At 72.5% G+C, this 56608-nt stretch carries 48 protein-coding genes and 2 pseudogenes (1 of these 50 cut by a window edge); 24 read left to right on the plus strand and 26 right to left on the minus strand.

Annotation, left to right across the window (positions count from 1 at the left end):
* Positions 1-89: 89 nt before the first annotated feature.
* From AUV08_RS10495 to arsB, 3 genes and pseudogenes are all read right to left on the minus strand, one after another.
* Positions 90-824 (minus strand): annotated as a pseudogene (locus AUV08_RS10495) (FAD-dependent oxidoreductase); the annotation flags it as partial.
* A 28-nt stretch (positions 825-852) separates the two neighbouring features.
* Positions 853-1281 (minus strand): low molecular weight phosphatase family protein, encoded by a 429-nt coding sequence (locus tag AUV08_RS10500; RefSeq protein ID WP_002855764.1) that lies wholly within the window; start codon positions 1279-1281, stop codon positions 853-855.
* Between the two features lie 23 nt (positions 1282-1304).
* Positions 1305-2396, minus strand: a complete 1092-nt coding sequence (arsB, locus tag AUV08_RS10505) for an ACR3 family arsenite efflux transporter (RefSeq protein ID WP_036381392.1) — start codon at positions 2394-2396, stop codon at positions 1305-1307.
* 81 nt (positions 2397-2477) lie between these two features.
* On the opposite strand from arsB, the gene AUV08_RS10510 reads away from it, so the two are divergent.
* Both AUV08_RS10510 and AUV08_RS10515 read left to right on the plus strand, forming a co-directional pair.
* Positions 2478-2843: a helix-turn-helix transcriptional regulator gene (locus AUV08_RS10510; RefSeq protein WP_049148029.1), complete on the plus strand. Its 366-nt coding sequence runs from the start codon at positions 2478-2480 to the stop codon at positions 2841-2843.
* Positions 2844-2927: 84 nt separating this feature from the next.
* Positions 2928-3161: pseudogene (locus AUV08_RS10515) on the plus strand (ISL3 family transposase); the annotation flags it as partial.
* A 121-nt stretch (positions 3162-3282) separates the two neighbouring features.
* Here the strand turns inward: AUV08_RS10515 and AUV08_RS10520 are convergent.
* Positions 3283-4116 (minus strand): aldo/keto reductase, encoded by an 834-nt coding sequence (locus AUV08_RS10520; protein ID WP_061866807.1) that lies wholly within the window; start codon positions 4114-4116, stop codon positions 3283-3285.
* A gap of 481 nt (positions 4117-4597) precedes the next feature.
* Between AUV08_RS10520 and AUV08_RS10525 the strand changes: the two genes are divergently transcribed.
* The 5 genes from AUV08_RS10525 (at position 4598) to AUV08_RS10545 (ending at position 9452) form a co-directional block, all read left to right on the plus strand.
* Positions 4598-5263, plus strand: a complete 666-nt coding sequence (locus AUV08_RS10525; RefSeq protein ID WP_041104671.1) for a biotin transporter BioY — start codon at positions 4598-4600, stop codon at positions 5261-5263.
* A gap of 8 nt (positions 5264-5271) precedes the next feature.
* Complete coding sequence (locus tag AUV08_RS10530) at positions 5272-6564, plus strand: class I adenylate-forming enzyme family protein (RefSeq protein WP_159833549.1); 1293 nt, start codon at positions 5272-5274, stop codon at positions 6562-6564.
* A complete protein-coding gene (locus tag AUV08_RS10535; protein ID WP_041104673.1) occupies positions 6561-7751 on the plus strand; it encodes a hypothetical protein in 1191 nt (396 codons plus the stop codon). The genes AUV08_RS10530 and AUV08_RS10535 overlap by 4 nt, the downstream gene beginning before the upstream one ends.
* Positions 7752-8124: 373 nt before the next feature.
* Positions 8125-8817, plus strand: a complete 693-nt coding sequence (locus AUV08_RS10540; RefSeq protein ID WP_231862040.1) for an energy-coupling factor ABC transporter ATP-binding protein — start codon at positions 8125-8127, stop codon at positions 8815-8817.
* On the plus strand, positions 8817-9452 hold the full coding sequence (locus AUV08_RS10545) for an energy-coupling factor transporter transmembrane protein EcfT (RefSeq protein WP_061866811.1): 636 nt from the start codon (positions 8817-8819) through the stop codon (positions 9450-9452). The genes AUV08_RS10540 and AUV08_RS10545 overlap by 1 nt, the downstream gene beginning before the upstream one ends.
* A gap of 97 nt (positions 9453-9549) precedes the next feature.
* Here AUV08_RS10545 and AUV08_RS10550 read toward each other — a convergent pair whose 3' ends face one another.
* On the minus strand, positions 9550-10002 hold the full coding sequence (locus AUV08_RS10550; RefSeq protein ID WP_010080066.1) for an acyl-CoA thioesterase: 453 nt from the start codon (positions 10000-10002) through the stop codon (positions 9550-9552).
* 631 nt (positions 10003-10633) lie between these two features.
* On the opposite strand from AUV08_RS10550, the gene AUV08_RS12015 reads away from it, so the two are divergent.
* Complete coding sequence (locus AUV08_RS12015) at positions 10634-10783, plus strand: hypothetical protein (RefSeq protein ID WP_157554049.1); 150 nt, start codon at positions 10634-10636, stop codon at positions 10781-10783.
* A 6-nt stretch (positions 10784-10789) separates the two neighbouring features.
* Here AUV08_RS12015 and AUV08_RS10560 read toward each other — a convergent pair whose 3' ends face one another.
* The 3 genes from AUV08_RS10560 to AUV08_RS10570 form a co-directional block, all read right to left on the minus strand.
* Positions 10790-13321 (minus strand): HAD-IC family P-type ATPase, encoded by a 2532-nt coding sequence (locus tag AUV08_RS10560; RefSeq protein WP_061866813.1) that lies wholly within the window; start codon positions 13319-13321, stop codon positions 10790-10792.
* 93 nt (positions 13322-13414) lie between these two features.
* The gene (locus AUV08_RS10565; protein ID WP_041104677.1) at positions 13415-13981 is read right to left on the minus strand and encodes a DinB family protein; all 567 of its coding nucleotides are present in this window, start codon (positions 13979-13981) and stop codon (positions 13415-13417) included.
* Between the two features lie 230 nt (positions 13982-14211).
* The gene (locus AUV08_RS10570; protein ID WP_061866814.1) at positions 14212-14817 is read right to left on the minus strand and encodes a TetR/AcrR family transcriptional regulator; all 606 of its coding nucleotides are present in this window, start codon (positions 14815-14817) and stop codon (positions 14212-14214) included.
* Positions 14818-15035: 218 nt separating this feature from the next.
* On the opposite strand from AUV08_RS10570, the gene AUV08_RS10575 reads away from it, so the two are divergent.
* The 10 genes from AUV08_RS10575 (at position 15036) to AUV08_RS10620 (ending at position 29230) form a co-directional block, all read left to right on the plus strand.
* A complete protein-coding gene (locus AUV08_RS10575) occupies positions 15036-16715 on the plus strand; it encodes a long-chain-fatty-acid--CoA ligase (protein ID WP_061866815.1) in 1680 nt (559 codons plus the stop codon).
* 45 nt (positions 16716-16760) lie between these two features.
* Entirely contained in the window at positions 16761-17975 is a 1215-nt protein-coding gene (locus AUV08_RS10580; protein WP_061873240.1) for an acetyl-CoA C-acetyltransferase, read from the plus strand.
* A gap of 46 nt (positions 17976-18021) precedes the next feature.
* On the plus strand, positions 18022-20199 hold the full coding sequence (locus AUV08_RS10585) for a 3-hydroxyacyl-CoA dehydrogenase NAD-binding domain-containing protein (RefSeq protein WP_061866816.1): 2178 nt from the start codon (positions 18022-18024) through the stop codon (positions 20197-20199).
* Positions 20196-21047 carry a CoA transferase gene (locus tag AUV08_RS10590; protein ID WP_044658735.1) on the plus strand — a complete coding sequence of 284 codons (852 nt, stop codon included), beginning with the start codon at positions 20196-20198 and terminating at the stop codon, positions 21045-21047. The genes AUV08_RS10585 and AUV08_RS10590 overlap by 4 nt, the downstream gene beginning before the upstream one ends.
* Positions 21048-21093: 46 nt before the next feature.
* Entirely contained in the window at positions 21094-22281 is a 1188-nt protein-coding gene (locus AUV08_RS10595; RefSeq protein WP_061866817.1) for an acyl-CoA dehydrogenase family protein, read from the plus strand.
* A 40-nt stretch (positions 22282-22321) separates the two neighbouring features.
* On the plus strand, positions 22322-23902 hold the full coding sequence (locus AUV08_RS10600) for a long-chain fatty acid--CoA ligase (protein WP_231862041.1): 1581 nt from the start codon (positions 22322-22324) through the stop codon (positions 23900-23902).
* Positions 23903-23982: 80 nt separating this feature from the next.
* Positions 23983-25077 carry a S66 peptidase family protein gene (locus AUV08_RS10605; RefSeq protein ID WP_061866818.1) on the plus strand — a complete coding sequence of 365 codons (1095 nt, stop codon included), beginning with the start codon at positions 23983-23985 and terminating at the stop codon, positions 25075-25077.
* Positions 25078-25386: 309 nt separating this feature from the next.
* Positions 25387-26319, plus strand: a complete 933-nt coding sequence (locus AUV08_RS10610) for an HNH endonuclease (protein WP_061866819.1) — start codon at positions 25387-25389, stop codon at positions 26317-26319.
* Positions 26320-26548: 229 nt separating this feature from the next.
* Positions 26549-28024: an aldehyde dehydrogenase family protein gene (locus tag AUV08_RS10615; protein ID WP_061866820.1), complete on the plus strand. Its 1476-nt coding sequence runs from the start codon at positions 26549-26551 to the stop codon at positions 28022-28024.
* Between the two features lie 270 nt (positions 28025-28294).
* Entirely contained in the window at positions 28295-29230 is a 936-nt protein-coding gene (locus tag AUV08_RS10620; RefSeq protein ID WP_141843403.1) for a hypothetical protein, read from the plus strand.
* 120 nt (positions 29231-29350) lie between these two features.
* Here AUV08_RS10620 and AUV08_RS10625 read toward each other — a convergent pair whose 3' ends face one another.
* From AUV08_RS10625 to AUV08_RS10650, 6 genes are read right to left on the minus strand one after another with little or no spacing between them, the layout of a single operon-like run.
* Positions 29351-30895 carry a DUF1846 domain-containing protein gene (locus tag AUV08_RS10625; protein ID WP_061866822.1) on the minus strand — a complete coding sequence of 515 codons (1545 nt, stop codon included), beginning with the start codon at positions 30893-30895 and terminating at the stop codon, positions 29351-29353.
* Positions 30892-31884 carry a trimeric intracellular cation channel family protein gene (locus AUV08_RS10630; protein WP_010080076.1) on the minus strand — a complete coding sequence of 331 codons (993 nt, stop codon included), beginning with the start codon at positions 31882-31884 and terminating at the stop codon, positions 30892-30894. The genes AUV08_RS10625 and AUV08_RS10630 overlap by 4 nt, the downstream gene beginning before the upstream one ends.
* 25 nt (positions 31885-31909) lie before the next feature.
* The gene (locus AUV08_RS10635) at positions 31910-32821 is read right to left on the minus strand and encodes a trimeric intracellular cation channel family protein (protein WP_020625000.1); all 912 of its coding nucleotides are present in this window, start codon (positions 32819-32821) and stop codon (positions 31910-31912) included.
* A 57-nt stretch (positions 32822-32878) separates the two neighbouring features.
* On the minus strand, positions 32879-34060 hold the full coding sequence (locus tag AUV08_RS10640) for an ATP-binding protein (protein ID WP_010080078.1): 1182 nt from the start codon (positions 34058-34060) through the stop codon (positions 32879-32881).
* A gap of 38 nt (positions 34061-34098) precedes the next feature.
* The gene (gene purB, locus AUV08_RS10645) at positions 34099-35532 is read right to left on the minus strand and encodes an adenylosuccinate lyase (RefSeq protein WP_061866824.1); all 1434 of its coding nucleotides are present in this window, start codon (positions 35530-35532) and stop codon (positions 34099-34101) included.
* Positions 35533-35590: 58 nt separating this feature from the next.
* On the minus strand, positions 35591-36085 hold the full coding sequence (locus tag AUV08_RS10650; protein WP_061866825.1) for a GNAT family N-acetyltransferase: 495 nt from the start codon (positions 36083-36085) through the stop codon (positions 35591-35593).
* Between AUV08_RS10650 and AUV08_RS10655 the strand changes: the two genes are divergently transcribed.
* Positions 36086-37336 carry an AMP-binding protein gene (locus AUV08_RS10655; RefSeq protein WP_231865128.1) on the plus strand — a complete coding sequence of 417 codons (1251 nt, stop codon included), beginning with the start codon at positions 36086-36088 and terminating at the stop codon, positions 37334-37336.
* A gap of 1 nt (position 37337) precedes the next feature.
* On the opposite strand, the gene AUV08_RS10660 is transcribed toward AUV08_RS10655, so the two are convergent.
* Positions 37338-40928, minus strand: a complete 3591-nt coding sequence (locus tag AUV08_RS10660; RefSeq protein ID WP_061873242.1) for a bifunctional RecB family nuclease/DEAD/DEAH box helicase — start codon at positions 40926-40928, stop codon at positions 37338-37340.
* A 215-nt stretch (positions 40929-41143) separates the two neighbouring features.
* Here AUV08_RS10660 and AUV08_RS10665 point away from each other — a divergent pair, with 215 nt between their 5' ends.
* From AUV08_RS10665 to AUV08_RS10675, 3 genes are all read left to right on the plus strand, one after another.
* Positions 41144-41560, plus strand: coding sequence for a PaaI family thioesterase (locus AUV08_RS10665; protein WP_020624995.1), 417 nt, complete (start codon positions 41144-41146; stop codon positions 41558-41560).
* 71 nt (positions 41561-41631) lie between these two features.
* Complete coding sequence (locus tag AUV08_RS10670; protein WP_061866828.1) at positions 41632-42981, plus strand: phenylacetate--CoA ligase family protein; 1350 nt, start codon at positions 41632-41634, stop codon at positions 42979-42981.
* Positions 42982-43079: 98 nt separating this feature from the next.
* Positions 43080-43691 carry a TetR/AcrR family transcriptional regulator gene (locus AUV08_RS10675; protein ID WP_061866829.1) on the plus strand — a complete coding sequence of 204 codons (612 nt, stop codon included), beginning with the start codon at positions 43080-43082 and terminating at the stop codon, positions 43689-43691.
* Positions 43692-43704: 13 nt separating this feature from the next.
* Here the strand turns inward: AUV08_RS10675 and AUV08_RS10680 are convergent, their stop codons facing one another.
* The 3 genes from AUV08_RS10680 to paaZ all read right to left on the minus strand — a co-directional run bounded on the left by AUV08_RS10680 (position 43705) and on the right by paaZ (position 47959).
* Complete coding sequence (locus AUV08_RS10680; protein WP_061866830.1) at positions 43705-44652, minus strand: hypothetical protein; 948 nt, start codon at positions 44650-44652, stop codon at positions 43705-43707.
* Positions 44653-44767: 115 nt separating this feature from the next.
* Positions 44768-45700 (minus strand): 3-hydroxyacyl-CoA dehydrogenase, encoded by a 933-nt coding sequence (locus tag AUV08_RS10685; RefSeq protein ID WP_061866831.1) that lies wholly within the window; start codon positions 45698-45700, stop codon positions 44768-44770.
* A 138-nt stretch (positions 45701-45838) separates the two neighbouring features.
* Positions 45839-47959: a phenylacetic acid degradation bifunctional protein PaaZ gene (paaZ, locus tag AUV08_RS10690; protein WP_061866832.1), complete on the minus strand. Its 2121-nt coding sequence runs from the start codon at positions 47957-47959 to the stop codon at positions 45839-45841.
* A gap of 274 nt (positions 47960-48233) precedes the next feature.
* On the opposite strand from paaZ, the gene AUV08_RS10695 reads away from it, so the two are divergent.
* Positions 48234-49226: a DUF559 domain-containing protein gene (locus AUV08_RS10695; RefSeq protein ID WP_061866833.1), complete on the plus strand. Its 993-nt coding sequence runs from the start codon at positions 48234-48236 to the stop codon at positions 49224-49226.
* A gap of 183 nt (positions 49227-49409) precedes the next feature.
* Complete coding sequence (gene panD / locus AUV08_RS10700; RefSeq protein ID WP_010080090.1) at positions 49410-49847, plus strand: aspartate 1-decarboxylase; 438 nt, start codon at positions 49410-49412, stop codon at positions 49845-49847.
* 22 nt (positions 49848-49869) lie between these two features.
* Here panD and AUV08_RS10705 read toward each other — a convergent pair whose 3' ends face one another.
* From AUV08_RS10705 to paaE, 8 genes are all read right to left on the minus strand, one after another.
* The gene (locus AUV08_RS10705; RefSeq protein WP_061866834.1) at positions 49870-50364 is read right to left on the minus strand and encodes an SRPBCC family protein; all 495 of its coding nucleotides are present in this window, start codon (positions 50362-50364) and stop codon (positions 49870-49872) included.
* Complete coding sequence (locus AUV08_RS12330; RefSeq protein ID WP_255354980.1) at positions 50364-50492, minus strand: hypothetical protein; 129 nt, start codon at positions 50490-50492, stop codon at positions 50364-50366. Before AUV08_RS12330 ends, AUV08_RS10705 begins: the two co-directional genes overlap by 1 nt.
* Positions 50493-50613: 121 nt before the next feature.
* Positions 50614-51501, minus strand: a complete 888-nt coding sequence (locus AUV08_RS10710; RefSeq protein WP_061866835.1) for a 3-hydroxyacyl-CoA dehydrogenase family protein — start codon at positions 51499-51501, stop codon at positions 50614-50616.
* 8 nt (positions 51502-51509) lie between these two features.
* Positions 51510-52295 carry an enoyl-CoA hydratase/isomerase family protein gene (locus tag AUV08_RS10715; RefSeq protein ID WP_061866836.1) on the minus strand — a complete coding sequence of 262 codons (786 nt, stop codon included), beginning with the start codon at positions 52293-52295 and terminating at the stop codon, positions 51510-51512.
* A 4-nt stretch (positions 52296-52299) separates the two neighbouring features.
* Complete coding sequence (locus tag AUV08_RS10720; protein ID WP_060973845.1) at positions 52300-53517, minus strand: thiolase family protein; 1218 nt, start codon at positions 53515-53517, stop codon at positions 52300-52302.
* A gap of 353 nt (positions 53518-53870) precedes the next feature.
* Positions 53871-55229 (minus strand): MFS transporter, encoded by a 1359-nt coding sequence (locus AUV08_RS10725; RefSeq protein WP_061866837.1) that lies wholly within the window; start codon positions 55227-55229, stop codon positions 53871-53873.
* A 231-nt stretch (positions 55230-55460) separates the two neighbouring features.
* On the minus strand, positions 55461-56246 hold the full coding sequence (locus AUV08_RS10730) for an enoyl-CoA hydratase/isomerase family protein (protein WP_061866838.1): 786 nt from the start codon (positions 56244-56246) through the stop codon (positions 55461-55463).
* Positions 56247-56277: 31 nt separating this feature from the next.
* Positions 56278-56608 carry the final stretch of a 1,2-phenylacetyl-CoA epoxidase subunit PaaE gene (paaE, locus tag AUV08_RS10735; protein ID WP_061866839.1) on the minus strand. It continues 839 nt past the right edge of the window, so only the last 331 of its 1170 coding nucleotides appear in the window; the start codon falls outside the window, past its right edge — the gene reads right to left on this strand; it ends in the stop codon at positions 56278-56280.

A 56608-nucleotide genomic window follows, 5' to 3' on the forward strand; every position in this document is an offset into this window, starting at 1 on the left:
TAACCCCAGCCGAGTACGCTCGGCAGTGCACCCATCAAATGGAAACCGACGACTCACAGAACGTCCGGACCGAATGAAGGGGGCGGCTCACCCCCGTAGACGCGGGTGAGGTCTGCGGTGCGAGCGGCCCAAATGATGGTGGTGTCGGCCTCCAGGCCTGCGAGGTCCAGCAGGGTATTGGCGGCTGAGTGGCCGGCACCGGTCACCATGACTCGCTTGCCGGCGAAGCGGTCACGGTCGCGGCCCTGCACGTCAGGCAGCGGCGCGGTGATGTGGCCCGCGGCGCGGGCCTGCTGCTCGCCGGGAGCAAGGAGCCCGGCCTGTCCGAGGGGGTTGGGCGTGGACCAGGTGCCGGAGGCGTCGATGACCGCGGAGGCGAGCACGTCTTCGCTGTGCCCGTCGGTGGTCTGGATCCGGACGAGGAAGGGGGTCTCCTCGCGGCGTGCGGTGCGGGTCTTGTCGATGCCGGCGCGGGAGACGGCGGTGACCCGCGCCCCGCAGCGGATCGACTCGGCGAGCTGGGGAAGCTGCGCGAGCGGTTCGAGGTAATGCTCGCGCAGTTCGTGACCGGTCGGGAGAACGTCGGCGTCGGGTGCGGTCCAGCCGGCAGCTTCGAGGAGACGCTGTGCGGCGGCGTCGAGGTTGTACTGCCACGGCGAGAAGAGCCGCGTGTGCCCCCACTCGGCGATCGCGGCTCCTGCCGCGGTCCCGGCCTCGAGGATCAGGAACGGCAGGCCGCGCTCAGAGAGGTGGGCAGCGGCGGCAAGGCCGATGGGGCCAGCGCCGATGACGACAATGGGATGTGAGTTCGTTGCGGTGGTCAAGATGATGAGTCTCCTTGCTGCGGGGCGGTCAGTTCGCGGTGCCGGTGAGGTCGGTCAGGAGCTTGCGGACGTGGGTGTCGATGTCGTCGCGGACCAAGCGCATCCGCTCCATCCCTTCGATGCCGCGCTGAGAGGGCTCATCGGTGTGCCAGGTCGTGACCGGCGCGGTCATGCCCTCGACGGGTTTGATGACGGCTTCGTCGCCGATGACGATCACGTGGTCGACGCTTCGCAGCAGCTCGGGGGTGACCGGCTGCGGGACGGCGGAGGACATGTCCGCGCCGACCTCGGCGATCGCCTCCGCGGACTGGGCGTTGATGGCGGTGCCCGGGCGGGTGCCGGCGGAATGCACGTCGACCTCATCCCCGGCGTGATGGCGCATGAGGGCGGCGGCCATCTGGGACTTGCCGCCGTTCTTCACGCAGACGAACAGGACTGAAGGGCGCTTCGTGGTCATGGCGAGGGGATCCTTCTGTGGGGTCATCGGGTGGGGGCGGTGGTGTCGCCGGGGAACAGGCGCCGCCCCATAGCGAGGGCGACGTAGACGAGGGCGACGAGGACGGGGACTTCGATCAGCGGGCCGACGACGCCGGCGAGGGCCTGGCCGGAGGTGACTCCGAAGGTGCCGATGGCGACGGCGATGGCGAGCTCGAAGTTGTTGCCCGAGGCCGTGAACGCGACGGTCGTGGACTTCGCGTAGTCGAGGCCGATCGCGCGGCCGAGCAGGAAGGACCCCAGGAACATGACGACGAAGTAGACCAGCAGCGGCAGGGCGATGCGGGCCACGTCCCCCGGTGCGGAGATGATCGCGTCGCCCTGGAGGGCGAACAGCAGCACGATGGTGAACAGCAGCCCGTACAGCGCCCAGGGGCCGATCTTCGGGAGGAACCGCTCCTCGTACCAGGTCCGACCCTTGGCTCGCTCACCGAGGATGCGGGTCAGGAACCCTGCGACCAGCGGGATCCCGAGGAAGATCAGCACGCTGAGGACGATCGCGCCGATCGAGAACTCGGCCGACGTGGTCGGCAGCCCCAGCCAGGATGGCAGCGCCTGGAGGTAGAACCAGCCCAGGGCACCGAAGGCGATCACCTGGAAGACGGAGTTGATCGCGACCAGCACCGCGGCTGCTTCTCGGTCACCGCAGGCGAGGTCGTTCCAGATGAGGACCATCGCGATGCAGCGTGCGAGTCCGACGATGATCAGGCCGGTGCGGTACTCTGGAAGGTCGGCCAGGAAGATCCAGGCCAGGGCGAACATGAGTGCCGGGCCGACGATCCAGTTCAGCACCAGCGAGGTCACCAGCAGGCGTCGGTCCGCGCCGATGCGCCGGGTCTCGTCGTAGCGGACCTTCGCCAGGACCGGGTACATCATCACCAACAGTCCGATCGCAATGGGCAGGGACACGGATCCGATCTTCACCGCCTCCAGCGCGGTGTTCAGGCCGGGGATGAACCGTCCCAGCAGGAGACCCACTGCCATGGCGGCCAGGATCCACACCGGGAGCCAGCGATCGAGGAAGGACATCTCCTTCATCACGCGGGGCTGCTCCACATCCTTGGTGGTCGTACTCATCGGGCTTCGACACCTTCCATCGACGGATATCGATGCGAACGCTATGCTTCACATCGATGACTGTCAATGTAAGGTGGGGACATGTCCACGACGACCGCGATCACAACTGCCGGGCTCGAGACGATGAACGGCCCTGAGGAGTGCTGCAGGCTCTCAGCGGGGCCCGTCGACAGCGTCGAGGCCGAGAGGATCGCGTCCTTGCTCAAGGCGCTTTCCGACCCGACCCGTCTCCGGCTTCTGTCCCATGTCGCTGCTCAGGGCTGCAATTCGGTCTGCGCCTGTGATCTCACCGAGCCGCTGGGCATCAGCCAGCCGACCGTGAGTCACCACATGAAGAAGCTCGTCGACGCTGGCCTGCTCACGCGCGAGCAGAAGGGCCGCTGGGCGCACTACTCCGTCGTGCCGTCGGCCTTCGCCGAGCTCCGTTCCTTCCTCGACATCGCCTGAACCCCCGCCGCCGACTTTGGAGATCCTCCTGACCGCACGGCCCAGTGTCCAGGTCGTCTGCGTCCACAACGCCGGTCGCTCGCAGTCCGGTTAGCCGGCGACGCGTTGGTCCGCTGCCACCGCCGGGTCCAGCAGGACCTGCATGGCCACCGCGGCCGCACGGGCGACCCGCTCTACTCCGCCCGTCGAACCCTGCACGCCGGAACCGGGTTGCTCACCGACAAGCAGAGGGCCCGGCTCGAGGCCACTTGGGGGACCTGCCAGCGGATGATCAGCGCCTACCGCGAACCCGACAGGGCTCGAGGAAAGGAGTCGATGGTTGGCGTGCACAGGTTCAGGAGGAGGTGACAGGCAGGTCCTTCGGAGACTTGCGCTGACCGGAGCGCTGCCCGGACTGCCCGGACCGCCCGGACCGACCGGGCTGCGCCCTGGGGCAGGGTCACAGCATTTCCAGTGGTCGCGGTCCGCTCGGGGGCGGAAACGCACGGTCCAGAGCATCCAGGTCTTCGCGGGTCAGCTGCACGTCCAGTGCTGTGGCGTTGTCGCGCACGTGCTGCGGGCTGCTCGCCTTGGGGATCGTGCAGAGCGAGTCGCGGCGCAGCACCCAGGCAAGGGCCGCCGCCGCGGGGCTGACGCTGTGACGGGCCGCGACGTCGTTCAGCGTCGTGTCGTCAAGGATGCGGCCCTGCTCGATCGGCGAGTACGCCATGACCGGCAGCTGGTGGTCGGTGCACCACGGCAGCAGGTCGTACTCCGGTCCTCGCCGCGACAGGTTGTACAGCACCTGATCCGTGGCCAGCCCGCTGCTGCCCGGCACGTCCTGCAGCTCGGCGAGGGCCCGGTGGTCGAAGTTGCTGACGCCCCAGTATCGGATTTTCCCGTCCTCGACGAGCTGGTGGAAGGCTGCGACGGTGTCCTGCAGCGGGTACCTGCCCTGCCAGTGCAGCAGGTAGAGGTCGATCCGATCGGTGCCCAGGCGTTTCAGGCTGCGTTCGCAGGCCGCGATCGTGCCGGAACGGGAGGCGTGGGACGGCATGACCTTGCTGACCACGAACGCCTCGTCGCGGCGACCCGCCAGTGCTTCACCGACCACCTCCTCCGCGCCGCCGTCGGCGTACATCTCGGCGGTGTCGACCAGCGTCATGCCCAGCTCGAGGCCGGCGTGCAGCGCGGCGACCTCGTCGCCGCGGCGGCCGGGGTCCTCACCCCAGCCCCAGGTGCCCTGGCCCAGCACAGGGATGGACTCACCGCTCGGCAGCGTTATCCGTCGCATCCGCGATCACTTCCTTCTGGTTGTCCTGAGGTGGGACGTGGGCTGAGATCCTCGAAGGGTCGGCGCGTCCTCGACCGGTGCTGGCTTATAGGAGGGTGGCGGGTACCGAGGTGCCGGGTGTCGAGCTGGTAGTCAGCCCCGCCTGCGCCATGTGGCGTACCGGGCTGCTCACGAGCGGTTTCCGGCGCCGGTGGGCTGGACGGTACCACCACGGCGGAACAGAAGGCAGAGGTCATCGGGTGAGCGGCTGGTGTCCAGGTTCCCGTCTCGGGCCGCATACCTCGTTCCTGCTGATCGCCGGTCAGCACAACGCCCAAGCCGCCCACAGTCTCGCCTGTCACCCTGGCAGCGCACCCCGGCCGCCCACACCTCCGCCCCTGCAGTAGACTCCTGAACACTGTTCAACTCGTCGGGCCCTCGCCATGCGCCCCGCGCCTCGGCAGCGCCCCCTCGCACTCGCTTCCGCACCAGGAGTCCCTCCATGAGCACTTCCGTGCCCTCGTCCCACGACGGCCACGTCCGCCCCGCGGCCACCACGACGGCGGACCGCCCCGCCGACGCCGGCCGCCCCCGTCACGGTTCCGCCGGCGGCAGCCTCGCGCGCATCGCCGTCATGACCGCGTTGATGGCCGTGCTCGGTCTGGTGCCGCCGATCGCCGTCGCCGGTGTGCCCGCCCCGATCGTGCTGCAGAACATCGCCGTGATCCTGGCCGGTGTGATCCTCGGCCCGTGGCGCGGGGCCGCCTCGATGGCGCTGTTCAACGCGCTCGTGGCGCTCGGCCTGCCCCTGCTCACCGGTGGTCGCGGGGGTCTGGGTGTGTTCGTGGGCCCGTCGGTCGGCTTCATCCTCGGCTGGATCCCCTCGGCGATGATCGTCGGCCTGATCTTCTGGGCTCTCACCTCCCGCTCCCGCCCCGGCCTGAGCGCCGGACGGATCGCGCTGGCGGCCGCCGTGGCCGGTCTGATCGGCGGCGTGATCATGGTGTATGTGTTCGGTGCGTTCGGCTTCGTCGGTGTCCAGGGCATGGAGTTCGGCGCCGCGATGCTCTCCATGGCCGTGTTCGTGCCCGGCGACCTCACCAAGCTCGTCATCGCCGTCCTCCTTTGCGCCGGCCTGTGGAAGGCCTACCCGCGCGCCTTCCGGTGATCCCTCCGGTGCGCCTGCCCCCGTCCGACGACGACGTCGCCCCCGCCGTCTCCCGCCTCGCCCCGCTGCGGGGCGCGGACCACGAAGCCGTGCTGCGCCGGGCGCTGGAGGCCCGGACTGCCGGGCTGGTCCCGCTCGTGGGCGACGAGCGATGGTCCGTGGCGCAGTGGCAGGCCGGCGTCGGGCACGCCGAGGCGCTGCTGGCCGAACTGACCGCGCGGGCTCCCGACCGGGCCGCCCGGATCGGCTGGGCGGCCTTCACCTCCGGAACCACGGGACGGCCCCGCGTGATCCTGCGCACGGCCGACTCCTGGCGGACCGGCCACCGGCTCGTCGAGGACTGGCTCGGCCTGGAGCCGGGTGAGAGCCTGCTCGTCCCCGTGCACCCGGTGTCCTCGATGGCGGTCAACGCGGCGGACCTGTGCGCGCATGTCGGTGCACGGCTGCTCGTGCCCAGCCGCGCCCGGCTGCGCGCGGCGGACGTCACGGGCGGGGCCGCGGCGGTGCACTGCACGCCCGCACAGCTGGCCGACCTCTGCGATCTGCTGGCCGCGGTCCGGGCCGCCAGCGCCCCCGCTGGCCCGCGCGTCGTCCTGGTGGGCGGGGACCGTCTGCCCGGTCAGTTGCGCGAGCGCGCCGCCGCCCTGGGCCTGCGCGTGGTCCACTACTACGGGTCCGCCGAGGCCAGCTTCGTGGCCGTGGACCCGGACGGCTCCGGCCTGCGTGCCCTGCCCGGCGTGCGTCTCGAGATCCGCGAGGGCGTCCTGCACGTGCGCTCGGACCAGCTCGCCGAGCCCGACGGCACCCGCCTGACCGACGGCACACCCCGCTGGGGCGCCGACGGCTGGCTCTGCACCGGGGACCGGGCCCAGATCGACGACGACGGCGTCCTGCACCTGCGCGGTCGCGCCGACGACGCCATCCTCACCGGCGGAGCCACCGTGATCCCGGCCGAGGTGGAGGCCGAGCTGCTGCGCGCCACGGTCCGTCGCGAGAGCACGGCCTCCGGCGGGGACTCCGCTCCCCACGCGGTCCCGGTGTGCACCGCCGTGCTCGTCCAGGGCGAGCCCGCCCCGCGGCTGGGGAGCCTCGTCGTCGCCCACGTGGAGCCGGCACCCGGCCTGCCCGCCGACGTCGTGCTGGCTGCCCTCAAGGAGCACGCCCGCACGCACCTGCCCCCGGCCGCGCGGCCGCGACGTTGGCAGGTGGTGGACCGGCTCGAGCGCACCGGCAGCGGCAAGATCCGCCGGATGGCCCCCGACGTCGCCGCATTCCCCGACCCGCCCGGAGGCAGCGCATGACCACCACCCCGGGGTTGTGGATCACCGCCGCCGCCCGGACCGCGTTCACGGCCCGCTCCCGCGGGCAGGCCGGTCTCGATGCCGGCGCGCTGTCCGCCCAGGCCGTGGCCGCGGTGACCGGCCCCGCCGCTGCGGACGTGGCCGCCGTCGTGCTCGGAAACTGCACAGGGCCCGGTGGCAACCTCGGGCGGATAGCCGCGCTCGCGGCCGGTCTGGGCGAACACACCCCGGGGTGGTCCGTGGACGCCCAGTGCGGCGCCGGGCTGGCCGGGGTGCTGCAGGCCGCCCAGCACGCCGCGTTCACCGGCCGGCCGTGCGTGGGTGGCGGCGTCGAATCCCCGTCCACCGCTCCGCAGCGCAGCCGGGACGGGGTGCCCTACACGCAGGCGCCCATGGTCCCGTCCGGCTGGCCGGACCCGGGCATGACCGCCGCCGCTGACGCCCTCGCCGCCGCGGACGCGATGCCGCGCGCCCGCCAGGAGGCGTTCGCCGCGCGCTCCCACGCCCTCGCGCTCGCCGCGGCCGGACTGCGTCGCATCGAACGGGTGCCCGGCGCTCCCGACGACGACGGTCCGCGCCGCCTCGACGCCCGCGCCCTCGCCCGCTTCACGCCCGTCCACCCTGACGCCGACCCGGCCGCCGCGGTCACCGGGGGCACCGCCGCGCGGATCGCCGACGGCGCGGCCGCCGTGCTGGTGGTGCCGTGCGAGCGGTCGCCGGTGGGGCGGGACGAGCCCGCGGGTGGTCTGCGTCCGGTGCGGATCGTGGGGGCGGAGATCCGGGGCGGGGACCCGGCTCTGCCCGGCATCGCCCCCGTGGCCGCCGTCGAGCGGGCTCTCGCCGCGGCCGACTGGAGGCTGGGGGAGGTCGCCGTCGTGGAGGTGGTGGAGGCCTACGCCGTGCAGGCGCTGGCTACCCTGGACCGGCTCGGCCTCACCGACCACGCGCGGCCGGGGCCGGCCTCCCTGGGCTCGGACCGCCAGGGCCTGGACGACTGGGGCGTGGACCGGCGCGTCAACGCGGCCGGGGGAGCGCTCGCGCTGGGGCACCCATGGGGCGCCTCGGGCGCGGCGGCCGTCGTGCGGGCTGTGCACCGATTGCAGGGGCAGCCGCCCGGGGCGCGCGCCGTGGTCGCCTGCGCCGTGGCCGGAGGGCTCGGGATAACGATGCTGCTGGAGGTGGCGTGAGGTGACCGTGCTGGGGCATGAAGGGCATCCGCAGGTCCATCCTGGGCGCACGAGTACCGCGCGGGTGGCCCGCCTGGGCGCACTCATACCCCAGAATCGGCCGGGAACGTGGCAGAAGTGCGCCCGGGCAAGGTGGGGGCGCGCCGGGTTACACTCTTGAACGCTGTTCAGCCAACGCTGCTCCACACCGGAGCGCACACCGGCTCCGCACGGCCCACACCGCCCCCCGCCCAGCCCGGAGGACTGCGGATGACCCTGCTCCTGGAGGTGACCTGCACTGACCGTTCCCAACCGCACATCCAGCACGCCGCAGGACCGTTCCGTCACCCTCACGGGCGTCCGCGTCGAGGCCGACGGCCCCGAGGGCGTCGTCGTGCTCCTCGACGGCGTGGACCTCATCCTCACGGCCCCGCGCGTGGCGGTGATCGGGGAGAACGGCTCCGGCAAGTCCACGCTGGCCCGCGCGATCGCCGGGCTGGCCGACGTCGTCGCCGGGGAGGTGACCGTGCACGGGGTGGACGCCGTCCGGGACGTGAAGGCGCTGCGCCGCACCGTCGGCTTCGTGTTCGCGAACCCGGCCGCGCAGATGGTCATGCCCACCGTCCGGGAGGACGTGGAGCTGACCGTGAAGTCGCTCAGGGGCGACGCCGGCCGCCGCCTGACCCAGGACGACGTCGCCGCGCGCGTGGCCGCGGCGCTTCAGGAGCACCGGCTCACCGCGCTCGCGGACCGGGCGTGCCTGTCCCTGTCCTCGGGGCAGGCGCAGCGGCTGGCCATGTGCTCGGTGATGACCGCCGGGCCGTCCCTGGTGATCGCCGACGAGCCGACCTCCCTGCTGGACGGCCGGCACCGGCGGATCGTGGCCGACCGGCTGCTGGCCGCAGACCCCTCCGCCCCGGACGGGTTCCAGCTGCTGCTGGTGACCCACGACCTCGAGCTGGCCCGTGCGTGCGACGAGGCCGTGTGGATCCACGGCGGCCGTGTGGAGCGGACCGGCCCGGCCGAGGACGTGGTCGAGGCGTACGAGCGCTTCCTGGACCACGCCGTGGCGGCGGAGCTGCGCTGATGCTCTCCCTGTACATCCACGGCGACTCGCCCCTGCACCACGCCCGCGCCGGCCTCAAGACGGGCCTCTTCGCGGTGTGGGTGCTGGCCCTGACCCTGCTGCCGCCGTCCCTGTGGACGGCCGGCGCCGCCGTCGTGGGCGCCGTGACCGCGTATCTCGTGGGCTTCGGGCTGCGGCGTGGGGCGGCGATGATCGCCTCCGACCTGCGCGCTCTGTGGCTCTTCTACGTGGTCCTGTTCGCGGCGCAGTGGATCTTCACCGACGCATTCGCCGCCGGACTCATGGTGGCGCGCGTGCTCGGGCTCGTGCTCACCGCGCAGGTGCTGACGCGCACCACCCGGATCGCGGACATGACCGGGGCGGCCGAGGCGGTGCTGCGGCCGGTCGAGCGGATCCCGTGGGCGGGGCCGCGCCTGGCGCGGGCGGGGTTCCGCGCCGACCGCGTGGGCCTGGCGATGGGCCTGGTGCTCTCCTCGATCGGCCACCTGCGGGCGCTGGCCGAGCAGATCCGGCATGCGCAGGCCGCCCGCGGGGTGCGGATGGCGCCGTGGGCCTGGGCGCTGCCGCTGCTGGTGCTCAGCTTCAAGCACGCGGACGACGTCGGGGACGCCCTGGCCGCCCGCGGCATCGACTAGAGCTGCCCGCCCTTCCGCGTTGGGGGCGGAACTCGGCGGTATTCGGGGTGGGGATCCCCGAGTTCCGCCCCCGGACCGCGTGGGGTGGTGGGCCGGCTCAGAGGGGGCCGTCCAGGGGCAGACGGTCGCGGTCGTAGGTGATCTCGGTGAAGCCGTGGGGCACGGGCTTGCCGTCCTCGCCCAGGGACACGAACACGATCTTGTCGATGGTCAGGATCATCTCGCCGGTCACGATGTTCCGCACCTTCGCCCGCATGGTCAGGGACGTGCGCCCGAACTCGGTGGCGCGCAGGCCCATCTCGATCATGTCGCCCTGCTTCGCCGAGGCCAGGAAGTTGATCTCCGAGATCAGCTTCGTCACGCACCGCGGGTTGCCCAGCTGCAGGGTCGCGTAGATGGCCGCCTCCTCGTCGACCCAGCGCAGCAGCGACCCGCCGAAGAGGGTGTTGTTCGCGTTGAGGTCCTCCGGCTTGACCCACTTGCGGGTGCGGAAGTTGACGTCGTCGTGGGCGGCGCGGTCGGCCGAACGGGTGAAGAGCGTGGAGTCCATGGCCCCACGGTAGAGCGACGCCGACGCCGGCACGAGGGAGGGCGCCCGATGCGGAGACGTGCTCGACCGGGCCGTAGGGTCGCCGGCAGGGATCCGCAACGGACCACACAGGAGGGACCCGACCGATGACCATCCGCCCCCACCCCGACCCCGCCACACCCGACGCCACCTGGCGCGATGTGCCGGTGGTCGGCTTCACGGTCGCCGCCGGCATCGCCGTCCTGTTCTGCCTGGTCTGGCTGCTCCGGGACGGGCTCACCACCGACTACACGTGGGGGCTGCTGCTGGCCCCGGTGCTCATGGGCATGGCCGGGGTGGCGGTGATGGTCCTCTGGGAGCGGCTCCTCGTCCGCGTCCCGCGGCTGGCCGCCACGCTGGTGGCCGGCGACGCCCTCCTGGCCTTCGTGCTGGTGCTCGCCTGGTGGCTCGTGGAGGTGAACGCGCAGACGCACCTGTTCACCGGGAGCACGTTCTGGCTGCTCGCCGTCGCCCCGGTCTGCGCGGGCCTCGCCTGGCTCGCGCACCGGCTGCTCCCGGCGGCCCGCCGGCCCGTGGGGGAGCCCCCCGCCGCCCTCGACGACGATGCCTGGGCCCGCCGCCTCGCCAGCGGGCCTGGGCGGTCACCGCGCTCGTGCTGCTCATCCTGGCCACCCGTCTCCCGGGCGTGGTGGCCGGGGAGCGGCCCAGCGCGTGGGACGTCGCGTACCTGCTGCTCGCCGTCGTCGTGCTGGTGTCGGAGTGGTGCGGCTACCGGGCGGCGGTGCGCCGGGCCCGCCGCTGAGGGGTCTCAGGCCCCCGCGGCGGCCAGCACCCGCGCCACGTGGCGGCGGTGCACCTGGTGGATGATTTCGATCAGTCCGCACCCGAGCGCGGCGACCACCAGCGCGGCCACGAGCACGTCCGTGGGCGGGACCTCCATCCGGTGGTACCAGCGGGAGGCCGGCACCAGCACGACGGCGGCCAGCACCGCGTACATCGCCAGGATGAGGACCACCACGCGCGCGCTCAGCGGCCGGGACATCACGCTGAGCACCCACAGGCCCAGCAGGGTCAGGGTGATCATGAAGGCGGCCTGCTGGCGGGGCAGGTCGACGTCGCCGGCGGTGAGGCGCACGTACGTCTGCAACGTCACCATGGACAGCAGGATCACCGCGCCGGAGGGGATCGCGAACCGCAGCGCCCGCCCCAGGAAGCCGGGCACGTAGCGGCGCGGGTTCGGCAGCAGGGCGAGGAAGAACGTGGGTGCGCCGATCATGATGAAGTCCACGGTGGAGGCCTGCCGTGGCAGCAGCGGGAACTGCCACGCGAACAGGGAGAACACCACGCCGAACAGCAGCGCGTACGTCGTCTTCGTCAGGTAGATGTGGGCGAGCCGCTCCATGTTGGCGATCACCTGGCGGCCCTCGCCGAGCACGCGTGGCAGGCGGTCGAAGCGCCCGTCCAGGAGCACCATCCGGGACACCGCCTTGGTGGCCGGGGCCGCGTTGCCCATGGCGATGCCCAGGTCCGCGGTCTTCAGGGCCAGGGCGTCGTTCACGCCGTCGCCGGTCATGGCCACCACGTGCCCGCGCGACTGCAGCGCCTGCACCATCGCCTTCTTCTGGTCCGGGCTGACGCGGCCGAACACGTCGTGCTCGGCCATCACGTCGGCGAGCGCGCCGGGGTCCTCCGGCAGGGTGCGCCCGTCGTAGGCCTGGCCCGCCACCTCGAGACCCACCTCGCGCGCCACGGCGGCCACGGTGCGCGGGCTGTCCCCGGAGATCACCACGGTCCGCACGCCCTGCGCGTGGAAGTAGTCGAGGGTCTCGGCGGCGTCCGGGCGCACGTTCTCGCGGAACGTCACGACGGCGACCGGGACGCCTCCGGCGGGCAACGCATCCCCGATCAGGGGCTCGTCCGTGCGGGCCAGCAGCAGCACGCGGCGGCCGGCGTCCGCGTCGGCGTGGACCTGGGCGCGGACGGCCTCGGCGGCGTCGGGGCCCAGGAGCCGCTCGTCCACGAGGGCCTCGGGCGCACCGAGCAGCCACGTGCCGGCCGCGGCCCCGGCCTCCGGGCCGAACGCGACCGCCGACCACCGGCGCGCGGAGGAGAACGCCACCTGGGCCGCGGGGTCCACCGCCGGGACGGCCGTGAAGGGCTCGCGCAGGGCCGCCGCGGTGGGGTTCACGTCCGGGTCCGCGCCGAACCAGGCGAGCACGGCCCGAGCCCCGTCGCCGACCTCGGCCGGGGCGCCGTCGTCGTGGGCGTCCGGGGACGCGTCCGCCGAGGCGGGCGCGGCGAGCCGGTCGAACCGGACGCCGCCCTCGGTGAGGGTGCCGGTCTTGTCCAGGCAGACGGTGTCCACGCGGGCCAGGACCTCCACGGCGGGCTGCTCCTGGATGAGGACCTCCTGCTGGGCCAGCTTGAGCGCGGCCACGGCGAACGCGATGGTCGTCATGAGCGCCAGGCCCTGCGGGATCATGCTGGTCACCGCCGCCACGGACGCGATCAGCGCGGGCTCCAGGGCGGCCTCGCGCGGCTGGGAGAGGGCGAGGGACCAGCCGCCGACCGCCGTCATCTGGCCGTGCACGATCACCGCGATGATCGGCACCAGGGCGATCGTCAGCCAGCGGGCCACCGTCTCCAGGGCGCCGCGCAGCTCCGAGCGGATGGCGGAGTAGCGGCGGGCCTCGGCGCTGAGCCGGGCCGCGTGCGAGGCCGAGCCCACCGCCGTCGCGCGCACCAGGCCCGCGCCGGCCACGACGGCCGAGCCCGAGAGCACGGCGTCCCCGGGGGTCTTGGGCACGGGGTCGTTCTCGCCGGTGAGCAGCGCCTCGTCCATGTCCAGGCCGTCCGAGACGAGGACCTCGCCGTCCACGGGCACCTGGTCGCCGCGGCGCAGCACCACGACGTCGTCCCGCACGATCTGCGCCATCGGCAGGGGCACGCGCGCCCCGTCCCGGATGACGACGACGTCGTCCTGGTGCAGCAGCGCGATCCGGTCCAGCTTCCGCTTGGCCGAGTACTCCTGGACCACGCCGATCACCACGTTGGCCACGGCCGCCAACGAGAACAGCAGGTCCAGCCAGCGGCCCATCAGGATCACGACGACGGCGCACAGCGCGATCGCCAGGTTGAACAGCGTGAACACGTGCACGCGCAGGATCTGCCCCAGCGAGCGGGACGTGTCCCGCGACTGGACGTTGACCAGGCCCGCGGCCTCCCGCTCGGCGACCTCGGCGGCGGTGAGCCCGGTGATCCCCGCCGCGCCGGTGAACCCCAGGCCCGTCCCGCTCTCGGGGGCGGACGGGTGCGCGGACGCAGGGGAGGGGGAGGCCATGGCACAGAATCTACCCAGCCGGCGTGGGGCCGGGCATCCGACGAGGGGATGAACCCGGGTGCGACCGCAGGAGGGACCGCGGGTGGGGCGGGCTCACTCGCCGGCCTGGCCGTCGATCCCCTCGCGCAGCAGGTCGGCGTGGCCGGCGTGGCGGCCGTACTCCTCGATCATGTGGGTGAGGATCCACCGCAGCGAGACCGGGTCCCGCCCCTCCCGGATCCGGTGGGCGCGGGCCAGGGCCGCGGCGCCGTCGTCGCCGTCCGCCGCGAGCAGGTCCACCACGATCTGCCGGGACCGCTCCACCTGGCCCTGCCAGAGGGCGCGCAGGTCCGCCGCGGAGTCCTGCGCCGCGCTGTGCCAGTCCCAGTCGGGGTCCGCGTCGAAGTCCGCGCCCACCCAGGGCGTCGAGGTGGGCTCGCCGAGGGCGACGGCCTCGAACCACCAGAACTCGACGAACGCGAGGTGCTTGAGCAGGCCGCCGAGCGTCATCGCGGACGGGTGCCCCGGCAGCCGGCGGTGCAGCGCCGCCGTGTCCAGGTCCGCCGTCTTCCACTCGATCGTGGCGCGCAGGAAGTCGAGGAAGCCCAGCAGGGTGGCAGCCTCGCCCGCGGCGAAGGGCGGCTCGGGGCGGCCCTGGTCGTCGTAGAACACGGTGGTCATGGCGGCCAGGCTACGCCCCACCCGCGTTGTCGTTCGGGAAACGGCGCGTCCGGGGGCGGGGGCGCGGGCGGCCGGGGGCGGGTGAGGTGGCGGACCTGGAACGCGTGCGGTCGCTTTGAGCCTGAAAAGTGCGCCCATACCGACCGCAGGCGTTCCCGGAACGGGCGGGCCGGCGTCGTCGGCCTGGCGGACGAGGTGCATGACGCCCTCGCGGTCGGAGGCGATCCTGCTCACCGCGGCGGATCGACCACGAGTCGCACCCGCGGGCTCGCCTGCTCGGCGGCGCCCTCCTGGGTCTCGGCGATCCGGCGCCAGATGCGGTCCGCCGACGGGTCGACCATCAGGTGCCCCATCTGCCGGATGACGGTGCCGAACACGGACGTCGGCATGCTGCGCCGCGGGGCGAAGCCGGACCGGCGCAGGCGCTCGGTCTGTTCCGTGGTCAGGTCCACGAGGCGCTCCAGCAGGGACTCGGTCTCCCCGCCGGCCTCCAGCAGCGAGCGGCGCACGTAGGCCCCCACCACCGGGTGGTCGGCCAGCAGGTCCGCGAACGCCGCGTCGCGGGCCGCGGACACCACCTGTGGGGTGCCCACGAGCGGGACCTCGTCGAGGGTCGCGGCGATCAGGCGCAGCACGTCGTCGTCGACGGCGCGGGTCAGCCCCGCCTTGCTGCCGAAGTGGTGCCGCACCAGCCCGGGGGCGACGCCGGCCCGTTGCGCTATCTCGCGGACGCTGGCCATCTCGACCCCCCGCTCGGCATACAGCTCGAGGGCCGCCAGGCGCAGGCGCGCGGGGGAGGAGAGATCGTCCTGATCGAAGGGCAGGGGGGTGTTCATCGGGTCCTCGGGGCTGGGTCGGCGGATGGGATGGCCCGTGGTCGGGAGATGAGGATGCGGGGGCTCGCTGAACCCTACGGCAGGGATCGAAACGCCCCCCGCACCCTTCTTGCACGCTAGTGCAACATCGTGCTTGAGTGTGCAACATCAGCTCAGTGAGGCATGTCACAGACGACTGCCGCCCGCCTCCGCGACCACCACACCTCCCAGGGGGACCCATGCAGACCACCGACACCGTCCTCGGCACCCCGTCCACCATGGGCGACGACGAGCAGCTCACCACCACTCGCCTCCTGCGGGACGCCGCCCGGACCTTCGGGGATCAGCAGATCATCCACACCCGCGGCGGCGGCTCCCGGTGGCAGACCACCTACGCGGCCGTGTGGGAGCGGGTGCGCCGCATGGCCGCGGCCCTGCGCGCCGAGGGCGTCGGGCCGGGGGACCGGGTCGGCCTGCTGCTGTGGAACGACGTCCGCCACCTCGAGTCCTACTTCTCCGTCCCGCTGCTGGGCGCGACCATGGTGCAGCTCAATCTGCGCCTGGCGCCCACGGACCTGGCCTACGTGATCACCCACGCGCAGGTGGGGACGATCGTCGTGGACGAGACCCTCCTGGAGCTCGCCGCCGCGCTCGAACCGCACCTGCCCGGGGGCATCCGCTGGATCGTGGCCGGCGACGGCGAGCTCCCCGCCGACTGGGCCGGTCGCGGCGACGTCCTCTCCTACGAGGCCCTCCTCGACGGGCAGGAGCCGCTCGAGACAGCGGACCTGCCGAACGTGAGTGAGCGCTCCGCCTCCGGCGCCTGCTACACCACGGGCACCACCGGCCGTCCCAAGGGCGTCTTCTACTCGCACCGGGCCACCTGGCTGCACGCGCACGCCGTGGTGTCCACCCTGGGCATGACCATGGCGGACACCGCCCTGCTGCTGACCCCCATGTTCCACGCGCAGTGCTGGGGCCTGCCGTTCGCCGCCGTCGCCGTGGGCGCGCGCCTGGTGCTGCCGGGCCGGTTCAACCTCACGGACACCCCGTGGCTGACCTCCACCCTCGTGGACCACGGCGTCACCGTGGCCCCGGCCGCGCCCGCGATCCTCATGCCGATGCTCCACCACCTCCGCACCCTCGAGACGCCCCCACGGATGGACGGCGTGCGCCTGCTGTGCGGCGCGACCGAGCCCCCCGTGGCCATGATGCGCGGCTTCGACGAGCTCACCGGCGCGGAGGTCATCCACGCCTACGGGGCCACGGAGACCTCGCCCATCGTCTCCCTCAACCGCATGAAGCCGAGCCTCATGGACACCCTCTCCGAGGATGAGCGGTGGAACCTCAAGCGGTTCCAGGGCCTCGTCGTCGTCGGGGTGGACGTGAAGATCACCGACCCCCTGGGCGAGCTGCTGCCGCCCGGCGAGGAGAACGTGGGCGAGATCCGCCTGCGCGGGCCCTGGGTGACCACCTCCTACGCCGACAACGCCGAGGCCACCGAGGCCGGCTTCGACGACGAGGGCTACTGGCGCTCCGGGGACCTGGGCTACCTCTCCCCGGAGGGCTACCTCAAGGTCACCGACCGCCTGAAGGACGTGGTCAAGTCCGGTGGCGAGTGGATCTCCTCGATCGACCTGGAGAACCACATCATGACCGTCCCCGGGGTCCGCGACGCCGCCGTGATCGGCGTCCCCCACCCCCAGTGGGAGGAGCGCCCCCTGGCCCTCGTGGTGCGGGACGAGGACTCCGACGTCGACCAGGACGCCGTCCTCGCCGCACTCGCCGAGCGCTTCGCCACCTGGCAGCTGCCCGACGAGGTCCGCTTCGTGACGGAGATCGACCGGACCGGCGTCGGGAAGGTCAACAAGCGCAAGCTGCGCGCCGACTACGCCGACGCCCTCACCTCCGGCCGCTGACCGGCCCGCCACCTCCCCAGACCCACCCCGACCCCAGGAGACCCCGTGACCCAGGACGCCTTCCTCTACGACGCCCTCCGCCCACCGCGCGGTGCCGGCAAGCCCTCCGGCTCCCTCCACGAGGTCAAGCCGATCGACCTCGTCGTCGGCCTGACCCACGCGCTGCGCGACCGCCATGAGGGGCTCGACCCCGCCGACATCGAGGACATGATCCTCGGCTGCGTCAGCCCGGTGGGCGACCAGGGCGCGGTCCTGCCCCGGGTGGCCGCCCTCAAGGCGGGCCTGCCGCAGACCGTGGCCGGCGTGCAGCTGAACCGGTTCTGCGCTTCCGGACTCGAGGCAGTCAACCAGGCCGCCGCCCGCATCCGCTCCGGCTGGGAGTCCCTGCTCGTGGCCGGCGGCGTGGAGTCCATGTCCCGCGTGCCCATGGGCTCCGACGGCGGCGCGTGGGCCATGGACCCGGCCACCTCCCTGGCCACCGACTTCATCCCGCAGGGCGTCTCCGCGGACCTGATCGCCACCCGTGAGGGATTCAGCCGCGCAGAGCTGGACCGCTTCGCCGCGCAGAGCCACCGCCGTGCCGCGGCGGCGTGGCAGGAGGGCCGGTTCGCCCGCTCCGTGGTCCCGGTGACGGACATGAACGGGATGACCGTGCTGGACCGGGACGAGACCATCCGCCCCGACTCGACCGTGGAGACCCTGGCCACGCTCAAGCCCTCCTTCGAGGCGCTGGGCCGGGAGGCGGGCTTCGACGCCGTGGCGCTGGAGAAGTACAGCTCGCTGGCGGGGATCGAGCACCTGCACCACCCCGGCAACTCCTCGGGCATCGTCGACGGCGCCGCGCTGACGCTGATCGGCTCCGAGGAGGCCGGCCGGCGGGCCGGGATGAGCCCGCGGGCCCGGATCGTCTCCGCCGCCGTCGTCGGCTCCGAGCCCACCATCATGCTCACCGGCCCCACCCCGGCGTGCCGCAAGGCCCTCGAGGTGGCCGGCATGACCGCCGCGGACATCGACCTCGTGGAGATCAACGAGGCGTTCGCGGCCGTGCCGCTGCTGCTGATGAAGGAGATGGGCTGGACCGAGGAGCAGACCAACGTCAACGGCGGCGCGATCGCCATGGGCCACCCCCTGGGGGCCACCGGCGCCATGATCCTCGGCACCCTCGTGGACGAACTCGAGCGGCGCGACCTGCGGACCGGCATCGCCACGCTCTGCATCGGCGCCGGCATGGGCGTCGCCACGATCGTCGAGCGCGTCTGAGCGCCCCACCCACCCGACCGACCAGCACGGCAGGAAGAGCACCGGCATGAGTGAGCACATGATCACCTGGGACCAGGACGCCGACGGCGTCGTCACGCTGACCATGGACGACCCGCAGGCGCGGGTCAACACGATGAACGAGCGGTACCAGGACGCGATGGACGCCGTCGTGGACCGCCTGGAGGCGGAGCGGGACACGGTGACCGGCGTCGTCCTGACCAGCGCGAAGAAGACCTTCTTCGCCGGCGGCGACCTGGACTCCCTGGCCCAGGCCGGCCCCGAGGACGTGGAGTCCGTGTTCGCGCTGACGCAGCGGGTCAAGGGCCAGCTGCGCCGCCTCGAGACCCTCGGCCGCCCCGTGGTCGCCGCGATCAACGGCACGGCGCTCGGCGGCGGCCTGGAGATCGCCCTGGCCTGCCACCGGCGCATCGCCGTGGACGACCCGGGGCTGAAGGGCGGCCTCCCGGAGGTCACCCTGGGCCTGCTGCCCGGAGGCGGCGGCATCACCCGCCTGGTGCGCATGGTGGGCGTGGAGCGCGCCCTGATGGAGTGGCTGCTGCAGGGCACCGCCCGCGACGCCCGGGCCGCGATGGAGAAGGGGATCATCGACGAGGTCGTGACCGACCCCGCGGACCTGGTGCCCGCCGCCAAGCGCTGGATCCTGGAGCACCGCGACGACGCCGACGCCGCCGCGAAGCCCTGGGACGTCAAGGGCTTCAGGATCCCCGGCGGCACCCCCGCCCGAGCCTCCTTCGCCTCCCGTCTGCCCGCGTTCGCCGCCACCCTGCGCCGGCAGCTCCACGGCGCGGACCTGCCCGCCCCGAAGGCGATCCTCAGCGCCGCGGTGGAGGGCTCGCAGGTGGACTTCGACACCGCCTCGCGCATCGAGACCCGGTACTTCGTGTCCCTCGTGACGGGCCACACCTCCTCCGCCATGATCCAGGCGTTCCACTCGGACATGCAGGCGCTGCGCTCCGGCGCGGCCCTGGGCGGTCCCTCCCGCGAGCGCAGCACGATCACCACGGCGGCGGTGCTGGGCGCCGGGATGATGGGCGTGGGCATCGCCCACGCGCTCGCGCTCAACGGCGTGGACGTGATGCTCAAGGACGTCAGCCTGGAGGCCGCCGAGCGCGGCCGTGAGCGGGTGGGCGCCCTCCTCGAGGGGCGCGTGGCGAAGGGGCGCATGAGCCGCGAGGACGCCGACGCCGTCCTGGCCCGCGTGCAGCCCACCGAGGACTATCAGGACCTCGCGCACGTGGACGCGGTGATCGAGGCCGTGTTCGAGGACGTCGAGCTCAAGGACTCGGTGTTCGCCGAGGTGGAGAAGGTGGTCGGCCCGGACACCCTGCTGTGCAGCAACACCTCCACGCTGCCGATCACCCTGCTGCAGGGCCCGCGGGAGCGCTCCCAGGACTTCATCGGCCTGCACTTCTTCTCCCCGGTGGACCGGATGAAGCTCGTGGAGATCATCCGTGGTGAGCAGACCTCCCCGCGCACGGTGGAGCGCGCCTACGACCTGGTGCAGCAGATCCGCAAGCTGCCCATCCTGGTCAACGACGGGCGCGGCTTCTACACCTCCCGCGTCTACGGCACGCTCGTGCTCGAGGCCGCGGCCCTCGTGGAGGAGGGCGTGGACGCGCAGCGGATCGAGCGGGCGGCCCGCCACGCCGGCTTCCCGGCCTCCCCGCTGGCCATGATGGACGAGGTCTCCCTGACCCTGATCCAGCACATCCGCCGCGAGGAGGAGAAGGCCGTCGCCGAGGCCGGCGGTGAGCGTCCGGTGCGTCCGGGCGAGCGCGTGGTGGAGCGCATGGTGGACGAGTTCGGCCGCCCGGGCCGCGCTCAGGGCGCCGGCTTCTACGAGTACCCGGAACAGGGCCCCAAGCACCTGTGGCCAGGCCTGGCCGAGCACTTCGCCACCGGGGCGGACGTGCCCGAGCAGGACCTGCAGGACCGCCTGCTGTACCGCATGGCCATCGAGACGGCCCGCTGCTTCGACGACGGCGTCCTCACCGACGCCCCCTCGGCGAACCTCGGCGGCGTGTTCGGCATCGGCTTCCCGCCGCACACCGGTGGGCCCGTGACGTTCATGACGCACCGCGAGGGCGGACCGGCCGCGTTCGTGGCCCGCGCCGACGAGCTGGCCGACCGCTACGGCGAGCGGTTCCGTCCCGGCGGCACCCTCCGGCAGCTGGCCGAGCGAGGCGAGGGGCCGGGCCGATGAGCGCCGCACCGCTGGCCGGGGTGCGCGTGGTGACCATCGCGCTGAACCTGCCCGGGCCCGTCGCCGCGGCCCGCCTGCAGGAGCTGGGCGCCGACATCGTCACGGTGCTCCCGCCCAGCGGGGACCCCGTGGCCACCCTGGTGCCGGCCCTCTACGAGGAGCTGCACCGCGGGCAGTCGGTGCGCACCGTGGACATGAAGTCCCAGGCCGGGGCTGCCGAGATGGAGCAGATCCTGGCCGAGGCGGACGTGTTCCTCACCTCCCACCGCTCCGGGGCGCTGCGCCGGCTGGGCCTGGACGCCGACGCCGTCCGCGCCCGCCACCGGCGGATCTGCCAGGTGGACATCACCGGATACGACGGGGACCGCACGGACGTGCCAGGCCATGACATCAACTACCAGGCCGCGGCGGGCCTGCTGGCGCCGGGGGCTCCACCGCGGATCCTCGCGGCGGATCTGCACGGTGCCGAGCGGGCCGTCTCCGCCGCGCTGGCCCTGCTGTGGGCCCGCGGCGCGGACGGGGACGGCGGGCATGCCACGGTGGCGCTCGCCGATGCGGCGCACGCCCTGGCCCTGCCCAACCGGCACCGCATGACGGGCCCGCGCAGCCCCCTGGGCGGGGCCCTGCCCCACTACGGGGTGTATCCGGCGGCCGAGGGCCATGTGGCCGTCGGCGCGCTCGAGCCGCACTTCGCGGCCGCGCTTGTCGAGGGCCTCGGGCTGGACGCGGACGGGGACGTCCGCGCGCAGCTCACCGAGGCCCTCTCCCGGCACGACGCCGCCCACTGGCAGGCATGGGGGGAGGAGCGGGGCATCCCGCTCACCGCCCTGGCCAGCCCCACCGCCTGACCCCCACGACTCAGCACCCCCCTCGAACGACCTCCAGGAGCCCCTCATGACCACCACGGATTCCCGCACCCGCTCGCTGATCGACGTCGACGTCGACGTCCTCGAGTACCACCGCCTCCTGACGCCCGAGCAGCAGGAGGAGCTCACGGAGATCCGCGCCGCCCTGGCCGAGATCGTCACCCCGCACGTGGCGGAGGCCTGGAGCCGGGACGAGTTCCCGCACGAGATCGCCCGCCGCGTCGGGGAGCTGGGCTACAACCACATCAGCGGCATGACCGAGGACCCGTTGTTCCGCGGGCACCTGATGGCCGAGCTGGCCCGCGCGGACATCTCCCTCAGCGTGTACTTCGCCCTGCACAACGACCTCGTCGGGGCCACCCTGGAGGCCCTGGGCTCGGAGGAGCAGAAGCAGAAGTGGCTTCCGGGCCTGTACGCGATGGAGTACACCGGCTGCTTCGCGCTGACCGAGCCGGAGCACGGCTCCGACGTCGCCGGCGGCATGGCCACCACGGCCCGCCGAGAGGGGGACGAGTGGGTGATCAACGGGGCCAAGCGGTGGATCGGCAACGGCACCATGTCCCGCATCGCGATCGTGTGGGCCCGGGACGAGGAGGACGACCAGGTCAAGGGCTTCATCGTGGAGACCGACACCTCCGGCTACGAGGCCACCAAGATCGAGCACAAGACCGCGGTGAAGATCGTCCAGAACGCGGACATCACCTTCACGGACGTGCGCGTCCCGGCGGAGAACAAGCTGGAGAAGGCCAACACCTTCGCGGACACCAACGTGATCCTGCTGGGCTCCCGCAACGGCCTGGGCTGGCAGGCCGTGGGCGCGCAACAGGGCATCCTCGACGCCGCCCGCCGCTACGCGCTGGAGCGCGCCCAGTTCGGTCGCCCGATCGCCGGGCATCAGCTGGTGCAGTCCCTGCTCGTGCAGATCGCGGCCAACCTGGCGGCCACCCTGGGCATGGCGCACCGGGCGGTGCAGCTGGAGGCCGCCGGCGAGGTGTCCATGACGCAGGCCTCCCTGGTGAAGCTGAAGACCTCCCAGATGTGCCGCGAGTCGGCCGCGCTGGGCCGGCAGATGATGGGCGGCAACGGCATCCTCGCCGACGTCGGGCTCGGCCGGTTCTTCTGCGACGTCGAGGCGATCTTCACGTACGAGGGCACCTACGAGGTGAACTCGCTGATCGTGGGCCGCGGCCTCACCGGTCACTCCGCCTTCCTCTGACCCCCCTCCGATGACCGCCCCGACCAGATCAGGAGCCACCGTGACGAACTCCGAGACCCCCGACACCTCCGCGACCACCGTCGGCCGGCCCACCGAGCGCCGGGGTCATGTGGCCGAGCTGCTCTCGGCCACCGTGGCCCGGCAGCCGGATGCCGTTGCCCTGCGGATCGGCGAGGCCAGCATGACCTACCGCGAACTGGATCAGGTCACGGCCGCGACGGCCGGCTGGCTGCGCCACCGCGGGGTGGGCCCGGGGGACCGGGTGGCCATGATGCTGCCCAACATCCCGGCCTTCGTGGCGGTCTACGAGGCGCTCATGCGTCTGGGCGCGGTGATGGTGCCGCTCAACCCGCTGTTCACCGCCCGTGAGCTGGAGTACTTCCTCGAGGACTCCGGGGCGCGCATGCTCTGGGCCATGCCCGGGCTGCCGGCCGTGGACGAGGCGGCCGGGAACGTCGACGTCGAGGTGGTCACCCTGGACCTCGAAGCGGTCGGGCGGGAGTGCGCCGCCGAGGGCATCGCCCCGGTCACGCAGATCACCCCGCGGGACCCGGACGACGACGCCGTCCTGCTCTACACCTCGGGCACCACGGGGCGGCCCAAGGGTGCCCGGCTGACGCACACGAACCTGCGTTCCAACGCCATGGCGACGGCGACCGGCCTGGGTCGGCTCGGCCCGGACGACGTCGTGTTCGCGGCGCTGCCGATGTTCCACGTGTTCGGGCTCTCGGTGGTGCTCAACGGGGCGGTGTTCGCCGGGTCCACCCTGTCCCTGATGCCGCGGTTCGTGCTGGAGGCCGCCTACGACCAGCTGCAGGACCACGGCGTCACGTTCCTGCCCGGCGTGCCCACCATGCACGGGGCGTTCCTCTCCGTGGCCCGGACCCGCCGTGAGGCCGGGGCCGAGCCGGCGGACTTCTCGAGGCTGCGCATGCCCCTCTCCGGCGGTGCGAGCCTGCCGGTGGAGACGCTGCGCGCGGCGGAGAAGCTGTACGGCGTTCCCGTGTTGGAGGGCTACGGGCTGTCCGAGAACGCGGGTGCGTGCTTCTTCAACCCCGTGGACGCGCCGACCCGCCCGGGCACCGTGGGCCGGCCGGTGGACGGCTTCGAGTTCCGGATCGTCGCGATGGACGGCACCGAGGTGCCCGAGGAGGACCTCGAGACCTCCGGTGAGCTGCGCATCCGGGGCGAGGGCATCATGGCCGGCTACTGGGGCCGCCCGGAGGACACGGAGGCGGCGTTCGACGAGGACGGCTGGTTCCGCACCGGGGACATCGCCCGCCGGGACGAGGCCGGGTACGTGATGATCGTGGACCGGCTCAAGGACGTGATCATCCGCGGCGGCATGAACGTGTACCCCCGTGAGGTGGAGGAGGTCCTCTACGAGCACCCGGACGTGGTCGAGGCCGCCGTGGTGGGTGTGCCGGACGAGCGGCTGGGCGAGGAGATCGCGGCCTTCGTCTCCCTGGCCCCGGGCAGCGCCGCAACGGGGGAGCAGCTCCAGGCGTTCGCGGCCGAGCGGCTGGCCCGCTACAAGCAACCGCGGGAGGTGACTGTCCTGGACGGGCTGCCGAAGAACGCCACGGGCAAGATCCTGCGCCGCGAGCTGCGTCAGGGGTGAGGGGCGGGGCGGTCTGGGTGCGGTCGTCTGGTCTGAGTGAGAGGAACGACGGACAGATGGCCTCTCGCTGCGCTCCCGGTATGACTCAGCCGCTCGTCCACCCGCCCAAGGCCCAGCCGGGCGACAGGATCGCCGTCGTCTCGCCGTCGTTCGCGGCTCCCGGCTTCGCGCCCGCGGTGCACGAGCAGGCGATGCGCCGCCTGGCCGAGGTGACCGGACTGGTGCCGGTCGAGTACCCCACCACCCGGCAGCTCGGGGCGAGTCCCGAGGATCGGGCGCGGGACCTGAACGCGGCGTTCGCGGACCCCCAGATCCGGGCGGTGATCGCCACGGTGGGCGGGGAGGACCAGATCACCGTGATCGGCCACCTGGACGCGGACGCCGTGCGCGCGGACCCCAAGCCGTTCCTCGGCTACAGCGACAACACCAACCTGCACCAGTGGCTGTGGGCGAACGGCGTGGCGAGCTTCTACGGCGGCTCCACCCAGGTGCACCTGGGGCCGGGGCCGGCTGTGGACGAGGTGCACGCCGCGTCCCTGCGGGCCGCCCTGCTGACGGGAAGGCGGCTGGAGATCACGGAGCCGGGGGAGTCGGAGGACCACGGCGTCGACTGGCTGGACCCGCGGGCGCTCACCGAGTTCGGGACCCGCGAGCCGGTGCCGGGCCCCCATGACGACGACGGCGGCGCGCCCGGCGCGGGCGCCTCGCCCTGGCGCTGGGCCGGGCCGCAGCGCGCGGTGACCGGCCGGACGTGGGGCGGGTGCCTGGAGGTGCTGCCGTGGGTGATGGCGGCCGGCCGCGGGCCTGCGGACATGGCGGTGCTCGAGGGTGGTGTGCTGCTCATCGAGACCAGCGAGGAGCTGCCGAACGCCGGCGAGATTCGGCGGCTGCTGCGGATCCTAGGGGAGGGCGGCGTGCTCGGCGCCGTGGACGCCGTCCTGGCGGCCCGCCCGCCGACGAGCTCCTTCGAGGCGCCGCGGGGTGCGGAGGAGCGGGCACGGCTGCGCGCGGAGCAGGCCGATGTGGTGCTGGAGGAGGTCGGGCGCTACAACCCGGACGCGGTGGTGTGCGTGGGCGTCCCGTTCGGCCACACCCGGCCGCAGTGGGTACTGCCGCACGGCGGCGTGATGACCGTGGACGGCGTGGAGAAGCGGGTGTGGGCGGAGTACTGCTGAGAACAGGCACCGCGACCCAACACCCAGAAAGATGCACATCACAGCCAGGCCCGCGAGCCCGGCGCGCCCCGTGCCCACCATGGGCATGGACCTCAGCTCTGCGCTGGACGGCGTTTCCGTCCTGACCATCACCCTGAACCTGCCCGGCCCAGCGCCGTCGTCGGGCTGCCGACCCGGCACGGCCTGCTCGAGCCCGACACCATCCTCGGCAGCGTGGCCCGGTGCGGCCAAGCCCGATGCGGGGCCGTGCTTGGTACGGTGCGACATAGACGGCGTCCGCGTCTGAGGCGCTCGCGAGCAAGGACCCCCATGAGTGAACCGATAGGGCTGCGTGACGCTGCCATTGAGTGGCTGAAGATGCGTTCGCTCGATGGCCAGGTACCGCTCACCCGGGAGGACATCGGTGACTTCCGGTGGAACGGGGAGCCGTTCCCGCTGATCTCTACGCAGAACGGAATCCGCAAGCCGGCAGGGTTTGATGCCGCGCTTTCCTTTTACACGGTGTATCGCCCAAAGGGTCATGCCCGTCCCTACGAGGATGAAATCGGCGACGACGGCCTCATGCGCTACAAGTGGCAGGGCACGAATCCCCGTCTCCCAGCGAACCAGGGGCTCTTCCGGGCATACGAGCGCGGCCTCCCGCTGATCTGGTTCGTTGGCGTGGGCATGAGTCCGGCACGGTTTCAAGTGGTGGCTCCGGTCTATGTTGTAGGACGCGAGGATGAGCGACACCAAATCGTCTTTGCGCCGATGGAGCCGGAGGATTATTCGCCGGAACTCATGCATGAGTCTGTTCTAGAAGCGTCTCTCAAGCGGTACCTGAGGCGGGAGGTCAAGATCCGCGTTCACCAGCCGCATTTCCGTTCCACCGTGCTGGCCGCCTACGACAACCACTGCGCGGTCTGCAATTTTGCGCATCCGGAATTGCTGGACGCTGCTCACATTGTTCCGGATCGTGAGGTGCATGGTCTGCCGACCGTTGTCAATGGCCTTGCCATGTGCAGGATCCACCACGGTGCTTTCGACAATCACTTCTTGGGCATCACACCTGACTTCACCGTGGAGATCCGACAAGATCTCTTGGACGAGGTAGATGGGCCGATGCTGCGGCACGGACTTCAGGACCTCCACGGGCGAAAACTCATGAAGCTGCCCACGCGGCGGGCTGACCGCCCGTCCCGTGAGAATCTCGCGTGGGCATACGAGCGCTTCCGGGAGGCCACCATCGCCGATGTCGCCTGATGCGGCTCGGCCGTGATGATGGTCCGCGGGCTGTGACGTGCCGGGGATGGGGAGCAACCATTGCGGCGACGAAGATGCGCCGGGGAGAGACCATTTCGGTGACGGCACCCGGGGGCTCGAGCTTGTCCCTATCTCTCGTCAGTGGCCCCAAGGTCTCGCCAACCCCCCCACCCATGCGGGTGAACTGGGTGTTCCATTCCCGAATGCCCCGTTGAGCGAGGAGCACCTCATGACCCCCACGACCTCCACCCCCGCCACGTTCCACGGCAACCGTGTGGACCAGCAGTTCATCGCCGGCCAGTGGCGAGACGGCGCCACCGGGCAGCGCAAGACGGACATCAACCCGTACACGGACGACGTCGTGGCCGAGTTCACCCTGGCCACGGAGGAGGACCTCGACGAGGCCTACCGCGCCGCCGCCGAGGCCCAGAAGGCGTGGGCCGCCACCGGGCCCGGCGAGCGCTCCGCCGTCCTGCGCCGCGCCGCCGCGATCATGGAGGAGTGCCGCGAGGAGATCGCGGACTGGCTTGTGAAGGAGTCCGGCTCCACGCGCATCAAGGCCGCCGCGGAGATCGGCTCGGCCATCGCCATCACGTACGAGGCCGCCACGTTCCCCACCCGCGTGCACGGCACCATCCACCCCTCCAACGTCCCGAACCGCGAGATGCGCGTGTACCGCAAGCCGATCGGCGTCGTCGGCGTGATCTCCCCGTGGAACTTCCCGCTCCACCTGTCCCAGCGCTCGGTGGCCCCCGCGCTGGCGCTGGGCAACGCCGTCGTGCTCAAGCCCGCCTCGGACACCCCGGTGACTGGCGGCACCCTGCTCGCGCGCGTGTTCGAGGAGGCCGGCCTGCCCGCGGGCGTGCTGTCCGTGGTGGTGGGCGCCGGCTCCGAGATCGGCGACGCCTTCGTCAAGCACCCCGCGCCGCGCCTGATCTCCTTCACGGGCTCGACTCCGGTGGGCAAGCAGGTCGGCGCCAACGCCGTCTCGGGGGACACCCTGAAGAAGGTCGCGCTCGAGCTGGGCGGCAACGCGCCGCTCGTGGTGCTGGACGACGCGGACCTCGACGCCGCCGTCGACCAGGCCGTGCAGGGCGGCTACCTCCACTCCGGCCAGATCTGCATGTCCGTGCAGCGCGTGATCGTGGACGAGAAGGTCTACGACGAGTTCCTCCCCAAGTACGAGGCCGCCGTGCGCGGGCTCAAGGTGGGCGACCCCGACGCGGAGGGCGTGCTCGTGGGCCCGGTCATCAACGACACCCAGCTGGAGACGCTCAAGAAGAAGATCGCCAGCGCCGAGGCCGACGGCGCCCGCGCCCTCGTGGGCGGCGAGATCACCGGCCGCGTGGTGCCCCCCTTCATCTGGGTGGACGCGACGCCGGACATGGAGATCACCCGCGAGGAGATCTTCGGGCCCATGACCGTGGTGCTCCAGGCACGCGACGAGCAGCACGCGCTGGAGCTGGCCAACGACCACGAGTTCGGGCTGTCCTCCTCCGTGTTCACCCAGGACCTGGACCGCGGCCTGCGCTTCGCGGAGGGCACCGAGGCCGGCATGACCTACATCAATCAGATGAGCGTCCAGGACGAGGCCCACGTGGCCTTCGGCGGCGCACGGAACTCGGGGCTCGGGCGCTTCAACGGCGAGTGGGCCATCGAGGAGTTCACGACCGACCACACGATCGGCGTGACGCGCCTGGGCTGACCCAGACCGGCTACGCGACGCCCCCCTGCTGAGTGACGAGCCCTGCGATATGGCCCCTAAAACCCGCTGATAGGGGCCATATCGCAGGGCTCGTTCCCGGGTGCCGCGGGTGCGAGGTGAGGCGAGCGGAGCACCTCTCCTGCACAGGTGCGGAAACCTCAGCCGTGGTCCCCAGATCCCGCTCCGCGCGCCCCGATCGCCCACGCGGAGCACCAGCCTGGTCGCATGCCGCGACCCCTCGCTCCTCTCGCCACGTCGCTTCCTACGATTTTGACCGTCCCGGAGGGACGAGAGGCCGGCCTGAGCCGCGCCCGGCTCCGCGCACCGGACCTGGTCGCGATCGGCCACGGCCTGCGCATGAGCCGGGATGTCGAGGCCACGTGGACGGACTATCTGCGCGCCGTCCAGTCGCTGAACCCCTCGGGGGTGTTCTCCCACGCCACGGCCGCGCGGATCTGGGGGATGTGGATCCCGGGCCGGCTGCTCGAGGATCCGCGGGTCCATCTCGCGAAGGAGCGCGGCCACGGAGGACGGACGAGTCGGTCGGGCCTGGTCATGCACCAGCTCCAGCCGGACGCACCCGTGATCGAGTACCGGGGTCTGCGTCTGACCGCCCCCGCCTGGACTTGGGTGGACCTCGCCCATCACCTCTCTGTCGAGGACCTCGTGGTCGCTGGGGACAGCCTGCTGCCGTCACCGCACGGGGCGGAGGCGCGCCGTCTCGGTCACCTGCCTCCCCGGGCCACCACGGTGGAGCAGATGCGGCGTCTCGCGCACGCACGGAAGAACGTCCGCGGCATCGTGCGGGCCCGCGCCGTGCTGGACCTGTTGCGCACGGGCGCGGATTCTCCGCCGGAGTCGCGGCTACGGCATCGGCTCCACGAGGCGGGATTCCCCGAGCCTCAGGTGAATCCCCCGATCCGCTTGAGCTCCGGGGAGACGGTCCGCGTGGACCTGGCCTGGGAGGAACTGCGGCTGTGCCTCGAGTTCGACGGCGACCAGCACCGTACGGATCGGGCTCAGTGGCAGCGGGACCGGGCGCGCAGGCGTGGCCTCGAAGCCGACGACTGGGCCGTCACCTGGGTCGCGGGCGAGGTCTTCACACGCGGCGGCTGGCCCCGCTTCGTCGGGGATCTGTCCCGTCTCATGCGTCGCCAGGCCACCCGTCGCGGCGCGGTGCTGCCGCCGGGACTACCGGGGGAGTGAGGCGGCGGCGCGCGCCGGCGTCGTGGTCTGCCTTCACGGGACGATGAGCCCTGCGATATGGCCCCTATAACGCCCCGGAAAGGGCCATATCGCAAGGCTCGTCGCAAGAACCGCCCCGCCTCACCGCTTCCGGTACAGCCCCTTCTTCTGGAAGACCGGGTCGCTCGTCACGAGCATGCCCAGGGACCGGAAGATGCCCTCGTCCACGGAGCCGAGGATCGTCGTCGTGTGGACGTCGCACTTCTCCAGGTTGGCCAGCTGGTCGACGGCGGCCCGCGCGTTCTCGTCGGTCGCGGCGGACACGGACAGGGCGATCAGCACCTCATCCGTGTGAAGGCGCGGGTTGGACGAGCCCAGGTGGACGGTCTTGAGGGTCTGGATCGGCTCGATGGCGGCGGGGGAGAGCAGGTGCACGTCGTCGGACAGGCCGGCTAGCACCTTCAGCGCGTTCAGCAGCATGGCCGCCGAGCAGCCCAGCAGCTCCGAGGTCTTGCCGGTCACCAGGGTGCCGTCCGCCAGCTGCACGGCCGCGCCGGGCTCACCGGTGCGCTCGGCCACCAACTGCGCGGCACCCACCACCGGACGGTCCTCCGAGCTCAGGCCCAGCTTGGACATCACCAGGGCCACGCGCTCGGACTCGGTGTCGTCCGCGCCCTCCAGGGCCTCGTTGACTTGAGCCTTGTAGTAGCGCCGGATGATCTCCTGTTTCGCGGCCGCCTGGCACACCTCGTCGTCCACGATCGCCGCGCCGGCCATGTTCACGCCCATGTCCGTGGGGGACTTGTACGGGGTGGTGCCCGTGACCTTCTCCAGCAGCGCGGACAGCAGCGGGAACACCTCGACGTCGCGGTTGTAGCTCGTCACCCGCTCGCCGTACTCGGCCAGGTGGAACGGGTCGATCAGGTTGATGTCGTCCAGGTCCACGGTGGCGGCCTCGTAGGCGGCGTTCACCGGGTGCTCGAGCGGCAGGTTCCAGATGGGGAACGTCTCGAACTTCGCGTAGCCGGCCGGGATGCCCCGCTGCCGATCGTTGTACACCTGGCTCAGGCACGTCGCCAGCTTGCCGGAGCCCGGGCCGGGGGCCGTCACGACGACGAGGTCCCGCGTGGTCTCGGACCACTCGTTGGCACCGAAGCCCTGCTCCGAGACGATCGTGGACATGGCGTGCGGGTAGCCGGGGATCACGCGGTGGCGGGCCACCTTCAGGCCGAGCCGCTCGAGCTTCTCAAGGAACGCCAGCGCACGGTGGTTGGCGTCCTCCAGCTGCGTGACCACCACGTGCTCCACCAGGAACCCGCGCTCCCGGAACACGTCCACGAGGCGCAGGACGTCGTCCTCGTACGTGATGCCCAGGTCCGCGCGGACCTTGTTCCGCTCGAGGTCCTTGGCGTTGAAGCACACCAGGATCTCGGTCTCGTCCTTGATGCGGTCGAGCATCGCGATCTTGTTGTCCGGGGTGAAGCCGGGCAGGACGCGGGAGGCGTGCAGGTCGTCGAACAGCTTGCCGCCCATCTCCAGGTACAGCTTCCCGCCGATCTGGCGGCGGCGTTCCTGGATGTGCTGGGACTGGAGCTCGATGTATTTCGCGCGGTCGAAGCCGATCGGGTGGGTGGCCGCGGCGGCGGCGGTGGCCATGGTGGGGACGCTGTCAGCGGTGCCGGTCATGGACCTCCAGCATAGCCCGTCTCATCGGCCGAGCCGGTGTCCGCCACCCAGTCCGTCTCCGGGTCGTCGTAGGAGCGGGTGCGGCCGGTGCGCAGGTCCGTGACGTCCATGACGCCCGTCTCCGGGTGGTACCGGACCGACTGGTGGGAGGCCTGGTCCACCACCGTGATGGCCTGTGTGTCCGGGTCGAAGTCCGCCACGCGCACCCGGCCCTCGTCCTCCTCGGCGGGGCCGAACACCGGAAGCGGCATGCGCTCCCGCGCGCGGGCCGCGCGTCGGACGGCCCGCGCGTGCGCCTGCTCCGCGAGCCGGCGCAGGCGGTCCAGCTGGTCCCTGTCCTGGCTGACGTCCGCGCCGGGCAGGCGCCACTGGTAGCGGTACGCCAGCATGCGCACCGTGAAGATGAGCAGCGCGATCAGGAAGCCCGTGAACGCGTTCAGGGCGCCGCGCTGCGCCACGAGCTCCGCCACGGCCGCTCCCACCACGGCGGGCATCACGTACACGCCGCGGGGGTCGAAGATGGACGGCACCTCGTTGGCCACGATGTCCCGCAGCACGCCGCCGCCGAGGGCGCCCACGGTGGCCACCACCACCACGGACACCGGGTGCACGCCCATCGCGTGGGCGATCATCACACCGGAGACCGTGAACAGGGCCAGGCCCGCCGCGTCGAACAGCGTGATCGTCAGGTTCAGGCGGTTCGGGTGGATCGCCTTGACGTACACCAGCAGGGACACCAGCACGGGCGGGGCCAGGTAGATCGGGTCCTGCAGCGACGCCGGCAGGCCCCGGTCCAGGACGATGTCCCGGGTGATGCCGCCGCCCAGGCCCGCCAGCAGGGCCAGCGCCACGGAGCCCACCAGGTCGAAGTCTTTGCGTGCGGCCAGCAGGGCGCCGGAGACCGCGAAGAAGAACACCCCCACCAGGTCCAGGGCGGTCAGCAGCCAGGGGACGTCGGCCAGCTCGGCGAACAGCTGCGGCAGGGCCACGGCGGCTCCTTTCCAGGGGGAGGGGTCAGCGGCGGGAGGCGGCGTCGTCGCCCTCGACGGCGCGGTCCATGCCATTCTCCTCGACCTGCGGGGTGGGAGTGGTGGGCTCCTGGCCGCTCTCGCGCGGCGGGTCGTCGGGGCTGCCCTGGTCCCGGACGTCCGGCACGGGCGGGGCGTCGTCCGGGTCCATGCGCTGGCGCTGGGTCTCCCCGGTGATCTCCGCGCCCGGGGCCATCCACTCCCGGCGCAGGGAGACCACGCGCAGCGCCAGGACCACGAGCATCACCGCGAGCATCGTGTAGATGCTCAGCAGCTCGGCCTGGCCCAGCGCGGAGGTGGCGGCGGCGCCGATCAGCGCCGGCACGGCGTACCAGCCGCGCCCGCCGAACACGGCCGGGGGCTCGCCCGCCACCACGTCTCGCAGCAGGCCGCCGCCCACCGCCGTCACGAGCCCGAGCACCGCGGCCGAGACGGGGGAGAGCCCCCCGAGCAGCGCGATCCGGGTGCCGACCACGCAGTACACGGCCAGTCCCACCGCGTCCACGAGCATCACCGCGTGCTTGCCGCGCTCGCCGTCGAGGACCTTGAAGAACACGGCCAGCGACGCCAGCACCGGCAGGATCAGGTACCACGGGTTGCGGAAGGCAGCCGGGACGTCCTGGTTGACGATCAGGTCGCGGATCACGCCGCCGCCGGTGCCCACCATGAGCGCCAGCAGCAGGGAGCCGACGATGTCGTACCCCTTCCGGACGGCCAGGATAGCGCCGGAGATCGCGAAGAAGAACACGCCCACCAGGTCCACCGCCGTGACGATCTGGGTCACGGCCTCGGCCACCTGGCCGGTCTCGTCGACGGCGGAGGGCAGGTCGCGCTGGAGCTCTTCCGGGCTCTTGGGGGACGTGGTCAGCAGCCAGACGGCGACGGAGCAGGTCAGCATGGGGTCACGGTAGCGGGGACGCTCCTGTGGTGTCCCCGCAGCCCGGGCCGGCGCCCGTCATGTCAGGGGAGGCGGGTAGGCGCTCCAGTCGTCGTCCGGAGCCGACGCCGGGCCCCTGTCGGTCAGAGAGCGGATGTAGGCGCCGAGGTAGGGAAGGGCGAAGCGGAGGTACCCGTGTCCGTCCGGTTGCACGTAGCCGCTGTCGATGAGTCGGTTCCGATACTGATTCACATACTGGCTGTAGGAGCCGAGGCGCGCGGTGATGTCGCCGATGCGGGATCGCTCCTCGTCGACAGCCATGGCGCGGAGGAACTCCTGATCCTTGGCGGAGAGGTCGTTGAAGACCTTTGACAGCACGCGGTCCATCACCGCCTGCAGCCCCCGGGCGCGGGCTGCCTCGGCGGCAGACAGGTCGATCCGGGGCTGGTTCGGCCGGTGTCGCCACGCGTAGTCGCCCAGCAGCTGGACGAGGTAGGGGTAGCCCTGGGCCGCGGCGATCAGCATCTCCAGGGCTTCTGCGGTGAACTCCCGGCCGCCGAGGCGTGCCGTCTCCGCGAGGACGTGGCGGGTCTCCTTCGGGGAAAGTCGGTGGAAGTCGGCGGTCCGGGAGCGGCGGAGAAAGGTCGTGTGCTCCTGCCGTACGAGTTCGTCGAGGTCGACCTTGATGCCGGCGAATGCCACGACGATGTCTGCTCCGCGGCTGATGGCATGGGAGATCTCCCGTGCGACGGCGCTGACCTCTCGCAGGCGCGTCTTGCCCGAGGAGACCTCGTCGATCGTGATGAGGATTCCGCGCACCCCGGCATGTTGGGCAACGGTCACCAGATCATTGCGCATGAGTGGACGAGAGGGACGCTCTGTGACCTCCCACGCGGCGGAGAAGTGCCAGAGCCCCAGTTCCTTGAGCTCACGTTTGGTCTGCCGGGGTAGGGAATTCACGACGTCTGGCAACGTGCTCTCCACCAGCCGGCGTTGGAGGCCCGCGCTGGCATCCTCGCTGATCACGAGCCAACCAGCATCTCGGGCGAGGTCTTCGATCCGCTGCAGCATGGAGGTCTTTCCGGCGCCCCTCAGCCCGGACAGGAGGACGGACTGGTTCTCGCCGAAGTCATGGTCTTGGAAAACTCTGCCCATGTCGCGGAGCAGGTCTTCGTGGCCGCCGAACACGAGGGGACGCCGCCCGTACCCCGGCGTGAAGGGGCTGTTCGGCTGGTCTGGGCAGGGCACGGGATCGCGCATGCTCACATCGTATTTGTTTTTTTTGTTCGGCAGACCCGTCAGCGCCCGCCGAACTCGGCGGCCAGGCGCGCCGCGAGGCCCGTGTACCCGGCCGGGGTCAGCTCCAGCAGGCGCGCCTGGGCGCCCTCGGACAGGCCCAGGCCCTGCACGAACTCGCGCATGCGCGCCCCGTCCACGCGGTGGCCGCGGGTCAGCTCCTTGAGGCGCTCGTAGGGGTTGTCCATGCCCGGCACGCCGGCGATCGCCTCGGCACGCATCACGGTCTGGACGGCCTCGCCGAGCACCTCCCAGTTCGTGTCGAGGTCCTCGGCCAGCACGGGCTCGGCCACCTGGAGCTGGCCCATGCCCTTGGTGACGTTGGTCAGGGCGAGCACCGAGTGGCCGAGGGCCACGCCGATGTTGCGCTGCGACGTCGAGTCCGTGAGGTCGCGCTGCCAACGGGACTCCACGAGGGTGGCGCCCAGCGAGTCGAGCAGGGCGCAGGAGAGCTCGAGGTTGGCCTCGGCGTTCTCGAAGCGGATCGGGTTCACCTTGTGCGGCATGGTCGAGGAGCCGGTCGCGCCGGCCACGGGGATCTGCGCGAAGTAGCCGATGGAGATGTAGCTCCACACGTCCACGCAGAAGCCGTGGAGGATCCGGTTGAAGCGCGCGACGTCGGCGTACAGCTCCGCCTGCCAGTCGTGGGACTCGATCTGGGTGGTCAGCGGGTTCCAGGTGAGGCCGAGGTGCTCCACGAAGGACCGGGAGAGGGCCGGCCAGTCCGCGTCGGGCGCGGCGGCGAGGTGGGCGGCGTAGGTGCCGGTGGCGCCGTTGATCTTGCCCAGGTACTCCTGGCCGGCGATGCGCCGGGTCTGGCGGGTCAGGCGATGGACGAACACGGCCATCTCCTTGCCCAGCGTGGTGGGCGTGGCCGGCTGGCCGTGCGTGCGGGAGAGCATGGGGGTCTCGGCGGCCTCGGCGGCCATCGCGGAGACGGTGGCCACGGCGGCGCGGGCGGCCGGCAGCCAGACCTGCTCGACGGCGTCGCGCACGCCCACCGCGTAGGCGAGGTTGTTGATGTCCTCGGAGGTGCACGCGAAGTGCACGAGCGGCTTCAGCCGGCCCAGGCCCAGCCCCTCGAGGCGGTCGGCGATGAAGTACTCGACGGCCTTCACGTCGTGCACCGTGACCTTCTCGGTGGCCGCCAGCTCGGCCACGGACTCCGCGTCGAAGTCCGTGACGATCGCCCGCAGGCCCGCCTGCTGCTCGGCCGTGAGCGGCTCGAGACCCGGCAGCACACGGTGCTCGGCCAGGTGGATGAACCACTCGACCTCCACGTGGATGCGGTTGCGGTTCAACGCCGCCTCGGACAGGTGCTCCACGAGCGGCTCCACCGCCGCACGGTAGCGGCCGTCCAGGGGGCCGAGGGCGATGCCGGCCTCGGCGAGGGAACGGCGGTGGGCGGTGGACGCGGGCGCGGGCTGCGAGGTCATGGCCCCCATTCTGGCAGGCGCCGCGGACGCCCGACGAAGGCGACGACCGGGTCCGTCCTCAGCCGTCCGTCGACGCCGGCCACCAGTCTCGCCGCAGCACCGCGAGCTGCACCGAGTCCCATCGCCGGCCCTCCCAGGAGCGGGCCTCGGGGATGCGGGCGACCTCGGTGTACCCGACGCGGACCGCCGACGCGATCATCCGCGCGTTGCCGGACCACGTGACCAGGCTCAGCAGGTGCGCGTCCGTCTCCGCGAACGACGCGTCCGACCACAGCGTGAGCGCCGCCCGCCCGACGCCGCGGCCCCACGTGGTCGGGTCGAACAGCAGGATGCCGAGCTCCCACCAGCCCGAGCCCGCCGGATGCTGCTCCGTGCGGGTCACGAGACCGACGGGGGCGCCGTCCACCGTGACGACCCGGACGTCAGGGTCGCCGACGCGCCGGCGCGCGTGGTCGGCGTCGAAGTCCGCGCGGCTCGGCGGGGCGGCCGTGTCCGCGGCGTGGAAGTAGGGGGCGTCCCACCACTTCCACTCGGGGTCCTCGGCGCCGTGCACGTGCCGCTGTTCACCGCGTTCGCCGCGGGTGCCGCGCGGATGCGCATCGAGGGCGCGGCGGCGCGGCTCGTCGTCGCCGAGCCCCGCCAGGCCGAGAAGCTCACGGACATCCCGGGCATCGAGATCATCCGCACCGGCCCGGAGTGGGACGCGCTCGCGGACTCCGCGCCGCTGGCCGAGGACGTCGCCGTCGGCGGGGACGGGCCGATCGCCCTGCTGTTCACCTCCGGCACCACCGGCCGCCCCAAGGGGGTGCCCGTGCCGCTGCGCGCGGCCGCCGCGTTCGCCGTCTACCTCACGTGCGCGGTGGACCTGCGCCCCGAGGACCTGTTCTGGAACGCGGCCGACCACGGGTGGGCGTACGGGCTGTACTACGGGATCGTCGGCACGCTGGTGCTCGGGGCGACCTCGGTCCAGTACCGCGGCGCCTTCTCCCCGGCGACCATGGTCGAGGTGATCCGCTCGCAGGGCGTCACGAACCTCGCCGGCGCCCCCACGATGTTCCGCGCGCTGGCCAAGGCCGGGGAGGTCACCGAGGACGCCCCGCTGCGGCTGCGGCGCGTGTCCACGGCGGGGGAGCCGCTGCCGCCGTCCGTGCTCGAGTGGGGCCGGGCGGCCCTCGGCACGGAGATCCGCGACCACTACGGCCAGACCGAGCTGGGCATGGTCATCTGCACCCTTGCGCACCCCGAGCTGGCCGCGCCGCCCCGCCCGGGTTCGATGGGTGTGCCCCTGCCGGGGATCGCCGCCCAGATCCGGGACGGGCAGATCGCGATCGACGCGGCGTCGCCCCTGTTCTGGTTCCCCGGCTACCTCGGGGAGCCGGAGAAGACCGCGGAGCGTTTCACCCCGGACGGCCGCTGGTACCTGACCGGGGACACCGCCCGGCAGGACGACGACGGCTGGTTCTTCTTCTCCTCCCGGGACGACGACGTGATCCTCGCCGCCGGGTACCGGATCGGCCCGTTCGACGTGGAGTCCGTGCTCATCGACCACCCGCGGGTGCAGGAGGTCGCCGTCGTCGGCCTGCCGGACCCGGAGGGGGTGCGGGGCGAGGAGGTCGTGGCGTTCGTGGTGCCCGCCGGGGCCGTCGCGGACCCGGACGCCCTGGCGGCCGAGCTGCAGGCGAAGGTCCGCGACGAGTACTCCAAGCACGCCTACCCGCGCCGGGTGCACTTCGTGGACCGGCTGCCCAAGACCCCCTCCGGCAAGCTGCAGCGGTTCCTGCTGCGCCAGGGGACCACCGACTGAGTCAGCGGTGCACGAGCCGCAGGAACGCGCCGATCATCGGCAGGTCCTCGGGCCTGGTGGGCAGCGCGTCCGCGAGGGCGGGGGAGTGGACGAGGTAGGCGGCCCACTGCCCGCGCGAGATCGACACGTTGAGCCGGTTCCGGTTCAGGAGGAAGTCCAGCCCGCGCGGCACCTCCTGCGGTGAGGACGCGGCCATCGTCAGGATCGCGACGGCGGCCTCCCGGCCCTGGAACTTGTCCACGGTGCCGACGGTGGTGCCCTCGAGACCGGCGGCGTCGAGCGCCTCCCGGACCGTGGCGACCTGCGCGTTGTACGGGGCCACCACGATCACGTCGGACGGCTCGAGCGGTCTGCCGGGGTCGTCCGGGCCGGTGGACCAGGCGCGGCCGAGCAGTGTCCGGATGATCTCGACGACGGCCGCGGCCTCCTCCGGCGAGGAGACCGCGTTGCCCGTGTGGGAGACCGGCCACGGGTGCAGCCCGGGCTCCACGCCGTCGAGCCGGCGGGCGTCCGTGACCTCCTCCCGCGCGCCGAGCTCGCCGGCGTAGGAGAGCGTGGAGACGGCCTCCGTCAGCGCGGAGTGCATACGCCAGGAGGTGTCCAGGAAGAAGCCGCGGTCTGCGCGCAGCACCGGCTCGTCGGCGGCCAGCCAGCTCAGCGCGGCCTCGCCAATCGGCTGGGGGTGGGTCCCCTTGGTGACCTGCGGCAGCTGCTGGGGGTCGCCGAGCAGGAGCACAGTGCGGGCCATGGCCGCCGCGGCGAGGGTGTGCGCCAGGGAGAATTGCCCGGCCTCGTCGATCACCAGGAGGTCGAACTCCTGCACGTCCTCGTGCGCGAAGGTCCAGGCGGTGCCGCCGACGACGTGGCCGGGGAGGCCGATGTACGGCTTGGCGTCCGACACCGTGGCCCAGGGGCGCTCGGGCGCGTCCTTGCCGCGCTTCTCCGCCTTGAGCACCTGTTTCTTCGGCACCCCGATGGACACGAGCTTGCCCAGGAAGTTCTCCACCACGGCGTGGGACTGGGCCGTGACGCCCACGCTCCACCCGCGTTCGAGCAGGGCCTTCACGGCGTGGCTCCCCACGTGGGTCTTGCCCGTCCCGGGAGGGCCCTGGACGGCGACGTAGGAGCCCCGCGCGGACTCGAGCGCCTCCACGAGCGCCTCCCAGCCCTGGCGGGCGGGAGCGGGCGCGGAGTCGCCCTCGCGCAGCTCGGTGGAGATGGCCGCCAGGGGGCGGCCGGCGGTCGCCGGGGGGCGGCGCGCCAGGATGTCGAAGGCGGCCGTGGACGGGGCGGCGGCGTCGCCTCCCGATCCCGGCAGACCGCCGGCCTGCACCGCGGTCCGGGCGCGCTCGCGCAGGCGCTCCTTGAGCTTGTCCGTGTTCACCACCGTGTGGGCGAACGCCGCCATGGGCAGCTCCGAATGCTGCTCCACGTCCTGCGTGGGGATCTTCTCCCGCAGCAGCACCACGGAGCTGCCGTCCGGGCGGTCCTCGACGTCCTCCACGACGGCCTTGGCACCGACCCAGCGCACCGCGTTGGGTTGGAGGAGGTCGCGGCGGTCCGCCGGGACGTCCTCGTACACCGTGATGGCCTCGGCTCCGGGCTGCAGCGAGCTCCCCGGCTCCAGGGTGCCGGTCATCCGCAGCACCCGCTGGAAGGTCCGAGCGCCCTTGGGTCGGTGCCAGTCCTCGGCCACGTCCACGCGGTCCGCCACGACGTTGGCGCGGGCGTCCTGCCACTCATCCGGCGGGGAGATGCCGCGGTCGAAGAAGGCCCACCACGCGGGTTTGTCCTCGCGCTGGTAGAAGCCCAGCCCGGCGGCGAGCAGGGCCACGCCGCGCTGCTCGTCGTCCAGGACGGCGTCCGCGTCGTCCGCGGTGGGCAGGAGGCCCAGGAGGTCCGCCTCCAGGCGCGCGTCCTCGCCCTCCAAGGCGGGGGCGGGCTCGACGAGGTGCTCATCGTCGTCGGGCCGGGGTGCCGTGGCGCCGTGCTCGGCGGTGCGCCCCACCTGCTCCAGCAGCCAGTCCCGCAGCCGCGCCGTGGAGACGCAGTCGTACCGGTTGTAGTCCTCGATGTCGGCGCGGATCGCCCGCGCGACCTCGGTGTCTCCGGCCTCCAGCGCGGCGACGTACCGGTGGTACTCGGTGACGCTGTCCGCCGCCGTCGTGACGCCGTCCTCCGCCCGGTGCTCCGCCCCCATGTAGAGGGGCTCCAGCTTCTTGATGGAGTAGCTCGGCACACCGGCCCGCAGGGCGGCGCGGACCGTGGAGTAGAGGTCCACGAACAGCCCCGCGCGCAGCCAGTCGTCCAGCTCGCGCTCGCCCACACCGTGGCGCACGGTCAGGCGTTTCAGCGCGGTGACCTCGTACGCGGCGTAGTGGTAGATCCGCATCCCCGGGTGGGCCGCGCGTCGCGCCTCCACGAACGCCACGAACTGCTCGAGCGCCGCCCGCTCGGCGGCACGGGTGTCCGCCCACAGACCCGTGAACCGGAAGTCGGCCGAGGCGGTGCGCGCGGTGTCCCCACCCGGCGCCTCGACCCAGCCCCACAGGTACTCGAGGCCCTCCATGCTCCCGTCCGCGGAGACCCACAGCGGGTCCCCCTCGAAGTCGAAGAAGACGTCTCCGGCGTCCGGCGCGGGCAGCCCCGCCACGGCGCGCGGGTCCACGATCCGATGCGGCGGCAGCCCGTCCGCCCCGGCCGGCTCCAGCTGGATCGCCGCCTGTTCCCGCAGCGCCTCCCACGTGCGGCGGGCCATGCCCTCCGGCGGTGCGACGGACACCGCGAGCTGCTCGATGGTCGTGATGCCGGCCTCGCGCAGCCGGGTGCGCTGCAACCGCGTGGCCCCCGCCGTGAGCAGCACGTCCCGGTGCTCGGCGACGGCCTCCTCGCACGCCTCGCATGCGCCGCAGACGCTCAGGCGGTCGTCGCCCCAGCGAGTGGGCTCCCCGGCGGCCACGTGATCCTGCAGCAGCGCCTCCAGCCGGGCGCGCTGGTGCCGGTACACCGGGATCACCTCGTCCAGGTCCGCGACGTGCCGGGAACCGTCCCCGAGCCACAGGCTGCCCTGCCGCGCCCGCGGCACGTCCATGCCGTCCAGCAGGTCCGCGTACGCGGCGATCTGCAGCAGCGCCGTCACCCGCGCATGCCGGGCCAGCTTCGTGTCCACCACCTCGTACGCGCCCTCGGGGTGCTCCTCGTCCGTGCGGAGCACGAGGAAGTCGGCCAGGCCGCCGAACGCGCCGTCGTGCAGCATCCCCTGGAACACGACGGCGGGACGCGCGGCCAACGCCGCCGCGGTGCGCTCTTGGGCGGCCCGCACGCCCTCGGGCGTGTAGCGCTCCGGGCGGGCGAGCCGGACCACCTGGTCCGCGCCGTGCTCCGCCTCGAGTCGCGCGAGCACGCGGGACTCGTGCTCGTCCCCGAGGCGGGAGACCCGCTCGAGGAACGCATCCGCCACGCCGATCCGCGGGGCGCGCCCGAGCGCGGGGTCCACCGTCCCCCGCAGCCACCCGTAGGTGCACGTCGCGGCGGCGGTGATGTCCGAGGGGCTGAGCATGAAGGAGGCGCGGTCCGGCGCGAAGGTCACCATGCCGTCACCCTAGACAGGAGCCGCGGACACGATGGGCAGGGCCCGCGCACACGGTCCCGGCGCGCCTCGCCCCGGCGGCGGCAGGGTGGGGCCGGCGCGCGTCACACACCGGGCCGGACTTGACGTGGGTCACATCCAGGGAGTTACCTAATGATCGTTCAGTAATTCTCTGCGCCGCCGCGCCGGCGCGCCCCTGCCGGCAGGGAGGCCCGCCCATGACCGAGACCGCCCACCACCCCATGCTCGCGGAGGACCGCGTGGCACGGTGGCTCGGCGTCACCCTGGAGGCCGCCGAGAAGGACCACGCGCGCATCCGGATGACGCTCACCGAGGACCAGCACAACGGCTTCGGCCTGGCCCACGGCGGCGCCGTCTTCGCGTTCGCGGACACGTGCTTCGCGCTGACCTGCAACGACCCCGCCTCGGACGGCTCCACCCTCACCGTGGCCTCCGGCGTGGACGTCAACTTCCTCGCGGCCACCCGCGCCGGGCAGACCCTCGTCGCGGAGGGCCGCCTGGTCGCCGCCGCCGGCCGCTCGGCCGTCTATGACATCACCGTCACCACCGACGACGGCACCCCGGTGGCCGCCTTCCGCGGCCGCTCCCGCACCATCCCCGCCCCCGGACGCTGACCGGCGGACGCACCCGCCGGTGCGCCGCCGTCGTCGACCGCCGCCCGACCCCGCATCCCCAGGAGAACGCCATGCTCGAGGCCTCGATCCCCAACCCGTACACGCCGGCACCCCTGCCCGCCCCCGCCGACCGCGGGGCCCCGGACCCCGAGGAGACGATGAGCCGGGACCAGATCGAGGCGCTCCAGTTCGAACGCCTCCGCTGGACCCTGCACCACGCCTACGAGAACGTGCCCGCGTATCGGGAGCACTTCGACGCGCACGGCGTCCACCCCTCGGACTTCACGGAGCTCGGGGACCTCGCCAAGTTCCCGTACACGGACAAGGAGTTCCTGCGGAAGAGCTACCCGTTCGGCGCCTTCGCCGCCACGGGCCCCGAGCTGCGTCGCATCCACGCCTCCTCCGGCACCACCGGCCAGCCCACCGTGGTCGGCTACACCGACGACGACCTGGCCACGTGGGCCACCCTCGTCGCCCGCTGCTTCCGCACCGGCGGCATCCGCCCCGGTGACCGCGTGCACAACGCGTACGGCTACGGCCTGTTCACCGGCGGCCTCGGCGCCCACTACGGCGCCGAGCGCATCGGGGCGGCCGTGATCCCGATGTCCGGCGGGCAGACGGAGAAGCAGGTGCAGCTGATCACCGACTTCCAGCCGCGCGCCATCCTCTCCACGCCCACCTACCTGCTGACCATCGCGGACGGCTTCAAGAAGCTCGGCCTGGACCCCCGCGAGTCCTCCCTCGAGGTCGCGATCCTCGGCGCCGAGCCGTGGACCGAGGAGATGCGCCGCGAGATCGAGCAGACCTTCGACCTCGACGCCCTGGACATCTACGGCCTCTCCGAGGTCATGGGCCCGGGCGTGGCCGGCGAGTCCGCGGCCACCAAGGACGGCTCCCACATCTGGGAGGACCACTTCCGCCCCGAGATCATCGACCCGCTCACGGACGAGGTCCTCGAGACCGGCCGCCACGGCGAGCTCGTCTTCACCTCGCTCACCAAGCAGGCGCTGCCGATCATCCGGTACCGCACCCACGACCTCACCCGCCTGCTGCCGGGCACCACGCACCCGGGCCACCGCCGCATGGGCCGCATCACCGGCCGCTCGGACGACATGATCATCCTGCGCGGTGTGAACCTGTTCCCGTCGCAGATCGAGGAGCTGGCCCTCAAGGAGCCGGCCCTGTCGCCGCACTTCACCCTCGAGATCACCCGCCCGGACCGCATGGACCAGATGGCCGTGAACATCGAGCGCCGCGATCATGCGACCCTCGAGGAGGCCCAGGCCTGCGCCGCGCACCTGCGCATGGAGATCAAGACGAAGATCGGCTCCTCGTGCGTGATCAACGTGGTGGAGCCGGAGACCCTCGCCCGCTCCTCCGGCAAGCTCAAGCGCATCTACGACCTGCGCGACCAGGCCTGATCCCGTCCCCGCGGCCGAACCCGACGCCGGCGTGCCCGGTAGAGTGGACCGGTGCACCGTCGTCGTCGTCGGCGTCCGCCCGCCCCCGAAGGAGCCCCGTGCCCCAGAGCAGCCCCACCCCGCGCCGCGGCCGGCCCGGCTATGACCGGCAGACGCTGCTGGCCGAGTGCGTCGAGCTCTTCAACCGGCACGGCTACGAGGCGACGTCCATGGGCATGCTCGCCGCCCACCTGGGCATCTCCAAGTCCGCGATCTACCACCACGTGGAGTCCAAGGAGGCGATCCTCGACCACGCGGTGACGGAGGCGCTCGACGCCCTCGAGGCGTGCCTGGACGATGTGGTGGCCAGCGGGGCCGACGCCGGCGCGCAGGTCGAGGCGGCCATCCGCGGCACGCTCGGGGTGCTGGCGGAGAAGCAGCCCGAGGTGACCCTGCTGCTGCGCCTGCGCGGGAACTCGGCGGTCGAGGTGGCCGCCGTCGAGCGTCGTCGTGAGATCACCCGGCGCTTCGGTGACCTGCTCGAGGCCGCCCAGGCCGCGGGTGCGGTGCGCTCCGACGTGACCCCGCGCAACCTCGCCCGTCTGGCGCTCGGGATGATCAACTCGATCGTCGACTGGTACCGGCCGGATCGCGGCGTCCCCGGCCAGGAGGGACCGGGCCAGATGATCGACGCCGTCACGGGCGTGGTGCTCGGGGGTCTGCGGGGCTGAGGGCCCGCTGTCCTCAGCCCTCGCCGTCGAGCGCGGCGAGCACGTCGGCCACGATCGAGGCCGCACGGTCCTCGGCGTCCGCGGGCACCCCGCCGTCCGCGTCGGCCTGGGCCACGGCCACGGTGCGGGCGCCGTCCTGCACGGCCGTCAGATGCGAGTAGACGGACCCTCCGGGGGCCGGGAGCGCCGTGTACCCGGTGCCGCCCTCGTGCTCGGTCCGCGTCACCCTCTCCACGCCGAGCCCGGCCAGGTCCACCCCGGTGCAGGCCTGCGCCGCCGCTCGGGCGTCCTCCAGGGCGGCGCGGGCGGCCTCCTCCGTGGGGTACACGGTGACGCGCACGCCGAGCGGAGTGACCTCGGCGTCGGGGGACGCCGTGAAGGAGGGCGCCGGCGTCGTGGTGGGCCCGCCGCCGGTGGTGGCGGCCGTCTTTGGCTGGGCCGTGAGCCCCAGGTCCGCCGCCCCGGCCTCGGCGTCCCGCTCCAGGTCGGAGCGTGTGGCGTCCAGGCAGGCCTGCTGTTCCGCGCTGCGGGTGGAAGCCGGGCTCGCGCCGGCGTCGACCGTCTGCTCCAGGCCGGCGGCCCGCTGGCGCAGCTCCGTCTGCCGCTCCAGCGGCGAGGCGGCGCTCAGCCCCACCTCGGACCTCGGCCCCGCGGCCCGCTGCACGGCGGCCTGCACGGCCAGGGTCCGCTGCCCGTCCAGCGCGGGGGGCATCTCGAGGGACAGGCTGCCCGAGGCGGAGGCGCCGCCCGTGCTCGCCGTGGAGGCGCTGGCCGCGGGTGACGTGGGGGCCGTGGAGGCGCTGGCCGCGGGTGACGTGGACGCTGGCGAGGCCGCTGTCGTCGTGGACGACGCCGACGACGGGGCGGGGGAGGAGGGCTCTGCGCCGCCGCCCGCGCACCCGGCGAGGGCGAGTGCGCCCACGGCGAGGGCGCCGAGCAGGGGGAATCGGGGGGTCGTCATGGCCCGACTCTACGCGGGTTGTGACGGATGCCACAAGGAAGTGGCGGGGGCATGCGTCGGGGCCGCCCGATGCGTGGTGCGCACCGGACGGCCCCTGATCCGTCAGCGGAGGAGGTCAGCCGAGCGGGGTGTCCTTGTCGCCCAGGTTCCAGTCCTCCACCGGGCCGAGGTTCTCCCCGTCCGGCCCGTAGCGGTAGAACCCCTGGCCGTCGGCCACGCCGCTGTGGCCCTCGGCGATGCTCTTCTCTAGCAGCTCAGCGAAGCCGAGCTGCCAGTCGACGCCCGTGTTGCGGGAGACGTTGGCGGCCACGTGGAAGCCCACGATGTCATAGGTCTGGAACGGGCCGCGCTCGTTGCCGGTGGCCACGCGCCAGGTGCGGTCGATGTCCGCCGGGTTGCCCACGCCGTGCATGTACAGCTTGGAGCCGGCCTGCAGCCACGGGATGAGCAGGGAGTTGAGGAAGTAGCCCGGGATCTCCTTGCGCACGTGCACGGGGACCATGCCGGTCTCCTCGGCGAACTGCAGGGCTCCCGCGACGGCCTCCGGCGAGGTCGCGGCGGTACCCATGACCTCGGCGGTGTTCTGCGCCCAGATGCGGTTGGCGTAGTGCAGGGCCAGGAAGCGCTCCGGATGGCCGCTGGCGTCGGCGAAGTCCGAGGGCAGCAGGGAGGAGGTGTTCGTGGCGAACAGGGTCGTGGCGGGGGCGAGCTCGCCCACCTGGGCCCACACCTTGCGCTTGAGCTCCAGGTTCTCCGGGACGGCCTCGACCACGATGTCCGCATCCGCCAGGGCCTCGCCGAGGTCCGAGGTCGGCGTGATGCGGGCGATGGCCTCGTCGAAGCGCTGCGGGTCGTAGCCCTCCCCGAGGTCTGCCTCATAGCCCTGGCGGATCCACGCCCAGCGGCGCTCGATCCCCTCGAGGGCGGCGGGGACGGCGTCGTAGGCCATCACCTTCTTGCCGTGGTACGCCGCCTGCATGATGATCTGCGAACCCAGCACACCGGTGCCCAGCACGGTGACCTGCTCGAAACGGGTGAACTCGGACATGTGTGTCGACCTTCTTCTCTCGCGGTCCGAATGGGACGTACAGGTGAACGTCCCGGGCACGCTCCTTGTTCCCGGGGACGACGACGGGCCGCCCGGCGCGCAGCGGGCGCACGGGACGGCCCGTCGAAGCAGGGGGGCTCAGCCCTGGGAGGTCTCGGACGGGGCCATCGGCCAGGTCTTGGCCACGAGCGTCAGCACGTCGTACTGGGCGCAGAGCTCGTCCTTCTGGTTGTGGATCCGGCAGTCCCAGGCCACCTCGCCGTACTCGTCGCTCACGCGCGGGGTGATGCGCTTGGCCGTCAGGGTCACGCGGATGGCGTCGTCGTAGGTCACCGGCGTGATGAAGCGCAGGTTCTCCAGGCCGTAGTTGGCCAGCACCGGGCCCGGATCCGGGGCCACGAACAGCCCCGCGGCCCAGGAGACCAGCAGGTAGCCGTGGGCCACCCGGCGCGGGAAGAACGGGTTGGCCATGGCGGCCTCCTCGTCCGTGTGGGCGTAGAACCTGTCCCCGGTCTCCTCCGCGAAGGCGGTGATGTCCTCCAGGGTGACGGTGCGCAGGCCGGAGGCGAACTGGTCGCCCACCGTCAGCTCGGCCAGGGACTTGTAGAACGGGTGCACGGCCGTGCCGGCCTCCACGTCCTCGCGCGTCACCGTGTGGGCCGCGGCGCCCTGATGCCACACGCCGGTGATGGCCGTGAGCATGTCCGGGGAGCCCTGGATCGCCGTGCGCTGCATGTAGTGCTTCACGGCGCGGACCCCGCCGAGCTCCTCGCCGCCGCCGGCGCGGCCGGGGCCGCCGTGGATCAGCACCGGCACGGGGGCGCCGTGACCGGTGGTGGTCGTGGCGGTCTGGCGGTTCAGGACGTGCACGCGGCCGTGGTGGGCGCCGATCCCGGCGGCGAACGCGCGGGCGGTCTCACCGTCGTTCGTGGCGACCGTGGCCACGAGCGAACCCGACCCCAGGGCGGCCAGGGCCACGGCGTCGGCCACGTCCGTGTAGCCGATCACCGAGGTGACCGGGCCGAACGCCTCGACGCTGTGCACCTCGGGGGTGCGCGCGTCCTCGAAGGTGAGCACCGTGGGGGCGAAGAACGCGCCGGACTCGGCGTCGGCGTCGCCGGTCGAGCCCTCGGGGCCGCCGAGGCGGACCTGACCGCCGGCGTCGACCAGGCGCTGCACCGCGCCGCGGACCTCGCCCTGCTGCTCCTTCGAGGCCAGGGCGCCCATCGTGGTGCCCTCGACGCGCGGGTCGCCCAGGACGACCTTCGCGGCCAGGCGCTCGGTGAGGGCGGCGGTCACGGCCTCGACCCGGCCCTGCGGGACGATCACGCGGCGGATGGCGGTGCACTTCTGGCCGGCCTTGACCGTCATCTCCTGGAAGACGACCTTCACGAACGCCTCGAACTCGGGGGACTCCGGGTCCGCGTCCGGGCCGAGGATGGCAGCGTTGAGGGAGTCGGTCTCCGCGGTGAAGCGGACGCCGCCCTCCTGCACGTTCGGGTGCTTCTTCAGCGTGGCCGCGGTGGCGGCGGAGCCGGTGAACGCGACGTGGTCGCGGTAGTCCAGGTGGTCCAGCAGGTCGCGGGCGGAGCCGGAGATCAGCTGGATCGAGCCCTCGGGCAGCACGCCGGACTCGAGCATCAGCTCGACGCACTTCTGCGTGACGTAGCCGGTGGGGGTGGCCGGCTTGACCACGGTGGGAACGCCCGCGACGAAGGCCGGGGCGAACTTCTCCAGCATGCCCCACACGGGGAAGTTGAACGCGTTGATCTGCACGGCCACGCCCGGGATGCGCTGGTAGATGTGCTCGCCGATGAAGGAGCCGTCGCGGGAGAGGGGCTCCACGTCGCCGTCAATGATCACGTTGGAGTTCGGCAGCTCGCGGCGGCCCTTGCCGGAGAACGTGAAGAGGGTGCCGATGCCGCCGTCGACGTCGAAGGCGTGGTCGCGCTGCGTGGCGCCGGTGGCGAAGGAGACGTCGTAGAGCTCCTGGACGCGGGAGTTCAGGTAGAGCGCGAGCTCCTTGAGCTTGAGGGCGCGCTCGTGGATGGTCAGCTCGCCCAGGGCCTGCTGGCCGACGGTGCGCGCGTGCTCGATGGCGGCGGCCGTGTCGAGGCCGTCGGTGGAGACGCCGGTGAGGCGCGCGCCGGTGTTCGCGTCCGTCACGTCGGTGACCTTGGACGGGTGCGACGGCGTCCACCAGCTGCCGGCGACGTAGCTGGGGAGGATCTCCGGGAGGGAGGGGGCGGTGACGGTCACGAGGTCTCCTGGTGTCGGGGGCACGGACGAGTCCCGACCGATCGGTCGGTTATTGGTCCTCACCCTAGCCGAGACGTGGATCACGCGGGAGGGGGAGCCGGGCGGGTGACGTCGTCGTGGAGAGGGCCTGGCGGCGCAAGCCGTGGCGCCCGGGCCCGCAGACACGCCGCTACCGCCAGGACGTAGCGGCGTGTCTGCGGGCCTCGGCGGGGCGTCGTCCACAGATCCCGGCGGACGACGACGGCGGCCCGCCCGGATCGGGCACGCTCGGCCCATGCCCCGCTCGCCCGCGCCCCTGCCTCCGATGCGCTGCGGACTGGACGGCCTCCTCCGCGCTCCGACCGTGTTCTCGACCCCGGCCGCGCGCGAGACGGGGGTGAGCGCGGCCCGGCTGCGGCGCGGGGACGTGGTCTCCCTCGGCTGGGGGCTCTGGGGCCTGCGCGGCGTCGAACCGGACCCCATGGACCATCTGCGGGCACTGCAGGATCTGCACCCCGAGGGCGTGTTCAGCCACGTCACGGCCGCCAGGGTGCTCGGCCTGTGGCTGACCGGGCCGCTCGCCGCCGACCGGTCCGTGCACGTCGCGACCCCGCGCGGCCACGGCACCGCGTCGAGCCGGGCCGGGGTCCGCTCACACCGCCTCCGCGCCGACGCACCGGTGCGGATCGTGGACGGGGTGCGCGTGACCGCACCGGGGTGGATCTTCGTGGACCTCGCCGCGCAGGCCGGGCCGCTCGACCATCTCGTCGCGCTGGGGGACAGCATGGTGCGGACCGCCCCGACGGAGGCCCGCCGCCGTCGGCTGCCGCCCGGGGTGACGGACATGGCCGAGCTGCGCGCCGCCGTCGAGGAACGCGGACGGCTGCGCGGGATCCGTGCGGCCCGGGAGGCGCTAGAGCTCGTGCGCCCCGGGGCCGACTCGCCGCAGGAGAGCCGGCTGCGGGTGCGGCTCGTCCTGGACGGCGTCCCCGAGCCCGCGGTGAACCCGTGCATCCGCCTCGCCACGGGACAGCGGCTCCGCGTCGATCTGGTGTGGGCGGAGGCCAAGGTGGCCGTCGAGTACGACGGCGATCAGCACCGCACGGATCGCCGGCAGTGGCGTGAGGACCGCGAGCGGGACGCGGCCCTGCGCGCGGAGGGGTGGGAGGTGATCCGGGTGACCGCCGACGTGTTCCTGCCGGGGCACTGGGAGCTCTTCGTGCGGCAGCTGCGGGGCCTGGTGGCCGCGCGGACGATGCCGGGCCGAGTGCCGCCGTCGTGGATCTGACCTGTCGAGGCCCGCAGACGCGCCGCTACGGCCTGGCGGTAACGGCGTGTCTGCGGGCCTCGGCGAGAGGGGCGGGAGCCTCGGGCCGGCGTCGGCCCCTGCCCCTCGTCTCCGGACCGGCGTAGAATCGAGCACCGGTCCTCTCGGACCCGACCCACCCCCTCATCCGGAGAGTTCTGCCGCATGCTGCGCACCATGTTCCACGCCAAGATCCACCGGGCCACCGTGACCCAGGCGGACCTGCACTACGTGGGCTCCGTGACCGTGGACCAGGACCTGCTGGACGCCGCGGACATCCTCCCCGGCGAGCTCGTGTCCATCGTGGACGTCACCAACGGCGCGCGACTGGAGACCTACACCATCGCGGGCGAGCGGGGCTCCGGCGTGCTCGGCATCAACGGCGCCGCCGCCCACCTGGTGCATCCGGGGGACATCGTCATCCTCATCGCCTACGGGCAGATGGACGACGACGAGGCCCGCCACTTCCAGCCCAAGGTCGTCCACGTGGACGCGGACAACAGGATCGTGGAGCTCGGCATCGACCCCGCCGACGGCCTCCTCGACGGCCTCTCCCGCCCGCCGCTGTCCCGCGAGTGGAACGAGGCGCAGGCCGAGCTCTGAGCCGGCCTGGGGCGCCGGGCCGTCATGGACGAGCCCTTCGAGCGGGATCAGCGGTCGGCACGGCCTTCGCCCCGAGCGCTCGACGCGCGGAGCGCATCGCGGCCGCGTGGCTGAGGCCCATCGCGGTGCGGGCGCCCGGCACGTGGGACACAGCGCGCATCCACGGCGAGGTCAGCACCACCTCCTGCTCCCACGCCACGACGCAGCGCGGCGCGTGTCCGGCCGGGGCGCCGTCGTCGTGGACGGTGACCCGCACGGTGCCCGTCAGGTCCCCGCTCAGGCGCGCGACCAGAAGGCCGCGGGCACGGTCGTCGATGAGACGCTCCATCGTCAGACGCACCGGCACGAACCCCCGCAGCCGGACGGCGGCGCGGTCGGGGCCCAGGCGACGGGCGCGCGGGACGGCCGGCCACCAGCGTGGGTAGCCGGCCGGGTCGGCGAGCAGGGCCAGCACGGACCGGGCGTCCGCGGGGACGGCCCAGCGGTGGGTGAAGCGGAAGGGGCGGTCGACCGACATCAGGCCCGGCCGAAGGTCTCGGGGTCCACGGGGCGCCGGGTGCGGGGGAGCCAGAGCCGCTGGTCCAGGTGATGGCCGGGCGTGTTCGCCACGGGCAGGGCCGTGCGCAGCAGCGTGGGCTCGTCCATGCCCGCCACGTTAGCCGCGCCCGCCCCGCCCCCGCACTTTCGAACGTGATATCGGGGGAATGGGCGCTTTCGAACGGGAGATAGGGCCTATCTCACGTTCGAAAGCGCTCGCCCCGGGGGCTCAGCGGTAGTCGAAGAAGCCCTTGCCGGACTTCCGGCCGAGCTCGCCGCGGGCCACCATGTCTCGCATGAGCTGCGGCGGGGCGAAGCGCTCACCCAGCTGGGACTCGAGGTACTCCGCGATGCCCAGGCGCACGTCCAGGCCCACGATGTCGGTCAGGGCCAGCGGGCCGACCGGGAACTTGTAGCCGAGCACCATGGCGGCGTCGATGTCCTCGGGGGAGGCCACGCCCTCCTCGACCATGCGGATGGCCTCGAGCGCGATCGCCACGCCCAGGCGCGACGAGGCGAAGCCCGGGGCGTTCTTGACGACGACGGGGGTCTTGCCGAGCCCGCGGACCCACTCGGTGGACAGGGCCTGGAGCTCCGCACCGGTCTGCTCGCCGATCACGACCTCCACGAGCTTCGAGGCGGGCACCGGGTTGAAGTAGTGCAGGCCGCAGAAGCGCTCGGGGTGCTGCAGGTGCGTGGCGATCTCGTCGATGGACAGGGAGGAGGTGTTGCTGGCCAGCCAGGCGTCCTCGCGCAGGTGGGCCTCGACGTCGGTGAGCGCCTCGATCTTCACCTGCATGTCCTCGAACACGGCCTCGACCACGAGGTCGCAGCGGGCGAAGTCGGCGCGGTCCACGGAGACGGTCAGGCGCTGCGCCCACTCGTCCAGGTCGCCGTCGATCTTGCCGCGCTCGAGGGAGGCGGCCAGGTCGGCCTCGATGCGCCCCTTGGCGGCCTCGGCCGACTGCGGGTCGCGCTCGACGACGACCACCTCGGACGAGCCGGAGACGAGGAACGCGTGGGCGATGCCGCCACCCATCCGGCCGCCGCCGAGGACGCCGACGACGGCGGGCACGGAGGACGGCGCGGTATCAGGGGTGTGCTGCTGATCGGTCATGTCAGTCCTCACTTCTTCTTGCGGTCCAGGAACGCCTGCATGCGCTCGAACTTGGCCTCGGACTCGAACAGGATGGCCTGCGCGATCTCGTCCACGTGGGGGTGGGCCTCGCGAGGGAGGTGGAAGACGCGCTTGGACAGCCGCACCGCCAGCGGGTCCTGCTGCGCGATGCGGTCGGCGAGGGCGTCGGCGGCGTCGAGGAGGGCGTCCGGCTCGTGCAGCTCGGTGACGAGCTTGAGCTCGAGGGCCTCCTGCGCGTCCAGGATCCGTCCGGCGAGCAGCAGCTCGAGGGCCACCGGCTCACCCACCAGCTCCTTGAGCCGCCACTGGGCGCCCGCAGCGGCGGTGATCCCCAGGCTCGTCTCGGGCTGGCCCATCTTCAGCGCCGGGGTGGCGATGCGGAAGTCGGCCGCGTAGGCCAGTTCCGCGCCGCCGCCCAGGGCGAAGCCGTCGATCGCCGCGATCACGGGCATGGGCAGCCGGTGGATGCGGTCGAAGACCTGCGAGTTCACGCCGCGCAGGGCGTCGTCGCGGCGGCGCTCGCGCAGCTGTCCGATGTCCGCGCCGGAGGCGAAGATGCCGGAGAACGTCCCCGGCTCGCGCGTCGACTCCACCTGCGTGCCCGAGATGATCAGGATCTTCGGCTCGCGTTCGAGGTGGGTGCAGAGCTCGTGGAACTCGTCGACCATGGTCTGGTCGATCGCGTTGCGCACGCCCGGGCGGTCCATGCGCGCGTGGACGCGGTCCTCGCGCTCCTCGACGCGCAGTGCCGTGAAGTGGCTGAAGCCGGTCATCTGCTCAGACCCTCTCGACGAGCATCGCGGAGCCCTGGCCCACGCCCACGCACATCGTGGCCAGGCCCCTGTCCGCGCCCTCACGCTCCATCCGACCGAGCAGCGTGACCACGAGACGCGACCCCGAGGAGCCCAGCGGATGGCCCAGGGCGATCGCGCCGCCGTCGGCGTTGACGGTCTCCGGGTCCAGGCCGAGGCGCCGCATCGAGGCCAGGGACTGGGTGGCGAAGGCCTCGTTGAGCTCGACGGCGCCCAGGTCCGCCACGGACCAGCCGGAGCGCGCGAGGGCCTTCTCGGTGGCCGGGACGGGGCCCAGGCCCATGATCTCGGGGGCCAGGCCCGCCGAGGTGAACTCCACGACGCGGGCGCGCGGGGTCAGGCCGTACTTCTGCGCGGCCCGCTCGGAGACGACGAGGATCGCCGAGGCGCCGTCGTTGAGGGAGGAGGAGTTGCCGGCGGTGACCACGCCGTCCTTCTTGATGATCGGGCGCAGGCCGGCGAGCACCTCGGGGGTGGAGCCGGGACGGGGGCCCTCGTCCGTGTCCACGATCGTCTCGGCGCCCTTGCGGCCCGTGACGACGACGGGCACGATCTCGTCCGCGAAGCGGCCGGCCTCGATGGCGGCCAGCGCACGCTCGTGCGAGCGGGCGGCGAAGGCGTCGGCGTTCTCGCGGGTGATGCCGTCCACCTCGCCGACCTCCTCGGCGGTCTCCGGCATGGAGAAGGTGAACTTCTCCCCGAACTCGCCGTCCGCGAAGCGCGGGTTCACGAAGCGCCAGCCGATCGCGGTGTCGAAGGCCGCGCCGGGCTTGGCGAACGCCGTCGTCGGCTTCTCCATCACCCAGGGGGCGCGGGACATCGACTCCACGCCTCCGGCCACGACGACGTCGGCCATCCCGGAGCGCACCATCGCGGTGGCGATGCCGATCGCGGACATGCCCGAGGCGCAGAGGCGGTTCACGGTGATGCCCGGGACGGTGTCCGGGAAGCCGGCCAGCAGCCAGGCCATGCGGGCGACGTTGCGGTTCTCCTCGCCGGCGCCGTTGGCGTTGCCGAGGATGACGTCGTCCACGACCGACGGGTCGATGCCGGCGTCCTCGATCACGGCCTTGATGGTCAGGGCGGCGAGGTCGTCGGGGCGGACGGAGGAGAGGGCGCCGCCGTACTTGCCGACGGGCGTGCGGCGACCGCCGACGAGCAGGGCCTGGGACTGTGCGGACATGGAGACTCCTTGAGTGACCGACGACGAGGCGGGCGCGGCGAATTACCGACCGTGCGTTCAGGTTCAGTATCCCGGGCCGGTGTGACGGGGGTCAACTGCGGGGGCGGGGTGTGACGGGGCGGAGACGGGGCCGGGCGGCCGCGCCGAGGCCACGTCGATCAGCGTCTGACCCGGCGCACCCCGCACGGAGGCCCGCAGACGCGCCGTTTCGTCCCCGACGTGGCGGCGTGTCTGCGGGCCTCGGCGCCGGCCCGGTCCGGCCCGCGCACCGCACGACGACGGCGCGCCCTTCCGGAGGAGGGCGCGCCGTCGTCGTGGGGTGGGGACGGGCGAAGCCCGTCAGGCGGCCCGGATCAGGCCGGGACCACCGGGTGGGAGCGGGTGGCGACGACCTGCTCGTCGTGCAGCTCGCGGTCCTGGATGCCCTTGGGGACGAACAGGACGGCGATGAGCGAGATCGCGGAGATCACGATGATGTACCAGGCCACGTTCTCCCAGCCGGTCTTCACGAGCTGGTCGGCGAGCAGCGGGGCGAAGGCGCCGCCGATGATGGTGCCGAGCGCGTAGCCGATGGAGACGCCGGAGAAGCGGACGCGGGCCGGGAACATCTCGGCGTACATCGCCGACTGCGGACCGTAGGACGGACCCAGGCCGAGGGTCAGGACGAACAGGCCCAGCGAGAACAGCGGCAGAGACGCGGTGTTCAGCAGCCCGAACAGCGGGAAGGCCCAGACGATCAGGAACCCGTAGCCGAGGACGAAGGTCAGCTTGCGGCCGATCTTGTCCGAGACCCAGCCGCCGAGCAGGGTGAAGATGAACCAGCCGACGCCGCCGACGAGGCTCGCGATGAGCACCTCGGAGGAGGTCATGCCCAGGCCCTTCGGACCGCCGTACTTCGAGAACCACGCGATGAGCAGGTAGCCGACGCCATTGTTCGCGGCGAAGATCACGGCGGCGAGGATGACCTCCTTGGTGTGGTGCCGGAAGAGCTCGCCCAGCGGGGCGGACTCGTCCACCTTGAGCTGCTGCATCTCCTTGAAGACCGGGGACTCCTCGACGGCCTTGCGGATCAGGTAGCCGACGACGATGAGCACCACGGAGATCAGGAACGGGATGCGCCAGCCCCAGGTGAGGAACTGCTCCTCGGACATGGTGGAGCGCACGATGAACAGCACACCGGTGGCCAGGATCATGCCCAGCGGCACGCCGATCTGCGGGGCGGAGCCGAACAGGCCGCGCTTGCCGTGGGGGGCGTGCTCCACGGACAGTAGCGCCGCGCCGCCCCACTCGCCGCCGGCGGACAGGCCCTGCAGCAGGCGCAGCACGACGAGCAGGATCGGGGCCCACACACCGATCTGGGCGTAGGTGGGCAGCAGGCCGATGAGGGTGGTGGCCAGGCCCATGCCGATCAGCGTGAGGGAAAGGACGAACTTGCGGCCGAAGCGGTCGCCGAGGTGGCCGGCGACGATCGCGCCGAGCGGGCGGATGAGGAAGGAGATGCCGAGGGTGGCCCACGCGGCGATCTGGGAGCCGCTCTCGCCCATCGGCTGGAAGAAGAGGGCGGCGAAGACGAGTGCGGTGGCCTGGGCGAAGATGAAGAAGTCGTACCACTCGATGGTGGTGCCGACGACGGTGCCGGCGATGACCTTGCGCTCCTCGCGGCGATCGCGCGCGGGGGCGGTCGCCGCGGGGGATGCGACGGTGTGGCTCATGGGTGCTCCTGGGATGCGGTGCGGCGGCCGACCGTGAGACGGCGGCGGGACGGTGTGGCACCCGACCGATCGGTCGGGAAGTGACACCCGTCACCGTATACGATCCCATGTGACTTACGCCACGATCCAGGCTGATGACGGGAATGTGACGCGGCGTAGCCGGGACGACGACGGCGCCGCGCCCCTCGTGCGAAGGGTGCGGCGCCGTCGTCGGTGGCGGGGTGCGGCGGCTCAGCCGCGGCCGGTGAACTCCGGCTTCCGCTTCTCCTGGAAGGCATGGAAGCCCTCGGCGTAGTCGGCGGTGCCGCAGAGCTCGCCCTGGGCGATGTTCTCCGCGTCGAGGGACTCCCACAGGCCCACGCGCCGGTCGCGGACCTGGGCCACGAGCTCCTTCGACGCGCGGAACGCGAGGGTCGCGCCGGAGGCCACCTGGGCGACCTTCGCACGGGTGAACTCGAGCAGCTCGTCCGCGGGCAGGGCCCGGGAGAACAGCCCGGCCTGGACGGCCTCGACGCCCGAGAGGAGCTCGGCCGTGTAGATCAGGTCCAGGGTGCGGTGCGCGCCCAGGCGCTCGGTGAACAGCCAGTGGCCGCCGGAGTCCAGGGTGGCCCCGAGGTTCGCGAACGGCGAGCCGATCTTCGCGTCCTCGGCCACGTACACCACGTCCGTGGCGATCGCGAGGCCCAGGCCCACACCCAGGCAGGCGCCCTGCACCGCCGCGAAGGTGGGGACCGGGATCGCGGACATGGCCCGCAGCACCGGGGTGACCCTGTCCCGCAGGTAGGCGGTGGCGTCGTCCTCGGCCGGGACCACGGCGGAGATGTCGCGGCCCGCGCAGAAGCCGCGGCCCTCGCCGCGCAGCAGCACGGCCCGGACCTCGCCGGACTCGACGCCGGCGGCGGCCCGCTCGTAGGCGGCCTGGAGTTCGGCCAGCGCGGCCTCGTCCAGGGCGTTCATCCTCTGGGGGGCGTCCAGCACGATCTCGGCGACGCCGTTCTCGACGGTGATCTCGATCATCGGGGGCTCCTTCGGTCTCGTGGGCGGGCGCTCAGGCGTCGAAGTCCAGCGTGATCGAGTCGGAGGTCGGGCGGGTCTGGCACGTGAGCACGTAGCCCTTCTCCACCTCGTCCTTCTCGAGCGCATAGTTCTCGTCCATCTCGTACGCGCCGTCGACGACCTTGGCGCGGCAGGTGCCGCACACGCCGCCGGCGCACGCGAAGGGCACGTCCGAGCGGACGCGCAGCGCCGCGTTGAGGACGGTCTCGTGGGCGGACTTGGGGGACTCGACCTTGGCGGTGAGGCCGTCGAGGTTGAACTCGATGGTCACGTTGTCGCCCTTCGGGTCCACCTCGACGACACGTCCGGAGTGGCCCTGCGGG

Origin of the sequence: Micrococcus sp. CH7 (assembly GCF_001595485.1) — a bacterium.
Lineage (GTDB): Bacteria > Actinomycetota > Actinomycetes > Actinomycetales > Micrococcaceae > Micrococcus > Micrococcus luteus.

What these genes read in the sequence shown, in the direction of transcription:
- AUV08_RS10500 (WP_002855764.1), bottom strand. Translation starts at nt 1,281, where the DNA reads ATGACCACGAAGCGCCCTTCAGTCCTGTTCGTCTGCGTGAAGAACGGC.
- arsB (WP_036381392.1), bottom strand. Translation starts at nt 2,396, where the DNA reads ATGAGTACGACCACCAAGGATGTGGAGCAGCCCCGCGTGATGAAGGAG.
- AUV08_RS10510 (WP_049148029.1), top strand. Translation starts at nt 2,478, where the DNA reads ATGTCCACGACGACCGCGATCACAACTGCCGGGCTCGAGACGATGAAC.
- AUV08_RS10520 (WP_061866807.1), bottom strand. Translation starts at nt 4,116, where the DNA reads ATGCGACGGATAACGCTGCCGAGCGGTGAGTCCATCCCTGTGCTGGGC.
- AUV08_RS10525 (WP_041104671.1), top strand. Translation starts at nt 4,598, where the DNA reads ATGAGCACTTCCGTGCCCTCGTCCCACGACGGCCACGTCCGCCCCGCG.
- AUV08_RS10535 (WP_041104673.1), top strand. Translation starts at nt 6,561, where the DNA reads ATGACCACCACCCCGGGGTTGTGGATCACCGCCGCCGCCCGGACCGCG.
- AUV08_RS10545 (WP_061866811.1), top strand. Translation starts at nt 8,817, where the DNA reads ATGCTCTCCCTGTACATCCACGGCGACTCGCCCCTGCACCACGCCCGC.
- AUV08_RS10550 (WP_010080066.1), bottom strand. Translation starts at nt 10,002, where the DNA reads ATGGACTCCACGCTCTTCACCCGTTCGGCCGACCGCGCCGCCCACGAC.
- AUV08_RS10560 (WP_061866813.1), bottom strand. Translation starts at nt 13,321, where the DNA reads ATGGCCTCCCCCTCCCCTGCGTCCGCGCACCCGTCCGCCCCCGAGAGC.
- AUV08_RS10565 (WP_041104677.1), bottom strand. Translation starts at nt 13,981, where the DNA reads ATGACCACCGTGTTCTACGACGACCAGGGCCGCCCCGAGCCGCCCTTC.
- AUV08_RS10570 (WP_061866814.1), bottom strand. Translation starts at nt 14,817, where the DNA reads ATGAACACCCCCCTGCCCTTCGATCAGGACGATCTCTCCTCCCCCGCG.
- AUV08_RS10575 (WP_061866815.1), top strand. Translation starts at nt 15,036, where the DNA reads ATGCAGACCACCGACACCGTCCTCGGCACCCCGTCCACCATGGGCGAC.
- AUV08_RS10585 (WP_061866816.1), top strand. Translation starts at nt 18,022, where the DNA reads ATGAGTGAGCACATGATCACCTGGGACCAGGACGCCGACGGCGTCGTC.
- AUV08_RS10590 (WP_044658735.1), top strand. Translation starts at nt 20,196, where the DNA reads ATGAGCGCCGCACCGCTGGCCGGGGTGCGCGTGGTGACCATCGCGCTG.
- AUV08_RS10595 (WP_061866817.1), top strand. Translation starts at nt 21,094, where the DNA reads ATGACCACCACGGATTCCCGCACCCGCTCGCTGATCGACGTCGACGTC.
- AUV08_RS10605 (WP_061866818.1), top strand. Translation starts at nt 23,983, where the DNA reads ATGACTCAGCCGCTCGTCCACCCGCCCAAGGCCCAGCCGGGCGACAGG.
- AUV08_RS10610 (WP_061866819.1), top strand. Translation starts at nt 25,387, where the DNA reads ATGAGTGAACCGATAGGGCTGCGTGACGCTGCCATTGAGTGGCTGAAG.
- AUV08_RS10615 (WP_061866820.1), top strand. Translation starts at nt 26,549, where the DNA reads ATGACCCCCACGACCTCCACCCCCGCCACGTTCCACGGCAACCGTGTG.
- AUV08_RS10625 (WP_061866822.1), bottom strand. Translation starts at nt 30,895, where the DNA reads ATGACCGGCACCGCTGACAGCGTCCCCACCATGGCCACCGCCGCCGCC.
- AUV08_RS10635 (WP_020625000.1), bottom strand. Translation starts at nt 32,821, where the DNA reads ATGCTGACCTGCTCCGTCGCCGTCTGGCTGCTGACCACGTCCCCCAAG.
- AUV08_RS10640 (WP_010080078.1), bottom strand. Translation starts at nt 34,060, where the DNA reads ATGCGCGATCCCGTGCCCTGCCCAGACCAGCCGAACAGCCCCTTCACG.
- purB (WP_061866824.1), bottom strand. Translation starts at nt 35,532, where the DNA reads ATGACCTCGCAGCCCGCGCCCGCGTCCACCGCCCACCGCCGTTCCCTC.
- AUV08_RS10660 (WP_061873242.1), bottom strand. Translation starts at nt 40,928, where the DNA reads ATGGTGACCTTCGCGCCGGACCGCGCCTCCTTCATGCTCAGCCCCTCG.
- AUV08_RS10665 (WP_020624995.1), top strand. Translation starts at nt 41,144, where the DNA reads ATGACCGAGACCGCCCACCACCCCATGCTCGCGGAGGACCGCGTGGCA.
- AUV08_RS10670 (WP_061866828.1), top strand. Translation starts at nt 41,632, where the DNA reads ATGCTCGAGGCCTCGATCCCCAACCCGTACACGCCGGCACCCCTGCCC.
- AUV08_RS10680 (WP_061866830.1), bottom strand. Translation starts at nt 44,652, where the DNA reads ATGACGACCCCCCGATTCCCCCTGCTCGGCGCCCTCGCCGTGGGCGCA.
- AUV08_RS10685 (WP_061866831.1), bottom strand. Translation starts at nt 45,700, where the DNA reads ATGTCCGAGTTCACCCGTTTCGAGCAGGTCACCGTGCTGGGCACCGGT.
- AUV08_RS10695 (WP_061866833.1), top strand. Translation starts at nt 48,234, where the DNA reads ATGCCCCGCTCGCCCGCGCCCCTGCCTCCGATGCGCTGCGGACTGGAC.
- panD (WP_010080090.1), top strand. Translation starts at nt 49,410, where the DNA reads ATGCTGCGCACCATGTTCCACGCCAAGATCCACCGGGCCACCGTGACC.
- AUV08_RS10705 (WP_061866834.1), bottom strand. Translation starts at nt 50,364, where the DNA reads ATGTCGGTCGACCGCCCCTTCCGCTTCACCCACCGCTGGGCCGTCCCC.
- AUV08_RS12330 (WP_255354980.1), bottom strand. Translation starts at nt 50,492, where the DNA reads ATGGACGAGCCCACGCTGCTGCGCACGGCCCTGCCCGTGGCGAACACG.
- AUV08_RS10710 (WP_061866835.1), bottom strand. Translation starts at nt 51,501, where the DNA reads ATGACCGATCAGCAGCACACCCCTGATACCGCGCCGTCCTCCGTGCCC.
- AUV08_RS10715 (WP_061866836.1), bottom strand. Translation starts at nt 52,295, where the DNA reads ATGACCGGCTTCAGCCACTTCACGGCACTGCGCGTCGAGGAGCGCGAG.
- AUV08_RS10720 (WP_060973845.1), bottom strand. Translation starts at nt 53,517, where the DNA reads ATGTCCGCACAGTCCCAGGCCCTGCTCGTCGGCGGTCGCCGCACGCCC.
- AUV08_RS10725 (WP_061866837.1), bottom strand. Translation starts at nt 55,229, where the DNA reads ATGAGCCACACCGTCGCATCCCCCGCGGCGACCGCCCCCGCGCGCGAT.
- AUV08_RS10730 (WP_061866838.1), bottom strand. Translation starts at nt 56,246, where the DNA reads ATGATCGAGATCACCGTCGAGAACGGCGTCGCCGAGATCGTGCTGGAC.